The sequence below is a fragment of the Pseudomonas helleri genome, assembly GCF_045830615.1.
Taxonomy (GTDB): domain Bacteria; phylum Pseudomonadota; class Gammaproteobacteria; order Pseudomonadales; family Pseudomonadaceae; genus Aquipseudomonas; species Aquipseudomonas helleri.
On record NZ_CP174501.1, the window covers coordinates 4349191 to 4405898 of the forward strand.

Here is a 56708-nt window from a genome sequence, read left to right on the forward strand (position 1 = left end):
AGAACACCCCGGTGATGGCTGCAACCAGGGCAAATTTGAACGTCACCAGGCCCGAAGCGTCGTTCATCAGGGCTTCGCCCTGGAGCATATGCATCAGCGGGCCAGGCAGGCGGTTCTGGGCAATGGCCGACACTGCCACGGCGTCTGTCGGTGACAGTACAGCAGCCAGGGCAAACGCCACTGGCAAGGGAATCGTCGGCAAAAGCCAATGAATGAAGTAACCCGCCCCGACCACGGTGAACAGCACCAAACCCACTGCCAACGTCAGAATCGGCCCACGCAAACGCCAGAACTCACGTTTGGGCATGCGCCAGCCATCCGAGAACAGCAACGGCGGCAAGAACAGAAACAGGAACAGCTCCGGGTCCAGTGCAACGTGCAAGCCCAGGGTTGGCCAGGCCAACACGGCACCCGCAGCAATTTGCACCAACGGCAGAGGTAAAGGGATCACACGCCCCAATAAACGCGAGACTCCTACTAACATCAGCAGGATGAGTACGGTATAGGCGGTTTGCATATCAACAAAATTCCCGAACAATCAGCGTTAACTGAATTCAAACACAGCTAGCAACAATTTTAGATCCAGCCTCATAGTAGCTTCAAATGGCTGACGTCGACCTTGAACATAAGTCTCAATGCGACTACCTGTCACAAGATCCTGCCAAGGTTGCAGGCAGCCTGCGCTCAAGCGCCTCGCCCATGGCATAATCCGCCACCGCTTATTTCCACGCATCTCCAAAGGAGGGGCAATTCAGTGACCGATTCGAGCAAGACGTTGCACCTTTTCGGCATCAAGGCCTGCGACACCATGAAAAAGGCTCGCACCTGGCTGGATGAACATGACGTGCGTTATGACTTCCATGATTACAAAAGCAGCGGTATCGACCGTGAACACCTGACTCAATGGTGCGACGAGCACGGTTGGCAAGTTGTGCTCAACCGCGCAGGCACTACCTTTCGCAAACTCGAAGACGAACAGAAAGCCGATCTCGACCAAGCGAAAGCCATTGAGCTGATGCTCGCCCAACCCTCGATGATCAAGCGCCCGGTGCTCGATCTCGGTAATAAAACCCTGATTGGCTTCAAGCCTGATCTTTATGCGGCGGCCCTTCTCTGAGCCAACTGGCTAAAGCCCGCCCCTTCATTTTTGTACGAGGTAATTGCATGTCTACTACCCTATTCAGCGCGGCCTTCGGTGTCGGCACTCAAAACCGTCAAGGCGCCTGGCTGGAAGTGTTCTACGCACAACCGCTGATCAACCCGTCGGCCGAACTGATCGCTGCGGTCGCGCCGATCCTGGGCTACACCGGTGGCAATCAGGCAATCACCTTCACCACCGCTCAAGCCGCGCAACTGGCTGAAGCCGTCAAGCCGGTTGACGCTGCCCAGGCCGCACTGCTGACCCGCCTGGCCGAAAGCCACAAGCCATTGGTTGCCACCCTGCTGGCCGAAGACGCTGCCCTGACCTCCACCCCGGAGGCTTACCTGAAGCTGCACCTGCTGTCCCATCGTCTGGTCAAGCCGCACGGCCTGAGCCTGGCAGGTGTGTTCCCGCTGCTGCCGAACGTGGCCTGGACCAGCCAGGGCGCCATCGATCTGGGCGAGCTGGCTGAGCGCCAACTCGAAGCCCGCCTGCGTGGCGAACTGCTGGAAGTGTTCTCGGTCGACAAGTTCCCGAAAATGACCGACTACGTGGTCCCGGCTGGCGTGCGTATCGCTGACAGCGCGCGTATCCGTCTGGGCGCCTACATCGGCGAAGGCACCACCGTGATGCACGAAGGTTTCGTCAACTTCAACGCCGGCACCGAAGGCCCGGGCATGATCGAAGGCCGTGTTTCGGCGGGCGTCTTCGTCGGTAAGGGTTCGGACCTGGGCGGCGGTTGCTCGACCATGGGCACCCTGTCGGGCGGTGGCAACATCGTGATCAAAGTGGGCGAAGGCTGCCTGATCGGCGCCAACGCCGGTATCGGCATTCCATTGGGCGACCGCAACACCGTTGAGTCGGGCCTGTACGTGACCGCGGGCACCAAAGTCGCGCTGCTGGACGAAAACAACCAACTGGTTAAAGTCGTCAAAGCCCGTGAACTGGCCGGTCAACCAGACCTGTTGTTCCGTCGCAACTCAGAAACCGGCGCTGTGGAATGCAAAACCCACAAGTCGGCCATCGAGCTGAACGAAGCGCTGCACGCTCACAACTAAGCGTTTGTCTGCCACTGACGGGGCTGGCTGCTTGCAGCCTCGTCAACAGAGCCTTGAACACCATGCTTTTGCCTTCTCCTTGGCGCGCTGACTTTCCGGCCATCGCCGCCCTGCAACGTCAGGACCAGACTTATCTGGACAACGCTGCCACCACGCAAAAACCTCAAGCCCTGCTCGACGCACTGACGCACTACTACGCCAGTGGCGCCGCCAATGTGCACCGGGCCCAGCACCTGCCGGGCGCGCATGCCACCCAGGCGTTTGAGAACTCGCGCTGCAAAGTCGCCCAATGGCTCAACGCGGCTGACTGCGGGCAAATTGTCTTCACCCACGGTGCCACTTCGGCACTGAACCTTCTGGCTTACGGGCTGGAACACCTTTTCAATCCGGGCGATGAGATTGTCATCAGCGCCCTGGAACACCACGCCAACCTGCTGCCATGGCAGCAGCTTGCCCAGCGCCAACAGTTAACCCTGGTGGTGTTGCCGCTGGATGCCGACGGCGTGATCGACCTTGACGCCGCCGCCCACCTGATTACCCCGCGCACCCGCCTGCTGGCTGTCAGCCAGTTGTCCAACGTGCTCGGCGTGTGGCAGCCGCTGCCCGAGTTGCTGGCCCTGGCCAAAGCACAGAACGCGTTGACCGTGGTCGATGGGGCCCAAGGCGTGGTCCACGGCCGTCAGGACGTGAATGCGCTGGGCTGCGACTTCTATGTGTTTTCCAGCCACAAACTGTACGGCCCGGACGGGTTGGGCGTGCTGTTTGGCCGCCATGCAGCACTGGCCAGCCTCAAGCACTGGCAGTTTGGCGGCGAGATGGTTCAGGACGCCGACTACCAGCACGCCACCTTCCGCCCTGCCCCGCTGGGCTTTGAAGCCGGTACACCGCCGATTGCCAGCGTGATTGGCCTGGGCGCGACCCTGAGCTACCTGAGCAGCCTCGACCAGAGCGCCGTCGACGCCCACGAAGCTGCGTTGCACGCGCTGCTGGTTGAAGGCCTGCAACAGCGCCCCGGCATTCGCCTGCTGGGCTCGCCGCAATTGGCACTGGTGAGTTTTGTGGTCGAGGGCGTGCACAACGCCGACCTTGCCCACTTGTTGACCGAGCAAGGCATTGCCGTGCGGGCCGGGCATCACTGCGCCATGCCCCTGCTGAAAAGCCTCGGTTTGGCAGGTGCCATCCGCGTGTCGCTGGCGCTGTACAACGACTCAGATGACCTGCAACGCTTTTTCGATGCCCTCGACCAGGCCCTGGAGTTATTGCAATGACCCTGCCTGCTGAGGCTCAGGTCGCCCTCGACAGCTTTGAACACTGCGCCAGTTGGGAACAACGCGCCCGCCTGCTGATGCAATGGGGCCAACGCTTGCCCGAGTTGGCCGAGGCCGACAAAACCGAGGCCAACCGCGTGCACGGTTGTGAAAGCCGGGTGTGGCTGGTGGGCGAATTAAAAGACGGCCATTGGCAATTTGCTGCCAGCAGCGATGCACGCTTGATTCGCGGGCTGGTGGCGTTGCTGCTGGCGCGGGTCAATGGCTTGTCCAGCGAGGCGCTGCACCACGTAGACCTGCCCGACTGGTTCAACCAGCTTGGCCTGAGCCGCCAGTTGTCGCCATCGCGCAGCAATGGGCTTAATGCGGTGTTGCAGCGGATGCGCGAGTTGTCTGCTTAACACTGGATCTTGGCTATCTTGCCCGTAGTCGCTGACGAGGTACGAGGCTGCGATGCGGGCCGCAGGACCGCCGTCCAAGGGATCGCTTCGCAATCCATCGCAGCCTCATTCTTCGGCAGCGACTACAACTCAGGGTTTGGCCTTGACCTTCTCTGAAGGTCGGCGCACGCCCGCCACGATCTTGTCCACGGCCTTGGTGGCCGCGACCATGCCGAAGGTCGCGGTGACCATCATCACGGCGCCAAAACCGCCGGCGCAATCGAGCTTCACGCCATCGCCGACAAAGCTCTTCTGCAGGCAAATGCTGCCGTCAGGCTTGGGATAGCGCAGTTGCTCGGTGGAAAACACGCACGGCACGCTGTAGTGACGGGTTACCGTGCGCGAAAAGCCGTAATCGCGGCGCAAGGTAGAACGCACTTTCGAGGCCAGCGGGTCATTAAAAGTACGGTTCAAATCGCAGACCTGAATCAGGGTCGGGTCAATTTGCCCGCCCGCACCGCCCGTGGTGATGATCTGGATCTTGCGCCGCTTGCACCAGGCAATCAGCGCTGCCTTGGCATTGACGCTGTCGATGCAGTCGATCACGCAGTCAATGTTCGGGGTGATGTACTCAGCCATGGTTTCGCGGGTCACGAAATCCGCCACCGCATGCACGGTGCACTCCGGGTTGATCTCGCGCAGGCGCTCCGCCATCACTTCGACTTTGTCCCGACCAATGGTCGAGCTCAGCGCGTGCAACTGGCGGTTGCTGTTGCTGACGCACACGTCATCAAGGTCGAACAACGAGATTTCGCCGACGCCGCAGCGGGCAATGGCCTCGGCCGCCCACGAGCCGACACCGCCCACGCCCACAATTGCCACGTGCGCTGCACGCAGTCGTTCCAGGCCTTGCAGCCCATATAACCGGGCGACGCCGGCAAACCGTGGATCTTCTGTACTCATCACCAACACCCCAAAAACCGGCGCGCATTATAGGGGGCATGCGGGCCGTTGAGTATCTTTACCAAGCTCTATGCGACCAACACTGCTTTAATGACCCACTAGTTAACAAGACAAGAGCTACAAGCAACAAAGAAAGAACTTAAGAGTGCTCTAGCTGCCCAATGCGCGACCTGATTCCGTGCGCTGTACGGTAGGTCAGAGCGCAGTGTAGGATGCGCGCCGTTTGGCACCTGCCGATCGATCTTCGTTCCACTCCTTTTGGAACCCGAAAACGTTATGTCATCGCGTAAATTTGGACTCAACCTGGTGGTCGTGCTGGCCATCGCTGCCCTCTTCACAGGCTTCTGGGCGCTGATTAACCGCCCGGTATCCGCCCCCAACTGGCCTGATCAGATCTCCGGTTTTTCGTACTCGCCGTTTCAACAAGGCCAGTACCCGCAAAAGGACCAGTACCCGACCGACGATGAAATGCGTCGCGACCTGGAGATCATGAGCAAACTGACCGACAACATTCGTACCTACTCGGTCGACGGCACCTTGGGCGACATCCCCAAGCTGGCGGAAGAGTTCGGTCTGCGGGTGACCCTCGGCATCTGGATCAGCCCTGATCTGGAGCGCAACGAGCGCGAAATTCAAAAAGCCATCGAACTGGCCAATAACTCGCGCAGCGTCGTACGGGTCGTGGTCGGTAACGAAGCGCTGTTTCGCGAAGAGATCACCCCCGAAGACCTCGCCGTGCTGCTGGACCGAGTGCGGGCCGCAGTTAAAGTCCCGGTGACAACGTCTGAGCAATGGCACATTTGGGAGAAATACCCGCAACTGGCCAAGCACGTTGACCTGATCGCCGCGCACATCCTGCCGTACTGGGAATTTATCCCGGTGGACAAGGCCGGCCAGTTTGTTCTGGACCGCGCCCGCGACCTGAAAAAGCTCTTCCCGAAAAAACCGCTACTGCTCTCCGAGGTCGGCTGGCCGAGCAACGGCCGCATGCGCGGTGGCGCCGACGCGTCACCGGCTGACCAGGCCATTTACCTGCGTACGCTGGTCAACAACCTGAACCGTCGCGGCTACAACTACTTCGTGATCGAAGCCTTCGACCAGCCGTGGAAGGCCAGCGATGAGGGTTCGGTAGGCGCGTACTGGGGTGTATTCAACGCCGCCCGCCAGCAAAAATTCAACTTTGAAGGCCCGGTGGTTGCTATCCCGCAGTGGCGCGTACTGGCCATTGGCTCGGTGGTGATGGGCTTGCTGTCGCTGGCCTTGCTGCTGATCGACGGCTCGGCCTTGCGTCAACGTGGCCGTACCTTCCTGACCTTTACCGCATTCCTGTGTGGTTCGGCGCTGGTTTGGATCGGCTACGACTACAGCCAGCAATACAGCACCTGGTTCAGCCTGACGGTGGGCTTCCTGCTCGGGTTGGGCGCGCTCGGGGTGTTTATTGTGCTGCTCACCGAGGCCCATGAACTGGCTGAAGCGGTCTGGATTCGCAAGCGGCGCCGTGAGTTTTTACCGGTCGAAAGCGACGATGCCTACCGCCCGAAAGTCTCGATTCATGTGCCGTGTTACAACGAGCCGCCAGAGATGGTCAAACAGACGCTTAACGCGCTGGCCAACCTCGACTACCCGGACTTCGAAGTGTTGCTGATCGACAACAACACCAAAGACCCGGCGGTGTGGGAACCGGTGCGTGACTACTGCGCCACCCTGGGCCCGCGCTTCAAGTTTTTCCATGTGGCACCGCTGGCCGGCTTCAAGGGCGGCGCGCTGAACTACTTGATCCCGCACACCGCACCAGACGCCGAAGTGATTGCGGTCATCGACTCCGATTACTGCGTCGATCGCAACTGGCTCAAGCACATGGTGCCGCACTTTGCCGACCCTAAAATCGCCATCGTGCAGTCGCCACAAGACTACCGCGACCACAGTGAAAGCACCTTCAAGAAGCTCTGCTACTCGGAATACAAAGGCTTCTTCCACATTGGCATGGTGACCCGCAACGACCGTGACGCGATCATTCAGCACGGCACCATGACCATGACCCGTCGCTCGGTGCTCGAAGAACTGGGCTGGGCTGACTGGTGCATCTGTGAAGACGCCGAGCTGGGCCTGCGGGTGTTCGAAAAAGGCTATTCCGCAGCCTATTCCCACAACAGCTACGGCAAGGGGCTGATGCCCGATACCTTTATCGACTTCAAGAAACAGCGCTTCCGCTGGGCCTATGGGGCGATTCAGATCATCAAGCGTCACGCGTCGAGCCTGCTGCTGGGCAAAAACACCGAACTGACCCGTGGCCAGCGTTACCACTTCCTCGCGGGCTGGTTGCCGTGGGTGGCTGACGGCATGAATATTTTCTTCACCGTGGGCGCCCTGCTGTGGTCGGCGGCGATGATTATTGTGCCGACGCGGGTTGACCCGCCGTTGCTGATTTTCGCCATCCCGCCGTTGGCGCTGTTTGTGTTCAAGGTCGGCAAGATCATCTTCCTGTACCGCCGTGCCGTGGGGGTTAACCTCAAGGACGCGTTTGCTGCAGCCCTGGCAGGCCTGGCGTTGTCGCACACCATCGCCAAAGCGGTGCTGTACGGCTTCTTCACCACCAGCATTCCGTTCTTCCGCACGCCTAAAAACGCCGACAACCACGGCTTTTGGGTGGCCATTTCGGAAGCCCGCGAAGAAGTCTTCATCATGCTGTTGCTGTGGGGTGCAGCGCTCGGGATCTTCCTGGTCCAAGGCCTGCCGAGCAACGACATGCGCTTCTGGGTGGTAATGCTGATGGTGCAATCGCTGCCGTATCTGGCGGCGCTGATCATGGCCTTCACCTCGTCCCTGCCCAAGCCTGTTGAAGCCGAGCAGGAGCAACCCGCGGCATAAATTGCACGCAACCTCTAAACGGCGGCCTCTGGCCGCCGTTTTGCTTTAAGATAACCGCCCTTTTGTGCCGTGCCGCCCGCACTTGTCCCGCTTCGGAGTCCCTATCATGACGGCCCATGCCGACCTTTCGCCGACCCTGCAACTTGCCTGCGATCTGATTCGTCGCCCTTCTGTGACGCCGATCGACGCCGACTGCCAGAAGCTGATGATGCAACGCCTGGGTGATGCCGGCTTCAAGCTGGAACCGATGCGCATCGAAGACGTTGATAACTTCTGGGCCACCCACGGCAAAAACGAAGGCCCGGTGCTGTGCTTCGCCGGCCACACCGACGTGGTGCCAACCGGCCCGGTGCACGCCTGGCAGAACGACCCGTTTGACGCAGTGATCGACGAACACGGCATGCTCTGCGGACGCGGCGCCGCCGACATGAAGGGCAGCCTCGCGGCCATGCTGGTCGCCGCTGAGCGCTTTGTTACGGACTACCCGGACCACAAGGGTTCGGTCGCGTTTCTGATCACCAGCGACGAAGAAGGCCCGGCCCACCACGGCACCAAGGCGGTGGTCGAGCGTTTTGCCGCGCGCAACGAGCGTCTGGACTGGTGCATCGTTGGTGAACCGTCGAGCACCACCCTGGTCGGTGACGTGGTGAAAAACGGTCGTCGCGGCTCGCTGGGCGCCAAACTCACCGTTCGCGGTGTTCAGGGTCACGTTGCCTACCCGCACCTGGCCAAGAACCCGATCCACCTGGCGGCACCGGCGCTGGCTGAACTGGCCGCCGAGCACTGGGATGACGGCAACGCGTTCTTCCCGCCGACCAGCTTCCAGATCTCCAACCTCAACTCGGGCACCGGCGCGACCAACGTGATCCCCGGTGATCTGGTAGCGGTCTTCAACTTCCGTTTCTCTACCGAGTCCACCGTTGAAGGCTTGCAGCAGCGCGTCGCTGACATCCTCGACAAGCACGGCCTGGACTGGCACATCGAGTGGGCGCTGTCCGGCCTGCCGTTCCTGACCGAACCGGGCGCCCTGCTGGACGCCGTATCGTCGAGCATCAAACAGGTCACCGGCCGCGAAACCAAAGCCTCCACCAGCGGCGGCACCTCGGACGGGCGTTTTATCGCCACCTTGGGCACGCAAGTGGTTGAACTGGGCCCGGTCAACGCGACCATCCACCAGGTCAACGAGCGGGTACTGGCCAGCGATCTCGACGTGCTGACCGAGATCTACTACCACACCCTGATCAAGTTGCTCGCCTGATGCTCGCTTGCCCTATTTGCGCAGCGCCGCTGACGGCGCTCGACAATGGCGTGGCCTGCCCCGCGGGCCATCGCTTTGACCGTGCCCGCCAGGGCTATTTGAACCTGTTGCCGGTGCAGCACAAAAACAGCCGCGACCCTGGTGACAACCAGGCCATGGTTGAAGCCCGCCGCGATTTCCTCAACGCGGGCCACTATGCGCCGGTTGCCAAGCGTCTGGCCGAACTGGCCGCCGAGCGCGCGCCGCAGCGCTGGCTCGACATCGGCTGTGGCGAGGGCTACTACACCGCGCAAATCGCCGACGCCTTGCCCAATGCCGACGGTTACGCCCTGGACATCTCCCGTGAAGCGGTCAAGCGCGCCTGCAAGCGCAACCCGAACCTGAGCTGGCTGGTCGCCAGCATGGCGCGGGTGCCGATGGCTGATGCCAGCTGCCAGTTCCTTGCCAGCGTATTCAGCCCGCTCGACTGGCTTGAAGCCAAGCGTTTGCTCAGCCCTGGCGGCGGTTTGATGCGCGTAGGGCCGACCCGTGGCCACCTGATGGAGCTGCGTGAGCGGCTCTACGACGAGGTGCGCGACTACAGCGACGACAAGCATTTGGCCCTGGTGCCGGACGGCATGCAGTTGCAACACAGTGAAACACTGGAGTTCACCTTAAGCCTGAGCGAGCCCCAGGACCGCGCCAACTTGTTGGCCATGACCCCGCACGGCTGGCGCGCCAGTGCCGAACGCCGGGCACAGGTCATCGAAGACCCGGAGCCTTTAAAGGTGACGGTGTCCATGCGTTACGATTATTTCGTGCTTCAATAACCCTTTTACGGCCTGCCACCCCAGCGGCAGGCCCGACGAATCCGCGAATGGATTTTTCAGACACGCAGTGAGGACCATCCATGCGCCAGCCCGATATTGAGATTTACCTGAAGGACGCCACCCACAAAGAAATTGCCGCATGGCTTAGCACAGCGCTGGGCGAATGCACGGAGTGGGTGCAAAAAGGCCAAACATGGAAATGCACCGCCGGCACTGTTCCAGTGATCTGGTTGCCAAAGGCCGTGGGCAAGTGGAACAGCTTGTACCTGGAAAGCGACCAAACGCCGTGGGACGACGACATCGCCTGCGCCCGTGACGCCTTCAAGGCATTGAACGAAGAAGTCCGTTGCGCACCGGGCACATGGATTGAAGAAGAAGGCGAAGAAGACGCCGACCGCTGGATCCGCGTCAGCGCAGACGGCGAAGAAGAAATCACCTGGCGCACGTCCTGATCCATACAGCAATACCCTGCAGGAGCGAGCTTGCCTCGCGATCTTTTTAAAGGATCAAAAGATCGCGAGGCAAGCTCGCTCCTACACGTTTTGTGGGGTTACAGCCCTACCACGTCTTCTGCCTGAAACCCTTTGTTACCGGCCACGCGGGTGTATTCAACCTGCTGGCCTTCGGTCAAGGAACGATGGCCTTCACCGCGAATCGCGCGGTAATGCACAAACACATCACCCTCGCTTTCACTCTGGATAAAACCGTAGCCTTTGGCGTCGTTGAACCATTTCACATTGCCAGTCAAACGTGTGCTCATAGATCCTTCCCCCTTTTTATTTTTTGAATGGGCGCATTGGTTGGCCCGCCAAGAACTTTTACTCGAACTTAACTTTCCAAGACCTTGTCTTACGCCATAAGGCGAAAGAGGGTCGAGTATATGTCAGCGCGAAGAACACTCAATCAATATTAGTTCGCTGCTTTTTTGCCGATTTTCCAGAGATACGGCACACTACCAACCCGAGTAAACACTCGTTTTAATCCACTAACGCAGAAGCCGTATGACCCGCTCCCCATTCCACCGTCTCGTCTTTGGCGCCCTGCGTCGCTTGCTGTACCTGTGGGTACGTTCGGAGACTATTAACCAGTCCTCCCTGGCGCTGAGCCTGGACCGCAGCCGACCGGTGTTCTACGTCCTGCAATCGCCGTCGATCACCGAGCTGGCGGTGGTCGATGCCGAGTGCACCAAAGTGGGTCTGCCACGCCCGGTATTGCCCGTTGCCGTCGGGGCCATGACCGAACCCGCTGCGTTCTTTTACCTGACCCCCGAGCCCGATTGGCTCGGCCGTCAGGACAAACGCGGCGCGCCGCCCACGTTGACCCGTCTGGTCGATGGCCTGACCCACAACCCGACTGAGGATGCACAAATCATTCCGGTCAGCGTGTTCTGGGGCCAATCACCCGACAGCGAGTCCAGCCCATGGAAGCTGCTGTTTGCCGACAGCTGGGCGGTTACCGGGCGTCTACGCCGCCTGTTACGCATTCTGATTCTGGGTCGAAAAACCCGTGTGCAGTTCTCTGCGCCGATCCATTTGCGCGAGCTGATCGACCTCAACAAAGGTCACGAGCGTACGGTGCGCATGGCCCAACGCATTTTGCGTGTGCATTTTCGTAACCTTAAAATCTCCACCATCGGCCCCGACCTCTCGCACCGGCGCACGTTGGTCAAAGGCCTGGTCAATGAGCCCGCGGTTCGTCAGGCCATCCTCGATGAGGCCCAGCGCGAGAATATTTCCCCGGAAAAAGCCAAGGCCCAGGCCCTGCGCTATGCCAATGAAATAGCCTCGGACTACACCTACACCGCCATCCGCTTCTTTGAAGTGATCCTGAGCTGGTTCTGGAACAAGATTTACGACGGCGTCAAAGTCAACGACATCAAGGGCGTGCAAGACGTCGCACAAGGCCACGAGATCATCTACGTGCCGTGCCACCGCAGCCACATTGACTACCTGCTGCTGTCCTACCTGCTGTTTCGCAACGGCCTGACCCCGCCGCATATTGCCGCCGGGATCAACCTCAACATGCCGGTGATCGGCCCGCTGCTACGGCGCGGCGGGGCGTTTTTCATGCGCCGCACGTTCAAGGGCAACCCGCTGTACACCTCGGTGTTTAATGAGTACATGCACACCCTGTTCACCAAAGGCTTCCCGGTGGAGTACTTCGTGGAAGGCGGGCGCTCGCGCACCGGGCGTATGCTGCAACCGAAAACCGGGATGCTGGCCATCACCCTGCGCAGCTTCTTGCGTTCTTCACGCACCCCCATCGTCTTTGTCCCGGTGTACATCGGCTACGAGCGCGTGCTCGAAGGCCGCACGTACCTGGGCGAACTGCGCGGCGCGAGCAAGAAAAAAGAATCGATTTTCGACATCTTCAAAGTCATCGGCGCTCTGAAACAGAAGTTTGGTCAGGTGGCGGTCAACTTTGGCGAGCCGATCAAACTGGCGGAGTTTCTCGATCAGGAACAACCCGACTGGCGCAAGCAAGAGCTGGCACCGCTGTACCGGCCCGACTGGTTGAATGCCACCACCAACCGCCTGGGCGAGAAAGTCGCCCGACACCTCAACGAAGCGGCGGCGATCAACCCGGTCAACCTCGTGGCGCTGGCCTTGTTGTCGACCAGCAAACTGGCACTCGACGACCGGGCGATGGCGCGGGTGCTGGACCTGTACCTGGCGTTGCTGCGGCGCGTGCCTTACTCGCCGCACACCACCCTGCCCGAGGGCGATGGCCAGGCCTTGATCGAACACGTCAAAGCCATGGACTTGCTGTCTGAGCAAAGTGACGCGCTGGGCAAAATCCTCTATCTGGATGAGCAGAACGCGGTACTGATGACGTACTACCGCAACAACGTGCTGCACATCTTTGCCCTGCCCGCCTTGCTGGCCAGCTTCTTCCAAAGCTCGTCACGCATGACCCGCGAGCAAATCCTGCGCTACACCCGCGCACTCTACCCGTACCTGCAATCGGAGCTGTTTATCCGCTGGTCACTGGACGAGCTCGACGGTGTGGTTGATCAATGGCTGGAAGCTTTTGTCGAGCAAGGGTTGCTGCGTTTCGAAAACGATATCTACCTGCGCCCGGCCCCCAGCTCACGGCACTTTGTACTGCTGACGCTGCTGTCCAAGAGCATTGCGCAAACCCTGCAGCGCTTCTACATGGCCATCTCGCTGCTGCTTAACAGCGGCCAGAACACATTGAGCAGTGAAGAACTGGAAGACCTGTGCACGATGATGGCCCAGCGCCTGTCGATCCTGCACGGGCTCAACGCTCCCGAGTTTTTCGACAAGAGCCTGTTCCGTCACTTTATCGAGACATTGCTGGAGCAAGACGTGCTGCGCCGCGATGCCAACGGCAAGCTGAGCTATCGTGAAGTGCTGGGTGAACTGGCCGAAGGCGCGGCTAAACGCGTGCTGCCGCCTGAGATTCGCCTGTCGATCCGCCAGGTGGCACTGCATCGCAGTGAAGATGCACAAGACCAACCACCACCGTCGCTCGAAAAAACGCCTTAACCAAGAACACCCGGCCACTCATGCAGTGATTGGCCGGGTGTACACATCGGCGACTTTATTCTTTTAGCCCTTTGGAAACTGCCATGAAAAAAATCCTTTTACTCAGCCTCACGGCCTTGCTCGGAGCCTGCAGCTCGATGAACTCCACTCCGCAAGCCACCCTCGACGGCGAAGTGTTTTACCTGCAACGCATCGCCCTGCCGCCCACCGCCACCCTTGAAGTGAGCCTGCAAGACGTGTCGCTGGCCGACGCCCCGGCCGTGACCCTGGCCAAGCAAAGCGGCACCATCAAAGGCCAGGTGCCACTGCCGTTCCACCTCACTTACAACCCGGCAGACGTCAAGCCTGGGCACACCTATGCGGTGAGCGCGCGGATCGAAGAAGACGGTAAATTGCTGTTTATCAGTACCGAACGCAACAGCGTTGACCTGAACGCCAAAACCCTGCAACCGATTCGCTTGCGCGTCGATCAGGTGCGTTAAGCCAACATCACCTGCTGACTCCTCTGTGGGAGCGGGCTTGCTCGCGATGGCAGCAACGCGGACATGCAGAACCACCGCACCGTCAGCATCGCGAGCAAGCCCGCTCCCACAGGTTATTTAGCCTTCTCTCAGGGCTTTTTCACCCTGAACCACGCGGCATACAGCGCTGGCAAGAACAGCAGCGTCAAAGCCGTGGCCACGATCAGGCCGCCCATGATCGCCACCGCCATCGGGCCGAAGAACACGCTGCGTGACAGCGGAATCATCGCCAGCACCGCCGCCAGGGCGGTCAGCACAATCGGCCGGAACCGCCGCACTGTCGCTTCAATAATCGCCTGCCACGGGGCCAGCCCCGCCGCCTTGTCCTGCTCGATCTGGTCCACAAGGATCACCGAGTTACGCATGATCATCCCTGACAACGCGATGGTGCCGAGCAACGCCACAAAGCCAAACGGCTTGTTGAACACCAGCAAAAACAGGGTCACACCGATCAACCCCAGCGGCGCGGTCAAAAACACCATCGCCATGCGCGAGAAGCTGCGCAGTTGCACCATCAGCAACGTCAGCACCACCACGATAAACAGCGGTACGCCCGCTTTCACCGAGTCCTGGCCGCGTGTGGAGTCTTCCACGGTGCCGCCCACTTCCAGCAAATAGCCATCCGGCAGTTCAGCGCGAACCCCTTCCAGGGTCGGCAAAATCTGCTGTACCAAAGTAGCCGGTTGCTCCTTGCCGTAGATGTCAGCGCGCACGGTGACCGTCGGCAAGCGGTTGCGGTGCCAGATGATGCCTTCTTCGAAGCCATATTCCAGCGTCGCGATTTGCGACAGGGCAACGCTCTGGCCGTTGTCAGTGGGCACCGACAAACTCGGCAGCAACGACAACTCGGTCCGCTCCTGAGGGGTGCCGCGCAGCAGGATCTCGATCAACTCGTTGTCTTCGCGGTACTGGCTGACGGTCGAGCCCAGCAAGGTACTTTGCAGAAACCGCGACAGGTTGGCGGTGCTCACGCCCAACGCCCGCGCGCGGTCCTGATCGACATTGAGGTACACCACCTTGCTCGGTTCTTCCCAGTCCAGGTGCACGTTCACCACGTGCGGGTTTTCACGCACCTTGGCCGCCGCTTTCCGCGCCAGCGCCCGGACTTCTTCGATGTGTTCGCCGGTCACCCGGAACTGCACCGGGTACCCCACAGGCGGGCCGTTTTCCAGGCGGGTGACCCGCGCCCGCACCGTGGGGAACTGCTCGTTCAAGGTATCAATCAGCCAGGTGCGCAGGCTTTCACGGTCTTCAATGGTCTTGGCCAGCACCACAAACTGGGCGAAGCTGGCTGCCGGCAATTGCTGGTCCAGCGGCAAGTAAAAGCGCGGCGAACCGGTGCCCGCGTAGGCCACGTAGTTCTCGATGCCGGGGTGATCCTTGAGGAGGTTTTCCAGGCGTTTGACCTGCTCCGTGGTGTTGCTCAGCGAAGCGCCTTCGGCCAGCTTCAAGTCGACCATCAGTTCAAAGCGGCTGGAGGCCGGGAAGAACTGCTGCGGGACAAACTTGAACAGCACCACCGAGCCCAAAAACAGCAGCACGGTCAGCGTGATGACGGTTTTTCGGCGGCGTACGCACCACTCCACCAAACGTCGAATGCGCTGATAAAACGGTGTGCCGTACGGGTCCGGAGCGCCCGCGCCGGTGCCGTGTTTGGCGGCATGCAGCTTGGCCAGATCCGGCAACAGCAACGCGCCCAGATACGGCACGAACACCACGGCAGCGATCCATGACGCCAGCAGCGCGATGGTGACGACCTGGAAAATCGAGCGGGTGTATTCCCCAGTGCTCGACTGCGCCATGGCAATCGGCAAAAAGCCCGCCGCCGTGATCAGCGTGCCGGTGAGCATAGGGAACGCGGTGCTGGTCCAGGCAAAACTCGCCGCCTTGAGCCGGTCGTAGCCCTGCTCCATCTTGATCGCCATCATTTCAACGGCAATGATCGCGTCGTCCACCAGCAGGCCCAGCGCCAGCACCAGCGCGCCCAGCGAGATCTTGTGCAGGCCGATGCCGAAGTAATGCATGGTGGCAAATGTCATCGCCAGCACCAGCGGGATGGTCAGGGCCACCACCATGCCGGTGCGCACGCCCAGCGAGAAGAAACTCACCAGCAACACGATCGCCAGGGCCTCCACCAGCACCTGGACAAATTCGCCGACGCTGGTTTTTACCGCAGCCGGCTGATCCGACACCTTGGCCAGTTTCATGCCGGCCGGTAGGTTGCGTTGCAGACGCTCAAATTCGACTTCCAGCGCTTTGCCCAGCACCAGAATGTCGCCGCCGTCTTTCATCGCCACGGCCAGGCCAATAGCGTCCTGCCCCATAAAGCGCATGCGCGGTGCCGGTGGATCATTGAACCCACGGCGCACATCGGCCACGTCGCTGATGCGCAACGTGCGCTCACCCACCCGAATCGGGAAGCGTTCGATCTCTTCAACGGTTTTGAAATTACCGCTGACGCGCAATTGCACGCGCTCGGTCGGGGTCTCAAAAAAACCTGCGGTCGATACCGCGTTCTGTTCTTGAAGCGCTTGTTGCACCGCCGCCAACGGCAAGCCCAAGGTCGCCAGTTTCAGGTTGGACAGTTCGATCCAGATCTTTTCATCTTGCAGGCCGAGCAACTCCACCTTTCCCACATCCTTGACCCGTTGCAGCTGAATCTGGATGCGGTCGGCGTAGTCCTTGAGGACCGCGTAGTCGTAACCTTCGCCACTCAGGCTGTAGATATTGCCGAAGGTGGTGCCGAATTCATCGTTGAAAAACGGCCCCTGCACGTCAGGCGGCAAGGTATGGCGAATGTCGCTGATTTTTTTGCGCACCTGATACCACAGGTCCGGGATGTGCGAAGAGTCCATCGAGTCGCGGGCCATAAAGGTCACTTGCGATTCGCCAGGCCGGGAAAACGAAACAATGCGCTCGTATTCGCCGGTCTCCATCAGCTTCTTTTCGATTCGCTCAGTAACCTGACGCGACACTTCCTCAGCGGTCGCACCCGGCCACAAGGTACGAATGACCATGGCCTTGAAGGTGAACGGCGGGTCTTCGCTTTGTCCTAATTTGGTGTACGAAAGCGCACCAACCACGGCCAGCAACAGCATCAAGAACAGCACGATCTGGCGGTTGCGCAGCGCCCAGGCGGAAAGGTTGAAACCCATCGGGATTACTCCTTCACCGCGACATTGATCGTTCGGTTGGAACGATCAATAGGTCGTACCTCCTGCCCCTGATGCAGCACGTGCACGCCAGCCGAGACAATCCAGTCATTGGCCTTGAGCCCTTCGAGCACCGGCACGCTGTTCTCGCCAAACGGCCCGACCCGCACAGGCACCTGCTCCAGCTTGTTGCCCTGGCCAACGCGCCACACATAGGTCGCGCCGTTTTCTGCGGTCAGGGCCGAGAGCGGTACCGACAGGGGGCTCACCCCTTCGCTCGGGATAAAGACCCGGGCACTTTGGCCCAGCTCGGCAGGGACTTTGCCTTCGGTGAAAGCGATTCGGGCAGCGAAGGTGCGCGATTTTGGATCGGCAGACGGCGACAGCTCACGAATCCGCCCACTGAAGCGCTGGCCCGGCTGCGACCACAGTTCAACCTCAACCGGCAGGCCGATCTTGAAGCGGCCAAAGGCTTGCTCCGGCAAACTGATCAGCACCTCACGCTCGCCATCGGCGGCCAGGGTAAACACGGTTTGACCGGCGGCAACCACTTGCCCCACTTCGACCTGACGCTGGGCTATCACGCCGTCTTGTGGCGCGCGCAACACGGCATAACTGGCCTGATTGCTGGCCACGTCCTGCTCGGCCTTGAGCTGCTGGAGCTTGGCCTCACCGGCGCGGTAGAGGTTTTCGGCATTGTCGAACTGCGAACGGCTGACCATCTGGCGGTCGAGCAAGGTTTTGTAGCGATCACGCTCGGCACGCACCAGATTCAAATTGGCCTGCCCCGCCGTGACTTGCGCGCGGGTGGCATCCAGTTGCAGCCGTACGTCTTGCGGGTCGAGTTCTGCCAGCGGCTGATTCGCCTTGACCCGCTCGCCTTCATCCACCAGGCGCTTGGTCACTTTGCCGCCGATACGGAACGCCAACTGCGGGTCAAACCGTGCTCTCACCTCGCCCGGATAACTTTGCATCGCCAACGCCGAAGGCTGCGGCTGAACCACCAGCGCCGGGCTAACAGTGACTTTGACGGGCAGCTCCTGCCCACACGCAGACAGCAAAAACACCAGACAGACAGGCAAAGCGCGGGGCAAGGCATGGCGCAACATGGGGATGACCTTTCGCTAATGAGGCTTGGAATATTTATACTGGACGGCATGTTATTAATACTAAACTCACCAGTCCAGTAATAAACGGATATGTCTGACGATCATTTACCCCCCACTGCACTCGGACGCCCCAAGGACATGGCAAAACGCCAGGCCATCCTTGATGCGGCGAAATCCCTGTTTCTGACCCATGGCTATGCCAACACCAGCATGGATGCGGTCGCGACCCTGGCGGGGGTCTCAAAACTGACGGTCTACAGCCATTTCACCGACAAAGAGACGCTGTTCTCCTCGGCGATCCTCGCCAAGTGCTCTGAACAATTGCCGGATTTGTTTTTTGAACTGCCCGACGGCGTTCCGATTGAAACGGTCTTGCTCGCCATTGGCCGGGGTTTTGTGGCGCTGATCAACAGCGAAGAGTCGCTCAACCTGCATCGATTGATGGTGACCCTGGGCACCCAGGACCCGAAGCTGTCGCAGATCTTTTTTGAGGCGGGGCCGGAGCGGGTGGTGCTGGAAATGGAGCGCCTGCTGAACAAGATTCACAACACTGGCGCCCTGCGCATTGAGCGTGCGCATTACGCGGCGGAGCACTTCTTTTGCATGCTCAAGGGCTCGCCCAACTTTCGCCTGCTGTATGGCTACGGCGGCGTGCTGACCGACGAAGAAACCGAGGCGCATATACAGGAAGTGGTCGAAGTGTTTATGCGGGCTTATCGGGCGGACTGAAAGGCCCACACCCCCTGTAGGAGCGAGCTTGCCTCGCGATCTTTTTAACGATCAAAAGATCGCGAGGCAAGCTCGCTCCTACAGGGGGATTTATAGCGCTTAAGGCTTCAACGCTTTCTTCGGGTAGATGTCGTAACGGCTCGATTTGCCGTCCAGCGCGTGGCTCGGCTTGGGTCCGGCAATGCACGGGGCCTTGCGCGGGCGTTTGACCACCACGCGGTGGGTGGCCAGCGCCAACGCCGCCTCAAGCAAGGCCGGTGCGTCGTTGTCATCCCCTACTAACGGGCGGAACAGGCGCATTTCTTTCTTCACCAGGGCGGTTTTCTCTCGGTGCGGGAACATCGGGTCGAGGTAGATCACCTGCGGCGGTTCGCCCTCCCAGTTGCGCATTACGTCAATCGAGTTGCCTTTGAGCAAGTGCATGCGCGACACAATCGGCGCCACCTCAAAGTCGTCCAGGCCACGGGCCAAACCGTCTTCCAGCAAGGCGCCGATCAAGGGCTGGCGCTCGATCAGGCTCATCTCGCAGCCCAGGCTCGCCAGCACGAATGCGTCCTTGCCCAGCCCCGCCGTGGCATCCAGCACGCGCGGGCGCACGCCCTGCTGAATCCCCACGGCCTTGGCGATCATTTGCCCGGTGCCGCCACCAAACAAACGCCGGTGAGCTGCGCCGCCTTCGACAAAATCGACCCGCACCGGGCCGGGGGCATCAGGGCCCAGCTGTTGCAACTGCAAACCCTGGTCGCCGATCTGCAAGGCAAAGTCAGCCTGCGGCTCGTCCAACGGCAGCCCCAGGCGCTCAGCCCATTGCTCGGCCAGGGCCTGATAAGCCTCGTCCAACGCTTCGACTTTGATACGACTGCCCGCTGCTTGCTCAATCATTTAAAACACGCTCAAAAATTTAATGATCGGCAAACGCTGCCGATAAATGAAATATCCGGCATTTTGCCAGAGCTGGGCGTCGACCGAGAGCTATGTCAGACATTCATTCCGCATCCATCGGCTTTATCGCCCCCATTGGCGACTTTGGCCGACACAATTCGCAAGTCACAGGCAGCGTCAATCACCTGTGGAAGGACTTCTATGCCCAGGCCATGGCAGAGCAGTCGGCGACGGATGAATTCCCGGCCATCGAAATGCCCCTCGCGGCGGCGGACGAAAATGCCGAGCCCGGCGGCGGCAATGATCTCCTGAGCGCCATCGTGACTCAGCGCCATTGCGACGTGCAGGACACCGAAATCAAACCGCCCGAAGCGTTGTTCTTGCCAATCGCTGAGTTCGAGCTGGATTTGCTGCCGCCCATCCCGCTGCCCTTCCCGCCTGATGTCATCGCCGAACAACAGCACCAGCAGGCGTTCAACGAAGTCTGGGTTCGTCCATTGGTCATGGCCCAAGGTCAGCCGTTGCCCGAACCGGGCCCGGCGCCTGAGCCTCGGCCTTTGCACTTGCCGATTGCCGAATTTGAAATGGACCTGCTGGACAAACCCGCCGAGCCATTCGACGCGGCCACCTTGAGTGAACAGCAACACGCGATGGACTTTGATCTCGCCTGGGCACGCCCATTAATCGTCAATAACCTGCGCCTGGCGGCTTAAAGCAGCCCCAGTTGCTCGGTGGTTTGCGGCGTGTGCAAGTGGGCCAGTGCGGGCAGCCCCGGCAAGCGCTCAGTCAATTGCTGATGAAAACGCCGTGCCAGCTCCGGTGCCCGGTGGTTGTCCGGGGTGTGCAGAAACACATAGGGCGTGCGGCCTTCTTCGATCCAGCCAGCGACTTTCTCCACCCAGGGTTTCAAATAAGGGTCATTGGCCTGCAGCTCCGGGCGCCCGATAAAGCGCACTTGCGGGCATTGGGTAAACGCCGCCGGGCGCGGCGGCACTTTGGGCTTTTTCGACTGGGCATGCAGCACCGCCGGGTCGCTGGAGTCGCAACTGAACAGTGCCCGCGGATCAAGGCAAATACGCTCGACCCCGCGCTCCATCAACACGCGATTGAGCAAGCGCTCGGCATCGCCCTTGGCAAAAAACTCCGGGTGACGCACCTCAACGGCCAATGGCCGCTGCAGGTCGTCGATAAAGCTCACCAGTTCAGCCAGACGCTGCGGCCCGAAGCTTGCGGGCAGTTGCAGCCAGAACGGCGCCACGCGCGGCCCCAGTGGCTTTAACAATTGCAGGAAGCTTTCGATTGCCTGCCCTTGCTCACGCAAATCGCCGCCGTGGCTGATCTCACGGGGGAACTTGGCCGTAAAGCGAAAATGTTCGGGCATGCTGCTTGCCCAACGCGCCACCGTGGCGGGCTTGGGGCTGGCATAGAACGTGGTGTTGCCTTCAACGGTATTGAACACCTGCGCGTACAGGCTCAAAAACTCGGTGGATTGGGCATTTTGGGGGTACAGGCCTTCGCGCCAGGCGTTTTCACTCCAGGACGGGCAGCCGAGGTAATAAGGCAGTTGGGCATCAGTCATGCCGTCAAATGTACAGGTCCAGCCCCATCACTTCTATTTCCCAATCAACAAAGCCTTGGGTAGTCAGGTAACTGGCGAGGGCGCTGGCGGCGTTTTTGCTCATCCCGCGCTGGAAAATCATGTCCTGGGAACGCACCGGCAGTTGGCTGATGCGCTCACCCGACGAGGCCTGGCGAGTAACTTGCGGCAGGTTTTCAAGTTCAGCCGGGCTGTCTTCTACCGACTCATCAACCTGCACCTTGCCTTTACGCGGCTTGCGCTTGATGGGGTAAGACTGGGAGGAAAAGCCGTCAATACGCATAAGTGCAAGCTCGGTAGCGGTATTGGCAATTTAGCGGCGTTGGCCCGACTAAGCAAATAGCCGGATGACCAACTGTAGGAGCGAGCTTGTCTCGCGATCTTTTAAACACCAAAAGATCGCGAACAGACCTAGATAAGGCCACGCTCGGCGCGGGTTGCCGCCACTTTGTCGCGCAGGTACACCGGCTGCGCATCGTCGGCGCGGATGGCTTCGCCGCGCGCCCAGGCAAAACGCGCCAGGGTCAGCAAGTCTTCAGCGTGAGGCAACATACCAGCGTCCAGCGCCGTTGGTTTGACGTTCAAGCGCTCGGCATAGCCCCAGCCGGTGCCTGCACCGAACCAGTCACCGCTGGCACCGTCCGGCAACGCAGCGGCTTCAGGTGGCAACACCGCTTCGACGCCTTGCAGGCGCATTTCACCGGCCTGCTCGCGGTAGCAACCCCAATACACTTCGTCCATGCGCGCATCAATGGCCGATGCCACCTGGGTCGCGCCGTGCTCGCGATAGGCACGCTGGGCCAATGCTGCCAGGTTGGAGATCGGCAATACCGGGCGCTCCAGAGCAAAGGCCAGGCCTTGCACCACACCGATGGCGATGCGCACACCGGTAAACGCACCCGGCCCGCGACCAAAGGCAATCGCCTCGACCGCCGACAGCTCAACGCCAGCCTGGGCCAGCAGCTCTTTAATCATCGGCAACAGCTTTTGTGCATGCAGGCGCGGGATCACCTCGTAGTGGCTTGTGACCTTGCCATCGTGCAGCAAGGCAACAGAGCAAGCTTCAGTCGCGGTATCCAGGGCCAGCAAGGTGCTCATCGGTGTTCCCGTCAGAATCAAAATTGAAAAAAGTGCAGCAGTATAAACAACAACAGCCCGCAAGCGGGCTGTTGTCACCAAGCAAAATCGACTTATCAGCTCAGGGCTGCAAGCACCTTGGCGGTGATCGATTCTACCGAGCCAACACCGGCGATGTGGCTGTACTTGGGTTTGCCTTGGGCAGACTCAAGCTTCTGGTAGAAATCCACCAGCGGCTTGGTTTGCGAATGGTAAACCGACAGGCGGTGACGAACGGTTTCTTCGGTGTCGTCTTTACGCTGAACCAGGTCTTCACCGGTCACGTCGTCTTTACCTTCAACCTTTGGCGGGTTGTGCGCGATGTGGTAAACGCGGCCCGACGCTTCGTGAACGCGACGACCGGCGATGCGCTGAACGATTTCTTCGTCTTCAACGGCGATTTCAACCACATGATCCAGCTCTACACCGTTGTCGACCAGTGCTTGAGCTTGTGGGATGGTGCGCGGGAAACCGTCAAACAGGAAACCGTTGACGCAATCTGGCTGAGCAATGCGCTCTTTGACCAGGTTGATGATCAGGTCGTCAGAAACCAGACCACCGCTGTCCATGATGCTTTTAGCTTTCTGGCCCAGTTCGGTGCCAGCCTTGACCGCAGCACGCAACATATCGCCAGTGGAGATTTGCGGGATGCCAAATTTTTCAGTGATGAACTTCGCCTGAGTACCTTTACCGGCCCCGGGAGCTCCCAGCAGAATTACGCGCATCGATGTGCTCCTCAATTTTTTATTTAAATGACAACAGACTCGCCTCTTGGGGCCAATCTCAAAATCGGGTAATGGCCGCAAAACAGGCCAAAGGGCTGACCAAGATACACAGCCGTTCCGGACCACACAAGCGGGCCAAAGTAGGAATAATCACTGCTAAAGCAGCCCTTGCGACCGGGTGTCACAGGTCGCAACCCTGGCAAAAAGTGTCGCGCCGGGGCCGGATCAGGCCATGAAAAGCCCCGATGTTTGGCACCACGGCGCGACTTTTGACTAGCGAACGAGCTTAGCCGGTGTTGCGCAAACCCGCTGCGATCCCCGCCACAGTCACCAGCAGCGCTTGTTCCAGAGGGCTGTCCTGATCGGTTTGCTGGCGTCGCGAACGCGCCAGCAGCTCAGCCTGCAACAAGTGCAGCGGGTCAAGGTAGGTGTTGCGCAAGCGGATGAACTCCAGCGTGTCCGGGCTGTGCGCCATCAGTTGAGACTGCCCGGTCAAACCCAGTACCACCTCGCACGCCTGCGACAATAAGTCGCGTAAGTGCGCACCCAAAGGCAGCAATTCAGGGGCCACCAGACGTTCGTCATAGAGCCGGGCGATGTCAGCATCCGCTTTGGCCAGGACCATTTCCAGCATGTCGATGCGGGTGCGGAAGAACGGCCACTGCTCGCGCATTTGCGCCAGTTGCTCTCCTTCACCGCGCGCCAGCGCCTGGCTGAGCGCGGTTTCCCAGCCGAGCCAGGCGGGCAGCATCAGGCGGGTTTGAGTCCAGCCGAAAATCCACGGGATGGCGCGCAAGCTTTCAATCCCGCCTGCACGGCGCTTGGCCGGGCGACTGCCCAAGGGCAAGCGGCCCAGTTCCTGTTCCGGGGTGGACTGGCGGAAATACTCGACAAATTGCGGGTTGTCGCGCACCACCGAGCGGTAGGCCTTGACCCCGTCGTCGGCCAGTTCGTCCATCAGTACTCGCCAACCCGGCTCAGGCAGCGGCGGTGGCAGTAACGTGGCTTCGAGTACCGCCGACAGGTACAGGTTGAGGTTTTGCTCGGCGATGTCGGGCAGGCCAAATTTAAAGCGGATCATTTCGCCCTGTTCGGTGGTACGGAAACGCCCCGCCACCGAGCCCGGCGGTTGCGACAGAATCGCCGCATGCGCCGGGCCGCCGCCACGCCCCACGGTACCGCCACGGCCATGAAACAGCAGCAGGTCGACGTGTTGCTCGCGGCAAATATTCACCAGGTTTTCTTGCGCCCGGTACTGCGCCCACGCCGCTGCCGTGGTGCCGGCATCCTTGGCCGAATCGGAGTAGCCGATCATCACTTCCTGCGGCCCGTGCAGGCGTGAGCGGTAACCCGGCAACAGCAACAGGCGCTCAATCACCGGCCCGGCATTGTCCAGGTCGGCCAGGGTTTCAAACAGTGGCACCACGCGCATCGGACGCTCAAGCCCGGCCTCTTTGAGCAGCAGTTGCACCGCCAGCACGTCAGAAGCCGCACCCGCCATGGAGATCACGTATGAGCCCAGCGAAGCCCCCGGCGCAGCTGCCACCTCACGGCATGTGGCCAGCACTTCGGCCGTCTCGGCGGCGGGTTTGAAGTAACCCGGCAACAGCGGGCGCCGGTTATTCAATTCGCGCATCAGGAAGATCAGACGCGCGTCTTCATCCCAGTCTTCATAGCGGCCAAGGCCCAGGTAATCGGTAATTTCAGTCATGGCCGAGGTGTGCCGGGCCGCGTCCTGACGCACATCCAGGCGCACCAGGAACAGACCAAACGTCACCGCCCGACGCAGGCAATCGAGCAGCGGCCCGTCAGCAATCACGCCCATGCCACAGGCGTGCAGCGACGTGTAACACAGCTTCAAGGGTGCCAGCAGGTCCTGGTTGTCGCTCAACACACCTTCGGGCGCAGGTTGTGCGCTGTGCAAGGCGCTCTGCGCCCAGGCCCGGGTGATACGCAAGCGTTCACGCAATTGTTTAAGCACCGCGCGGTACGGTTCGGCGCTCTCCCCCGCCACCGCGAGCAATTCATCGGTGGCCTGCTGCATGGACAGATCGGCGGCGAGTTTATCGATGTCACGCAGGTACAAATCGGCGGCCATCCAGCGCGCCAGCAAGAGCACTTCGCGGGTGACCGTGGCGGTCACGTTGGGGTTGCCATCACGGTCGCCACCCATCCACGAAGCAAAGCGAATGGGCGCTGAATCCAGCGGTAAATGCAGCCCGGTGGCCTCGTGCAACGCCGCGTCGACGGTGCGCAGCATGTTGGGCAGCGCCTGCCACAACGAGTGTTCAATAACGGCAAAACCCCACTTGGCCTCATCCACGGGTGTAGGCCGGGTACGGCGGATTTCTTCGGTGTGCCAGGCTTCGGCGATCAAGCGCTGCAAGCGCTCTTCGATTCGCGACTTCTCGGCCAGGGTCAGATCCCGGTGATCTTGAGCCGCCAGTTGCTCGGCAATCGCGTCGTATTTTTGGATCAAGGTGCGGCGCGTGACTTCGGTCGGATGGGCCGTGAGCACCAGCTCAATCTCAAGGCTGCTGAGTTGTTGCGCCAGCGAGTTCGCGTCATGCCCTTCGGCCAGCAAGCGGTTCAACAACGTGGGCAGCACCTGCGACTCAAACGGTTGCGGCTGGTCATCGCCACGCCGGTGAATCAACTGGTATTGCTCGGCGATATTAGCCAGGTTCAAAAACTGGTTGAACGCCCGCGCGACCGGCAACACTTCGTTATCGCTGAGCGCATCGAGAATGGCGCTCAATTCTTCGCCCGGAGTACCGTGCCGGTCGTCTTTGGCACCCTGGCGGATGCGTTCGATCTTGGCGAGAAACGCGTCGCCGTATTGGTCACGAATCGTATTACCCAACAGCTCACCCAGCAGGTGAACATCATCGCGCAAGCGTGCATCAATATCGGTCATCAGCCATTTCTCCAGCAGATTCTGGGCGAGTTCGTGACCCAAGAGTGCGTCGCAATGGGCGTCGCTGGCAAGCCATGTGCGCGCTAAACAGCTAATTAGCCTATGACCCATCAGTCAGAAAATTTTTAGGCAAACTGCCATCTTTTTTTTTGAACTATTCAAATTTCGTTCAGGTCACAGCTTTTAACCATCACTGCAGGAACCTGCGTCCAACTGCTCCAGGTCACCCGACAGTTGTGATGGAGATGATGTATTTAAGGAGTTTCCTAATGGAGTTGAAGACCATGATGACCCGCACTGTCAAAACCACCTCTCCTCGCCTGCGCGGGCTGAAACTGGCTGCATTGGCGATCGGTGCCAGCTTCGTTTTAGCCGGTTGCGCTGGTAACCCGCCAACCGAGCAATACGCTGTAACGCAGTCGGCCGTGAACAACGCCGTCAGCGCTGGCGGTACTGAATACGCTCCAGTGGAAATGAAGTCGGCACAAGACAAGCTCAAACAAGCTGAGCTGGCCATGCACGACAAAAAATATGACGAAGCCCGTCGCCTGTCCGAACAAGCTGAATGGGACGCTCGCGTAGCAGAACGTAAAGCCCAGGCCGCCAAAGCCGAGAAGGCCGTTCAGGATGCTCAGAAAGCCGTCCAGCAACTGCGTCAGGAAGGCATGCGCGGCCTGCAATAACAGCCGCCCCTCTTTGATCGCAACTGGCGATACAGCATTCCTAATAGATAGAAAGGACAACTATTATGCGCAATACAGTAATGATCCCTGCCCTGCTGGCCCTGAGCGTTGGTTTGGCCGCGTGCTCGCACCAGCCGAACGTTAACCTGGAAAACGCCAAGAGCAACTACTCGGCCCTGCAAACCAACCCGGAAGCGACCAAGGTTGCAGCCCTTGAAACCAAAGACGCTGGCGAGTGGCTGGACAAGGCTGAAAAGGCCTACCTGGACAAAGAAAAAGAGTCCAAGGTTGACCAACTGGCTTACCTGACCAACCAGCGTGTTGAGCTGGCCAAGCAAACCATCGCCCTGCGTACCGCTGAAAACCAGCTGAAAAACGCCGGTTCCGATCGTGCCCAGGCCCTGCTGGACGCCCGTGATGCGCAAATCAAAAAGCTGCAAAGCCTGAACGCCAAGCAAACGGATCGCGGCACCCTGGTGACCTTTGGTGACGTGCTATTTGACTTCGACCAGGCCAACCTCAAGCCTAACAGCCGCGAAAGCATCGCGACCCTGTCCAACTACCTGATCCAGAACCCGGATCGCAAGGTGATTGTTGAGGGTTACACCGACAGCAAAGGCAGCGCCTCTTACAACCAGAACCTGTCCGAGCGTCGCGCCAATGCGGTTAAAGCGGCACTGGTACGTGCCGGTGTAGACCCATCGCGTATCGTTGCCCAGGGCTATGGCAAGGAATACCCGGTTGCTGACAACAGCAGCAACTCGGGCCGCGCTCAAAACCGCCGCGTTGAAGTGACCATCTCCAACGACAACCAGCCGGTTGCGCCACGCTCTTCGATCCAGTAAATCGATAAGCGTTAAATAAAAGCCCCGCCTGAGTGATCAGGCGGGGCTTTTTGTTGTATGGCTTTTCCCTCACCCCAGCCCTCTCCCGGGGGAGAGGGAGCTCTACCGACGTGTTCTCACATTCAGCGTCAGGCTCACAGATCGCCAAAAATCTGCATCAGCCCGCAATCAGTCCCCTCTCCCTCTGGGAGAGGGCTAGGGTGAGAGCGCTTTTGCTCTTAAGGTTGCAGCTTCGGCGTTTCTTGCCCCATGCAATGCACGGCCTGTTTTTTGTTGTTGACCAACACCCCGGTCAGGCCTTTCTGTTCGGTATCAAACAGCACCACGATGCCGTCAATGCACTGCGCCACCTGGTTGGCCGGGGTCAGGGAAACTTTGTAGTCCTCGCCCGGCAAGGTCTTGAGCATGGTGAAGTCGTTGAGCAGCAACGCATCCTCAGGCTTGGCGAAGTGCAGGTAACCGTAGTACCACAGGCAGCCCACCGTACCGATGATGGTGCCGATGCCAGTGAGGATCAGGGGGATGGCGTTACGCTCTTCACTCATTGCGGGGTCTCTGTTTCGGGAGCTTTAGTCGGCGGGTAATTGGGGATCTCCCCCAGTCGCCGCACACCGTTGAAATGTTGCGGGTCTTCAAGATAACGCAGCATCACTTGGCGCCAGGTCGGGTCACCAAACGTTTGCACGTGACCGCCCCGGGTCAGTTGCAACACCTTGGGCGGCGGCGCGGCCTGGTACAGACGGATGCCGTTGGACAGCGGGACGATCGGGTCGTCCATGCTGTGAAAAATCAGCACGGGCACGTCTTTCATGTCCGGCATGGCGTACACCGCACTGTCTGCGTCAGGCACCAACCACGACAGCGGCACTTGCAAGGGCCAGGTCAGCCAGGACGTGCTCAGGGCAAACTGCCCCACTTCGCGGTAACTGGCCGGCACACCATCAAGCACCACAGCCTTGAGCCGGGCGCGCTGCTGCGGGTGCTGGCTCAGGTAATGAACGCCCATGGCCCCGCCCAGGCTTTGCCCCAGCACAATCAGCGGCTGCCCCTGCACGGACGGTTGTTGCTCTAACCAGTCAAAGGCGGCGTCGATGTCCTGATACACCGCTGGCAAGCCCGGCTTGCCCTGCGACAGGCCATAACCGCGATAGTCGAGCATCAGCACTTGATAGCCCTGCTCGGGCAACCAGGCCACGGCGCCCAGGTGGTACGCCAGATTGCCGCCATTGCCATGCAGGTGCAGCACGGTGCCCTTGAGCGGCACGCCGGGCTTGGCCGGCAGCCACCAACCATGCAGTTGCGTGCCATCGCCGGCAGTGAGGTTGACGTCTTTGTAGGCAAGGCCCGCCGCCGTCGGGGTAATCGGCTGGCCAGGTTCGGGGTAAAACAACAATGAGCTGCATCCGCTGAGGGCGAGCAGCAGGCAGAGTGCAGCCAGGGTTTTCATTGAGAGGATCGCCTTGTCACAAAATATTGGAGTAGTCGGCTTCGATCCGGTCCAGGCTCAAGTGGTTGAGGAAGTTGGAGAAGCACATCCATGCCGACAAGGCGTTCATGTCGCGGAACTGGTCCGGCAGGTATTTAGGCGCAACCACTAATCCTTCATCGACCAACTGGCGCAAGGTACGCATGTCTTCCAGCGTGGTCTTGCCACAGAACAGCAGCGGCACTTGTTCGAGCTTGCCCTTACGCACGGCCAACTGAATGTAGTTGTAAACCATGATGAAGCCTTTGAGGTAGGACAAGTCTTTGGTGAATGGCAGTCCATTTGGCACCGAGCCACGGAAAACCCGACTCGCGTTGCCGTAGCTTTCTGGCATCTCGAACCCCTGATCACGGAAGAACTGATACACCTGCATAAAGTCCGCGCCCTCTTCCACCATGTGGATGGCGCGGGTGCGGTTGGTCAGTTTGCGCAGGCGGCTCGGGTAGGAGGCAAAGGTGATGACTTCCATCAAAATCGCCAGCCCTTCCTGAGTCACGGTCGATGAGGGCGGGCCTTTGGACAGGAAGGTGCAAATCGGCTGGTTCTGGCCATTGAGCGTGGTGCCCACGTGCACCAGCCCTTCGTGTACTTCGAGGGCGCGCACGTCACGCTCGTTGAACATCGCATCGCTGCGGATCTTGATGTAGTCGGCGCCGGCCGCTGCGTCCGCGACGATACCGTCCGACTCAAACACCCGGATGGTTTCTTCGCACTCGCCAAAGACCTTGTTGAGCCGGCTTTGCAGCAGGTTGACCGCATCTTTGGCGGTCAGGTTTTTGGCTTCGTCCTTGAGGTCGCCACGCCCGTCGATGTTGTCCAGGTAATCGGACATCATCAGGCCCAGATCGGCCAGCGTCGGATCACCGGCATGGAACGCGTCGGAAGCAGCGCCGTACAACTCTTGGGAAATCAGCCCGAAGTCTTCAGTGCCGCGGGCTTCGAGCATGCGCACCACCATTCGGTACTCTTTGCACATGCGCCGCATGATCTGCCCGACCGGGTTGAACTGCCCCAGTTGCCGGGTAATGTCGCGCTCAATGTGCTGGAACTCTGACTTGACCGCACTGGAGTCAAAAGACAGCGGCCGCGACAAGTAATAGTCACGGCTGACTGCTGGCATCTCTTTGCCTTTGGCCTTTAAAAAACCCTGCCGGATGCTGTCATCCCACTTCACCGCATCCAGCACGCGGATCGGCGCCTGGGCCAGCACAATGCGGTCTGACAACGTACGTATGGTGCGCTGGTAATCGTCCACCCGCGGCTCCTTGATTAAATGCGGTTACTTGATCGCACGCTGATAGCGGGCCACTTCGACAAAGACGTCCGAATTAGCAGGATCATCGAGGTATGCAAAAACTGTAGCTGATGGGCTCTGGATCTGTACGCCTGAGCCTTCAGACGTTTCGACCGGCTCACCGTTCAAGGTCGACTGGCCTATCGCCTGCTTGATCTGGTCAAGGTCCAGGTCGTACACCACCAACTCGCCGTTGTCGTTCACCTCAAAACCATTGAGGGTGTAGCCACCGCCCAGCTTGGCCGGCAAATTGGCCGAGGCGTACCAGCGGCTGCCGTGGCGAGCAACGATAAAGGTGTAACGATCACGCGCCTTGGGTTCGCCCTTGGGGTAGACCACGGCTTCGTAGCGAGTCTTGTCGACGGCGCGGATATTCAGGTTGCGCGCCTCGCCCCAGGCATCCTTGCTGGTCCATTTTCCGAGCAGTTGTTTTGGCGCTGGCTGGGCCGCAATCGGTGCGTCTTTAAACGTCACCAGGCACCCGCTCAACATCAAAAATGACAATGCCACCAGCAATACGCGCCACACTTTCATGCCTGCATCCTTCTATAGAGCGGCCAGGACTCATTGAGTAGGGCCTGATATTCCATCCGACTGACAATCGCCGTCAACCGTTGGGCAGTTTGCCGGGTTCAATCTTGCGCCAAATGCCAATTACGTAGCAGTTGCCGCAGGCTACGTCCGATTGCGAAGCGATCGTGAAACCACAGAATGCGCTTTATCTGGCACACCGCGTTAACGGGTTTTACGACGGCTGCGCCGCCGGACGCAGCCTCGCATGCTCGACAGCTGCTACGAATGCGTGAACGGCAGGCAATAAAAAACCGCCTTGAATCGGCGGTTTTTTATTCAGCATCGTTACGCTTGTGGGCGCATGTGCGGGAACAGAATCACGTCGCGAATCGACGGGGAGTTGGTCAACAGCATCACCAGACGGTCGATACCGATACCTTCACCCGCCGTTGGCGGCATGCCGTATTCCAGCGCACGCACGAAGTCGGCGTCGTAGTGCATGGCTTCGTCGTCACCGGCGTCTTTGTCCGCCACCTGCGCCATGAAACGCTCGGCCTGGTCTTCCGCGTCGTTCAACTCGGAGTAGGCGTTGGCGATTTCACGACCACCGATAAACAGCTCAAAGCGGTCGGTCACGTTCGGGTTGTCGTCGTTACGACGGGCCAGCGGCGACACTTCAAACGGGTACTGGGTGATGAAGTGCGGCTGCTCCAGCTTGTGCTCGACCAGCTCTTCGAAAATCATCACTTGCAGCTTGCCCAGGCCTTCGAAGCCCAGCACCTTGGCACCGGCTTTTTTGGCGATTTCACGCGCCTTGTCGATGTCGTTCAGGTCTGCAGCGGTCAGCTCAGGGTTGTACTTGAGGATCGAGTCGAAGACCGACAGGCGCACAAACGGCTCGCCGAAATGGAACACCTTGTCGCCGTACGGCACGTCGGTGCTGCCCAGCACCAGCTGTGCCAGTTCACGGAACAGCTCTTCGGTGAGGTCCATGTTGTCTTCGTAGTCGGCATACGCCTGGTAGAACTCAAGCATGGTGAATTCTGGGTTGTGACGGGTCGACACGCCTTCGTTACGGAAGTTACGGTTGATCTCGAACACTTTTTCGAAGCCGCCCACCACCAGACGCTTGAGGTACAGCTCAGGCGCGATGCGCAGGAACATTTCCATGTCCAGCGCGTTGTGGTGAGTTTCGAAAGGCTTGGCTGCCGCGCCGCCCGGAATGGTTTGCAGCATCGGCGTTTCAACTTCAAGGAAGTCACGCGCCATCAGGAAGCTGCGGATGTGCGCGATCACTTGCGAACGCACACGGAAGGTGTGGCGCACGTCTTCGTTAACGATCAGGTCAACGTAACGCTGGCGATAGCGCTGCTCGGTGTCAGTCAGGCCGTGGTGCTTGTCTGGCAGCGGGCGCAGGGATTTGGTCAGCAGACGCACGTTGGTCATTTCAACGTACAGGTCGCCTTTGCCGGAGCGGGCCAGGGTGCCTTCAGCGGCGATGATGTCGCCCAGGTCCCAGGTTTTCACGGCGGCCAGGGTTTCTTCTGGCAGGGTTTTACGGTTGACGTAGACCTGGATGCGACCAGTCATGTCCTGGATCACCATGAACGCGCCACGGTTAAGCATGATGCGACCCGCAACCTTGACCGGAATAGCTGCTTCAGCCAGCTCTTCCTTAGTCTTGTCGGCGTACTGCTTCTGCAAGTCAGCGCAGTAGTTTTCACGACGAAAATCATTCGGGAAGGCGTTGCCTTTAGCGCGCTCAGCAGCAAGTTTTTCCTTGCGCAGGGCGATCAGGGCGTTTTCTTCCTGTTGCAGGTCTTGGGGGTCGAGTTGTTGGTCGCTCATGTCTTAAAAATTCCATCACAGGTTCGTTGCCCCTGCCCTGCGGCAGGGGTTGGCGGGCCTTTAGCGCGCCTTGAGGCATCGCATTGGCTGCGCACTTACGGTTATTGCGCGACTTACAGCCCTTGTTTCAGGCTGGCTACCAGGTATTCGTCGATATCGCCGTCGAGCACTTTGTCGCAATCGCTGCGCTCGATGTTGGTACGCAAATCCTTGATACGCGAAGCATCGAGTACGTACGAGCGGATCTGGTGGCCCCAGCCGATGTCACTCTTGGTGTCTTCCAGGGCTTGAGACGCCGCGCTGCGCTTCTGCATTTCTTGCTCATAAAGACGGGCCCGCAACATTTTCATGGCGGTGTCTTTGTTCGCATGCTGGGAACGTTCGTTCTGGCAGCTCACCACGGTGTTGGTCGGTACGTGGGTAATCCGCACGGCCGAGTCGGTGGTGTTTACGTGCTGACCACCCGCACCGGAGGAACGATAGGTATCGATCCGCAGGTCAGACGGGTTGATGTCGATTTCGATGTTGTCGTCGATTTCCGGCGAAACGAAAACAGCCGAAAACGAGGTGTGACGACGGTTGCCCGAGTCGTACGGGCTTTTACGCACCAGACGATGGACGCCAATCTCAGTACGCAGCCAGCCAAAGGCGTATTCACCCTTGATATGCACGGTTGCGCCTTTGATCCCGGCGACTTCACCGGCAGACAATTCCATGATGGTGGCATCAAAGCCGCGCTTGTCGGCCCAACGCAGATACATCCGCAACAGGATATTGGCCCAGTCTTGCGCTTCGGTACCGCCGGAGCCTGCCTGAATGTCCAGGTAAGCGTTATTGGCGTCCATCTCACCGCTGAACATGCGCCGGAATTCGAGTTTTTCAAGGGCTTCGCGCAGACGTTCGACTTCAGCGGCGACGTCATCGACAGCGGCCTGGTCTTCTTCTTCAGCGGACATCAACAGCAGGTCTTTGGCATCGGCCAGACCTGAGTGCATCTCATCCAGGGTTTCGACGATCTGCGCCAGCTGGGCGCGTTCGCGGCCTAGCTCCTGGGCGTACGTCGGGTTGTTCCAGACACTAGGATCTTCAAGCTCGCGATTGACTTCGATCAGACGCTCATGCTTTTGATCGTAGTCAAAGATACCCCCGAATAGTTTCGGAGCGCTCTGACAGGTCCTTGATGCTGTTAAGGATCGGGTTGATTTCCATGGCTGGCGGCACTCGTAGGCGATTTTTACAAAGCCGGGGAGTATACCGCAAACATGGGCTGGCAGCAGCCCGCCTGGCGGGGGCAGTTCACTTTGTAGGAGCTGCCGAAGGCTGCGATCTTTTGCCTTTAAATATCAAAAGATCGCGAGGCAAGCTCGCTCCTACAGAGTTTTGGGATGGCTTTTTGACGCATTCCGTCAGCAATTTCCTCTTCCCAATGCAGGGCACTTCCTAGAAGATTGCCCCCGCTCGTGAGTCGCTTGCACCACTGTAAAACCGGGGTTTAGTCTGCGCCCTTCGTTGAACTTTCAACGGACGGATGTGGAAGTCCGGTATCACGAGCGCATTTATCGCAAGAGATCACCAGGCCACTTTTAGGTGCCTGATGTTATGGCGGTTGTGCGCAGGACACCTTCGGGTGTGCCGGGGTCGTGAAACCGGTCTTCCACACCTGCGTACGGCTGCCACCTATCCATGTGGAAGTGGATGTGACAGCTTCGGAATCACTCACGGAGTTAATTCATGAAAAAGATTCACTCAGATAGAACAAGCACTACAACCTTCGAAACCGCCCAATACCGCATACTCACAGCCCTTAAAAGCCCAGCCCCCGACATCCATTCGACCCTGCCCAACACGTCTCAACGCGCCTTCGGCCCTATCGACTCGACCTTGCAACCCATGTTTACCCTGCGTGCCGGCATCAGTGCGCAAGATGCGCTGGCGCATGTGTCGCTGTTGCTGTTATGCGCCGAGCAGACGAGTGATGAAATTACAGAGTTGGGCAGCGGCGTTGAACGCGGGTTGATCTGGTCGATGGTGCACTCGGTCGAAATGGCCCGTGCGGTGGTGGATTCATTGCTGGACAACGCTGAGTAACACCCCCCTCATGTAAGCAAAGCCACTCTGTAGGAGCGAGCTTGCCTCGCGATCTTTTGCCTTTAAAGATCAAAAGTTCGCGAGACAAGATGGGATGCGTTACTCGATCCCGACCTGGTTACGTCCGTTGTGTTTGGCCAGGTACAGGCCTTTGTCCGCCGCGGAGATCAATTGGCGTGAGCTGCCGTTTTGTTGCGGGGTGAGGGTCGCCAGGCCAATGCTGATGGTCAGGCTGCGGCCTTCGCTGGGCTGGATGTGCGGGATTTTCAGGGCTTCTACGGCCTGGCGCAGTTTCTCTGCCACCAGTCGTGCTCCGCCCTGGGAGGTGTTGGGCAAGACGATGGCAAATTCTTCACCGCCGTAACGCGCCGGCAGGTCAGACGGGCGACTGCTGGCATCGCGAATGGTCGCGGCCACTTTGCGCAACGCTTCGTCGCCGTCCAGATGGCCGAAGGTGTCGTTGAAGGACTTGAAGTAGTCAACGTCGATCATCAACAACGACAGCTGGGTCTGCTCACGCAAGGCGCGGCGCCACTCCAGTTCGAGGTATTCGTCAAAGTGGCGACGGTTCGACAGCCCGGTCAGGCCGTCCGAGTTCATCAACCGTTGCAGCACCAAGTTGGTGTCGAGCAGTTGCTGCTGGCTCACACGCAGCGCACGGTAGGCCGCGTCACGCTGCAACAGGGTCATGTAGGAGCGCGAGTGATAGCGAATGCGCGCCACCAGCTCGATGTTATCGGGCAGTTTGACCAGGTAATCATTGGCCCCCGCCGAAAACGCTGCGCTTTTGATCAGCGGGTCTTCTTTGGTGGACAGCACGATGATCGGAATATTCTGGGTCGCCGGGTGATTGCGGTATTCACGCACCAGGGTCAGACCGTCCAGCCCCGGCATGACCAGGTCCTGCAAAATTACAGTCGGTTTGATGCGGATGGCTTGCGCAATCGCCTGATGCGGGTCTGCACAGAAGTGGAAATCAATGTTCTGCTCTAGCGCCAATCCCCGGCGCACGGCTTCGCCGATCATCGCCTGATCGTCTACCAGCAGCACCATGGCGGCGTTTTAGTCTGTTTTAACGTCGTCCAACTGTAAATCGCTCATGCGCGTTCACCTGAATTACTGCCTTCAAGCCAGTCCTGCGGGATTTTGTCGATCATTTGGCAAATATCTCCAGCAAACGTGGCGCAATCTTGTCCAAAGGACGGATCTCAACCGCGGCATCAATGGCCGCAGCTGCTTTAGGCATGCCGTACACCGAACTGCTGTGTTGGTCTTGCGCAATGGTGAGGAAGCCTTGTTGGCGCATGAGTTTAAGCCCCTGAGCCCCATCGCGTCCCATGCCGGTTAATAACACCCCCACGGCATCTCCCTTCCAGTACCTTGCAACACTTTCAAAAAACACATCAATCGAGGGGCGGTAGATCTCGTTTACCGGCTCCGCCGTGTAGGCCAAGGTACCGTTTTTCAACAACCGTATGTGGTGGTTAGTGCCCGCCAGCAATACCGTCCCCGGCTGTGGCACTTCGCCTTCCCGGGCCAAACGTACGTCCAGTCCGCACGAGCCGCTCAACCACTGCGCCATGCCCGCCGCAAACACTTGGTCTACGTGTTGCACCAGAACGATAGGCACCTGGAAATCTCGCGGCAGCCCCTTGAGCAAACTTTCCAGCGCCGCCGGGCCGCCCGCAGACGAGCCAATCACCACCAGCCCGCCCTGCAAGCCCAATGCGCGCGGCTGTGCCGACACGGGGCGTACCCGCTTGTCACTCTGCCCCATCAACCAGCCCACGTTGAGGATCTTGCGCAATAACGGCGCTGCCGCTTCTTTGGCATTGCCTGCGCCCAACGCGGGCGTGTCCACCACATCCAGCGCGCCAAAGCCCATGGCCTCGAACACGCGGTGTACGTTCTGCTCCCGGTCAACGGTCACAATCACGATGGCACAGGGCGTTTCAGCCATGATCCGTCGCGTCGCCTGCACCCCGTCCATGACCGGCATGATCAGGTCCATCAAAATCAGGTCCGGGGTGAACTCAGCACACTTTTGTACCGCCTCGGCACCATTGTGAGCGACCCAAACCACTTCATGGCTCGGCTCAAAGGCCAGCGCCCGACGCAGCGCTTCAACCGCCAAAGGCATGTCGTTGACGATGGCGATTTTCATGTTTGGGCTCCCCCGATGAGTTCAACCACGGCATCAAGCAAGGCGTCGTCATGGAAGCTGGCTTTGGCTAGATAATAGTCGGCTCCTGCATCCAGGCCACGTCGACGGTCTTCTTCGCGGTCTTTGTAGGACACGACCATCACCGGCATGGACTGCAGGCGGTTGTCGCGGCGCAACAAGGTGACCAGCTCTATGCCATCCATGCGCGGCATGTCGATGTCGGTAATCAACAGGTCGAAATGCTCGGCACGCAGGGCGTTCCAGCCGTCCATGCCGTCAACCGCAACGGCCACTTCGTAACCCCGATTGATCAGCAATTTGCGCTGCAATTCACGTACGGTCAGCGAGTCGTCTACCACCAGAATGCGTTTGCGGGTCAATTCTGCGGTGTGCCGATTGCGCCGATCAATACGCTCCAGACGCCCGGTGTTGAGCAACTTATCGACCGAACGCAGCATATCTTCAACATCGACAATCAGCACCGGCGAACCATCGTCCAGCAGCGCACCGGCCGAGATGTCCTGCACCTTGCCCAAACGCGGATCGAGCGGTAAAACCACCAGCGTGCGCTCACCGATAAACCGCTCGACGGCCACGCCATACACGGCGTCGCGCTCACGAATGACCACCACTTTGAGGGTTTCGTCATCGCTTTGGCTGGGCGGGCGCTGGAGCAACTGGCTGGCGGCCACCAGGCCGACGTGCCGGCCTTCGTGCCAAAAGTGCTGACGCCCCTCGACTTGCACGATGTCATCCGGCAACAGGTCGCGCATGCGCTCGATGTGCGCCAGCGGGAAGGCGTAGGCCTCGTCGGCCACTTCAACCACCAGGCTGCGCACCACCGACAAGGTTAGCGGCACCTCCAGCAGGAACCGGCTGCCCTGCCCTGCGGTTTGCTCCAGCACGATGGCGCCGCGCAACAGGCGCACCATGTGTTGCACCGCATCCAGCCCGACGCCGCGCCCGGAGACTTCAGTCACCGTATCTCGCAGGCTGAACCCCGGCAGAAAGAGGAAGGTCAGGAGTTCTTCTTCGCTCAGTTGCGCCACCGTCTCGGCGGTGGATAACTGGCGCTCGACGATGCTGCGACGCAAGCGTTCGAGATCGACACCGGCGCCATCGTCGCTCAGTTCGACGGCCAGCAACCCGGCCTGATGCGACACCCGCAAACGGATCGTGCCTTCGGGCTGTTTGCCCGCCAACAAGCGTTGTTCGGGCGATTCAACCCCGTGGTCGACGGCGTTGCGCAGCAAGTGGGTGAGCGGCGCTTCGAGTTTTTCGAGAACATCGCGGTCAACCTGGGTTTTCTCGCCTTCGATTTCCAGGCGTATCTGCTTGCCCAACGCCCGGCCCAGATCACGGACCATGCGTTCCTGGCCCACCAGCACATCGGCGAACGGGCGCATGCGACAGGCCAGCGCGGTGTCATAGAGCAATTGCGCGCGCTGGCTGGTCTGCCAGCCGAATTCGTCGAGTTCGGCTGTCTGCTCGCTGAGCAAATGCTGCGACTCGGAGAGCACGCGCCGGGCCTCGTTCAGAGCCTCTTCAACCTCGTGCGTCAGGCCCACCACTTTGAGCTGCTCGTTAAGGGTGTCCAGCGCCCGCAGGCTGGTGCTCTGCATGCGTTTAAGCCGATGCAGCGCCATCAGATACGGCTTGAGACGCTGGGTTTCGACCAGCGATTTACTCGACAGGTCGAGCAAGCTGTTGAGGCGCTCGGCGGTAACACGCAACACTCGTTCGCCGCTTTCTGTCAGGCGCTGAGGCCGACGCGCAGGTTCGGGAACCGGCTCGGCGGCCACTGGGGCCACCGGCTCTGGGTGAAGCAGCGGCTCGGGCAAAGGCTCGGGGGCCAGCAACAATTGCGAGACGTCGAACTCTACAGGCGCGGCCCGTGGCGCCACCCGCCCGGAAGGATCCAGCAGTTCGTTGAGGTGCGCGACATACGCGTCGATATCGGCCGGGCCGACGTTGTCGCTGCCCGGCGTGGCGATGCGCATCAACAAGTCAGTGCCCTGCAACAAAGCATCAATGTGCTCGGGATGCAGGCGCAAGCGGCCTTCTTGCGCGCTGACCAGGCAGTCTTCCATCACGTGGGCCACGCTGACGCCCGCATCCACGCCGACAATCCGCGCTGCGCCCTTGAGCGAGTGGGCGGCGCGCATGCAGGCTTCCAGCTGGTCAGCCTGGGTCGGGTTGCGCTCAAGCGCCAGCAGCCCCTCATTCAGCACCTGCGTCTGGGCCTCAGCCTCCAGGCTGAACAGTTCAAGCAGCGACGCGTCGCGCATTTGCTCGGGGGTCATGTCAGGCTCCGGGTAATTGCGCCAAGCAGTTGTTCTTCATCCAGCCAGCGCAGGCTGCGGTTTTTCCACGCCAGCACACCCCGGGTGTATTTCGCGCTGGCATGCTCGCCCGACAGCGAGGCGGCGTTCAAAGCGCGTTCTTCAATGTTGTGGACACCGTCGACTTCATCCACCGGCAACACCACCGGGCCGCCATGGGCGGCCACGATCAGCATGCGCGGCATCACCCGCTGCGAAGGGGTAATGGTCACCGTAGGGTCCAGCCCCAGCAGGTCAACCAGCGACAAACACGGCACCAGCGCACCGCGCACGTTGGCCACCCCTTGCAGGGCCCGCGAACGCTGGTGCGGCAACGAGTGAATGGCTTGCATGCGCGCCACTTCGTCGAGGCACACCGTGTTCAGGCCCAGCCATTCACCGCCCAGACGGAACACCACCAGCGAACGTGTGGCAACTTTTTGCTCAGCCATTGGCTGGGCGTTGTGCTCCTCAGGCTCTTGCTCAAACGAGTAGCGATCCAGCAAGCGCGTGGCGGCAGCGGAATACACCGCGCAATTGCGGCAATGGATATGCTCCGGCAACTTCGGGCAAGACTTGTCGCCGAAGATGCCGATGCGGTTCCAGCAGTCATCAATGGTCTGGGCTTCGTCATGAATCAAGCCTTGGGCGAATAAACCTCTCATTGTTTGCGCTCACTGTGAACCGAACGTTCATGACGGGCAGCGCGCTCCTGCAAGCGCTGGGCGCCTGCTGCGTCACCTTGGGCAGCCAAGAGAGCGGCCAAGTGCGCCAGCGCTTCTGAATGCTGGGGGTCCAGGTACAGCGCCTTGCGATAGAAACTCTGCGCCTGCGCCGCTTGATCTTCAACATCGCTGAGCAGGCCCAGCCAGTAGAACACCTGAGCGTGCGGGCCATGCTGTTGCAAAAATTGCTCGCAAGCCTGGCGGGCGTCACTGCTTTTGCCTTCGTTGGCCAACGCGGCAATGTGCGCCAGCAAGGCCGCACCCGTGCACGCGGCGGGGGTTGGCGCGACAGGTATTGGCGCACGAGGTGCAAAGGGCCGTGGGGCAGACACCGGCGGCATCGGCCGCGGTGCGGGTTTGGGCAGCGGTCTGGGCTCGGCCAGCACTGGCCGCGCAACAGGCACCGGCTCATGGCTGTGACAGAAGGCAAACGACTGCGGTGCACCGATCGAACGCATGCCCAGGCGGCCCAGCAGGCTGCCCTCGGCCGGGCCGATAAACAGTGCGCCGTCGTCACGGGTCAAGCGCTTGAGGATATCCAGCGCCTGATGCTGAGTCTTGAGGTCGAAATAGATCAGCAGGTTGCGACAGAACACAAAGTCATAAGGCAGGTGATGGCTGAGCAGCGTCGGATCGAGCAAGTTGCCAACATGAAAAGTGACCTGCTCGTGCACCCGCTCCGCCAACTGATAGCTGTCATTGACCGGGGTGAAATAGCGCTCACGAAAATCAATTTGCTGGCCGCGAAATGAGTTTTTGCCATACAGCGCCGACTGCGCCCGCGCCACCGACAACGGGCTGACGTCCAGGGCTTCGACCTTGAACTGATGCCCGACCAGACCGGCATCAAACAGGGCCATGGCAATCGAATACGGCTCTTCGCCGGTGGAGCACGGCAAGCTCAGAATGCGCAGGGTATGCAGGCCGCTGGTGTCGGCCAAACGCTGGCGGGCCAGACGGCCCAATGTGGCAAACGACTCGGGGTACCGAAAAAACCAGGTCTCGGGCACGATCACCGATTCGATCAACGCCTGCTGCTCATCGTGTGAACACGTCAGGCGCTGCCAGTAGTGATCGTTGTCGGGCATGTTCAACGCCAGGCAACGCTGGCGTACCGCACGCTCGATAATCGCCAGGCCCACGGACGCTACGTCCAGGCCTATGCGTTGCTTCAAAAAATCGTAAAAGCGCTGGTCGTCACTCATGCGAGCCCCTCTGCGCTGGCGTCATCCAGGCTTGGAGGGAACAACAGCGCGCACACCGCCGGGCTCAACAGGTCGTCGACATGGATCCACTGCAGCAACCCTTGGGCATCCTCACGAACCGGCCCCAGGTACGGCGCGGCGCGGTTATCCAGGCCGTAGGGCTGAAAATCTGCCGGGTCGCAGCGCAAGGTCGCGTTGGCCTGCTCCAGCATCAGCCCCAGCAGTTTGCCGCGAAAATTGACCAGCACCAGCCGCGTGCTGGTGCGGGCCACGGCTTCATGGCCAAAGGTCATGGCGCTGATGTCGATGACCGGGACCATCTGCCCACGGTGCGCAAACACGCCCGCCACCCACGCCGGGGCGTGAGCAATCGGTTTGAGCGGTAAACGCGCCAGCACCTCGACCACATCGGTCGCCGACAAGGCATAACGCTCATCCCCGATGTAGAACACCAGAAACAGGCGCTGACTCGGCACCACGGCGGCCGCACGCTTGGTTAAAAGTTCGCTCATCAGACTTTAAAACGCGAAACGCCACTGCGCAGCCCAACGGCAACCTGACTGAGTTCGTCGATCGCGAAGCTGGCCTGACGCAAGGACTCTACGGTCTGACTGCTGGCATCCCCCAACTGCACCAGTGCCAGGTTAATTTGCTCGGCGCCGGTGGCTTGCGCCTGCATGCCTTCGTTGACCATCAACACGCGCGGCGCCAAGGCCTGAACCTGATGAATGATTTGCGACAGTTGCTCACCGACTTGCGTCACCTCGGCCATGCCACGGCGCACTTCTTCAGAGAACTTGTCCATGCCCATCACACCCGCCGACACGGCGGACTGGATCTCACGCACCATTTGTTCAATGTCATAGGTGGCGACAGCCGTCTGGTCAGCCAGGCGACGTACTTCGGTGGCAACCACGGCGAAACCACGACCATATTCACCGGCTTTCTCGGCTTCGATGGCGGCATTGAGCGACAGCAGGTTGGTCTGGTCGGCAACCTTGACGATGGTGACGACCACTTGGTTAATGTTGCCGGCTTTTTCATTGAGGATCGCCAGCTTGGCGTTAACCAGATCGGCAGCGCCCATCACCGAGTGCATGGTTTCTTCCATGCGCGCCAGGCCTTGCTGCCCGGAACCGGCCAGGATCGAAGCCTGATCGGCAGCCGAAGTCACTTCGGTCATGGTGCGCACCAGGTCACGGGAAGTGGCGGCAATTTCGCGGGAGGTCGCGCCGATTTCCGTGGTGGTGGCTGCAGTTTCGGTTGCCGTGGCTTGTTGCTGTTTGGACGTGGCGGCGATCTCGGTCACCGAGGTGGTGACCTGGACCGAGGACCGCTGGGCTTGAGACACCAGCGCGGTAAGCTCGGTCATCATGTCGTTGAAGCCGGTTTCGACGGCACCGAACTCGTCTTTGCGGTCCAGGTTCAAGCGTGAGCTCAAGTCACCGGAACGCATGGTTTCAAGGATCGAAACGATGCGCTGCATCGGCGACATGATCGCCCGCAACAACAGGTAGCCGCACAGCCCGGCAGCCAGCACAGCCACGATCAGCGAGATCACCATGCTGATTTTTGCCGTCGTCACTGCATTGGCAATGGTTTCGGTGGCGTGGTTGGCCTGGGTACGGTTGGTGTCAATGATGGTGTTGAGTTGCTTGCGCCCCGCGGCCCATAGCGGGGCCAGTTGCTCGTTGAGCATGGCGTCGGCTTGCTCGGTTTTTTTGTCTTCGTAAAACTGCAGAACGCCAGACAACGCCTTGGTGTACTCACCGTGGATGCGCTCGAACTCATCAAACTCGGCGCGGTCCTGGTCATCAAAAATGGTGGTGCGGTAGTTGTCCAGCTCTTGGTTCATGCGGTCTTCGTAGCTGGCATACAGCTTACGGTCTTCGCTGGTCAAATCACGCTGGGTGGCCGAGCCGACCAGTTGCAGGGTCAGGACATAGCTGTCGACCCAGGCACTGCGCACCATCGAACTGTAATAGACCCCGGGAATCGAATCGGTGCGAACAGTCTCTTCGCTCGACTCAATCGACAGCAGGCGCGAGTAAGACGCGACAACCATCAGCAACATGATGGCGATGATCACCGCAAAGCTCGCCAAAATGCGTTGGCGTAACGTCCAGTTCTTCACAGTCTATCCTCGGGGCCATTCAAATGATGGAGGAGTATAGCCGAGGGCCAGCAAGGATTCTCACGGACGTTGAGACTGTTCTCACAGCAATTAGTAAAAAAACCTACAACACAGCTAACAGTGTAGGAGCGAGCTTGCCTCGCGATCTTTTCGACGTTTAAAAGATCGCGAGGCAAGCTCGCTCCTACAAGGGCAGTTAAACCTGAGCCTGTTTAACCTGCGCTTCCAGCTCAGCTTTTAGCCCCGGATCAAGCTTGAGATGCTTGGCCAGTGCATCCAGATAAGTCCGTTCACCGAACGCCTCTTCATCCACCAATATCAAGCTGGCAATGTACATTTCTGCGCCGATTTCCGGGGTGGTGGCCGCGCTGGCGACTTCGGCCGGGTCCAGCGGTTTTTTCAGTTCAAGTTGCAGCCATTGCTGCAGTTGCGGGTCGTGCTTGAGCTTGCTCAACTCGCCCTCGATCATCTCCTGCTCGCGATCGTCAATGTGACCATCCGCCTTGGCTGCCGCGACCAGAGCTTTGAGAATCGCCTGACTGTGTTCCTCAACCTGCACCGGCTCGACACGATCAATGGTTTGCGGCGGGTGTTCGGGGGCAGTGCCCTGGCTGGCCTGCCAGTTGCCGTAGGCTTTGTAGGCCAGTACGCCCAAGGCCGCCAACCCCCCATAGGTCAAGGCCTGGCCGCCGAACTTGCGGCCGCGCTTACTACCCATTAACAGGCCCAGGACACTGGCCGCCATCGCCCCACCTCCTGCCCCCGAGAGCAGGCCGCCGAGCCCGCCCGCACCCAGCACATTGCCCAATCCCCCTTTATTGGCACTGGCGCCAGAAGCGTTGTTTGACGCACCGGTCTTTTTCTCCAGCAATTCCTGGCCAGACTTCAGCAGTTGATCGAGCAATCCACGGGTGTTCATTAGCAACCTCCTCGTAACGGGTTCAGGTGACAGGTCGGGTTTCAGTCGCGCAGGTCCGATTCATGAATCGGCTGATCGCGATGGGTCGCACGCTGGTACTGCGCAGGCCAGATCGCTTTTCTGCCGCCCAGATCATCATCGGCATGCAGCGGCCAGTACGGGTCACGCAAGAGTTCACGGGCCAGCAGAATCAAGTCCGCCTGACCGGTGCGCAAAATATGTTCGGCCTGCGCGGGTTCGGTGATCATCCCCACCGTGCCCGTAGCGATAGCCGCCTCTTTGCGCACTCGCTCGGCGAATCGGGTCTGGTAACCCGGCCCCACCGGAATTTCTGCCGACGCCGCCGTACCACCCGACGACACGTCAATCAGATCAACCCCCAGCGCTTTCAGGCGCCGCGCCAGTTCAACCGTTTCGTCAGGGTTCCAGCCATCTTCGACCCAATCGGTGGCCGAGACGCGGACAAAGACCGGCAGTTCTTTAGGCCACACTTCGCGCACCGCTTCGGTCACTTGCAGCACCAGGCGGATGCGATTCTCGAATGAACCGCCGTACTCGTCGAGGCGCTGGTTGCTCAGCGGCGACAAAAATTGATGCAGCAAGTAACCGTGGGCAGCGTGAACCTCCACTACCGAGAAACCGGCTTCGAGCGATCGTTTGGCGGCATCGATAAAGGCTTGAACAACGCCCTGGATCTGTTCTGTATCCAGTTGTTTGGGCGCCGTGTGATTGGGGTCAAAGGCAATGGGTGATGGCCCGACCGGCACCCAGCCGCCCTCGTCCACTTTGACGCTGCCATGCTTGCCCAGCCAAGGGCGATGCGTGCTGGCCTTGCGCCCGGCATGCGCCAGCTGAATCCCCGCCACGGCGCCCTGGGCGCGGATAAAGCGGGTGATGCGTTGCAGCGGCTCGATGTGTTCGTCGCTCCACAGCCCAAGGTCTTGAGCGGTGATCCGGCCATCGGGGGTCACCGCGGTGGCCTCGGTAAAAATCAGACCGGCACCGCCAACGGCCCGGCTGCCCAAGTGAACTAAATGCCAGTCATTGGCCAGCCCATCAACGCTGGAGTATTGGCACATTGGCGAGACCGCAATGCGGTTATTCAAGGTCAGTTGGCGCAGGGTGTAGGGTTCGAGCAGCAGACTCATGGGTCACCTCTCATTCCAGTGGGTAGGCTCCAGGCACTCCTTAGAGACTAGTCGACAACACTGGATGAGGTGGGGTTCAAATGAGCGTGCATCACCGTAGGCGCTGCCGCCCCGTCTTCGACGCCGCGCTGTCGCGCTGCAAACAGGACAGCGATTATCTTCAGCTTCCCCCAATCGGTTCCCTCTGCCTCCGGGAGAGGGCTAGGGTGAGGGGAGCTCTTAGATCTAGATCAAAAGCAAAAGATCGCAGCCTGCGGCAGCTCCTACAGCGTTATTGGTCAGCCAAAAGGGGGCAGGCGTTAGCGCGGTTCGATGTGGGCGATCATCAGTTGCACGGTTTCGTTTCCGCGAAACTCGTTGAGGTCGAGTTTGTAGGCCAGTTCGACCCAGCGAATGGTCGGGTTGGGCCACACTTCGCGGTCTACACCAAAGGCAATGCCGTCCAGTTTGACGCTGCCGCACTCGGTCTTGAGCACGACTTTCAAGTGCCGCTCGCCAACAATACGCTGCTCGACCAACTGAAACACTCCGTGAAACAGCGGCTCAGGGAAGTGCTGCCCCCACGGCCCGGCATGGCGCAACGCGCGCGCCAGTTCAAGGTGGAATTCTTCAATCGCCAAACTGCCGTCAGACAACAGCCGACCGGTCAGGTCTTCCTCACGCAGTTGACGTCGGACTTCTTCGTCAAATGCTTGAGCAAACAGTGGGAAGTTGGCTTCAGGCAATGTCAGACCCGCTGCCATGGCGTGACCGCCGTATTTGCTGATCAACTCCGGGTGCTGCGCCGCGACCACGCTGAGCGCATCACGAATATGAAAGCCCGGTACCGAACGCCCCGAGCCCTTGAGCATGCCGTCTCCGGCATCGGCAAAGGCAAAGGTCGGGCGGAAATAGCGCTCTTTGAGGCGCGAGGCCAGAATCCCGATCACCCCTTGGTGCCACTCCGGGTCGAACAGGCACAAGCCAAACGGCATGCTGTCCAGCGTCAATTCCTTAAGCTGGGCCAGCGCTTCACGCTGCATACCTTGCTCAATGGACTTGCGGTCCTGGTTCATTTCGTCGAGCTGGGCGGCCATGTCCCGCGCCGCGTTGGGGTCGTCGGTGAGCAGGCACTCAATGCCCAGGCTCATGTCGTCCAGCCGCCCGGCCGCGTTCAGCCGTGGCCCGAGAATAAAGCCCAGGTCGGTAGAGGTAATCTTCGAATGATCGCGCTTGGCCACTTCGAGGATCGCCTTGAGCCCTGGCCGCGCCCGCCCGGCACGGATTCGCTCAAGCCCCTGATGCACCAGAATGCGGTTGTTGGCGTCCAGCGGCACCACGTCGGCCACGCTGCCCAATGCCACCAAATCGAGCAATTCGGCGATGTTGGGCGCTTTGACCGTTTGATACCAACCCAAGCTGTTCAAGCGTGCACGCAAGGCAATCAGGACGTAGAAGATCACCCCTACCCCGGCCAGCGCCTTGCTGGGGAACTCGCAACCCGGCTGGTTAGGGTTGACGATGGCATCGGCCGCCGGCAGTTCGTTGCCCGGCAAGTGGTGGTCGGTGACCAGAACGCTCAGCCCGGCTTTTTTCGCCGCGGCCACGCCTTCGACGCTGGAGATCCCGTTGTCCACGGTGATCAGCAATTGCGGCGAACGGGTCAATGCCACTTCAACGATTTCGGGGGTCAGACCGTAGCCGTACTCAAACCGGTTGGGCACCAGGTAGTCGACATGGGCGGCGCCCAGCAGGCGCAAACCGAGCATGCCCACGGTGCTGGCGGTGGCACCGTCGGCGTCAAAGTCACCGACGATCAAGATGCGCTGGCGCTGTTCAAGCGCCACTACCAGCAAGTCCACCGCAGCATCGATGCCCTTGAGCTGCTGGTACGGGATCAACCGCGCCAGGCTCTTGTCCAGTTCAGCTTGTGATTGCACACCCCGCGCAGCGTACAAACGCGTAAGCAGGGTCGGCATTTCGCCCAAAAAAGGCAGGGTTTCGGGCAGTGGACGGGGTTCGATGCGCATAACCGGGGGGACGTTCTCTTAAAGTGTTGAACCGAGTGAATTAACCGCGTTCGCCTTGCAGCCACTGCAACTGAACTTCGTGCTGGCCACGGTCGTCGGTCACGAACACGGTGCCTTCACTGATCATCACGTCCCACTTGATAACGCGTGGCATGTCTTTGGCCAGCACTTCCAGAATCTCTTGCGGAACGGCAGCGATGTTGACGTTTTTCAGGTTTTTGATCGCTGGGATGACCTTGCCTTCCCAGACGCGCAAGCTGCCATAGGCCAGCAAACTGGTGCGCTCGGTGCGGCGCGAGCACCAGGTCAGACGGTCGGCATCGGGCTGGCCGACTTCGATCCAGTGCAGAACACGGTCATCCAGGCTTTTTTCCCACAGCGCTGGCTCGTCTACATCTGAAAGGCCTCGGCCAAACGACAGATGCTCGTTGTACCAAAGGGCGTAAGCCAGAAGGCGCACAGCCATGCGCTCTTCGGTTTCCGAAGGGTGGCGGGCGATGGTCTGCTTGACGGTTTCATAGACCCCACGATCGAGATCGGTGAGGTTGAGTTCGAACTTGTAGGTCGTGGACGGCTGGGCCATGAACGGGCTTCTTGATACGGAGAAAGACGGCAAGTCTAACCGATCCGCCCATGCTCTGTGGGCCGTATGCAAAACGCGCGGGCTGTGAGGGGATCTGTGCAGGTTTGAAGAAAACGGGATGCTGCGCCCCCCTTCGCAGCCTGCGGCAGCGACTACGGCTCTATTTGTGTTAAAACGCTGTTCTCGCTCGCTCTGCATAAGGACTCCGCATGTCGCTCGCCACCAAACCCCTTTCGGGCCTCAAGGTTATCGAACTGGGCACCCTGATCGCCGGTCCTTTTGCCTCGCGAATTTGTGCCGAATTTGGCGCCGATGTGATCAAGGTGGAATCACCCGATGGCGGCGATCCCCTGCGTAAATGGCGCAAGCTGTATGAAGGTACGTCGCTGTGGTGGTTCGTCCAGGCGCGCAACAAAAAATCCCTGACGCTGAACCTCAAGCACCCCGATGGCCTGAACATCCTCAAGGAGCTGTTGGCCGAGGCCGACATCCTGATCGAGAACTTCCGCCCCGGTGTCCTGGAAAAACTGGGTTTGGGCTGGGACGTGCTGCACGCCTTGAACCCCAAACTGGTGATGGTGCGTTTGTCGGGCTTTGGCCAGACCGGGCCGATGAAAGACCAGCCCGGTTTTGGCGCGGTGGGTGAGTCCATGGGCGGGTTGCGCTACATCACCGGTTTTGAAGATCGCCCGCCCGTGCGCACCGGCATTTCGATTGGCGACTCGATTGCCGCGCTGTGGGGCGTCATTGGCGCCTTGATGGCATTGCGTCATCGCGAAGTGAATGGCGGCCTGGGCCAAGTGGTGGATGTGGCGCTATACGAAGCCATTTTCGCCATGATGGAAAGCATGGTGCCGGAGTTCGATGTGTTCGGCTTTATTCGCGAGCGCACCGGCAATATCATGCCGGGCATCACGCCCTCCTCGATTCATACCAGCCAGGACGGCAAGCACGTACAGATTGGCGCCAATGGCGACGCCATTTTCAAACGCTTCATGCTGATTATTGGCCGCGAAGACCTGGCGAACGATCCGCAACTGGCCAGCAACGATGGCCGGGATGCCCGCCGTGACGAGCTGTACGGCGTGATTGACCGCTGGGTTGCCTCGCTACCGCTGCAAATCGTGCTTGATCACCTGAACACGGCAGAAGTCCCCGCCAGCCGCATTTTCTCGGCCGAAGACATGTTCACCGACCCACAATTTTTAGCCCGCGAAATGTTCTTGCAAGCCAAACTTCCTGACGGCAAAGCGTTCAAAATGCCAGGCATCGTGCCTCGGCTTTCAGACACGCCGGGGTCAGCCGAGTGGGTAGGACCGGAGCTGGGCGCTCATAATCAGGAGGTCTTGGCTGATTTGGGCTACGACGCCAGCGCCATCGTTAAATTGAAACAGGCAGGCGCGATTTAACCGTTTAGCCGTTTTAAGGACCGCCAAGGAGACAGGCCCAATGACCAAGCGCTGGAAATGGCGAGGCATCTGCGCGGGGTTGATAACCTCAGCGATGTTTTTTTGCACGCCCGGTGCGCTGGCGGCCGAAAAACTCATTTGGCTGGTGCGCGACCTGCCACCGATGGCAGTGCACGATGGGCCGAACAAGGATCAAGGCATCATCGATCGCTTGCTGCCGGTGCTGATCGCCAACATGCCGCAGTATGAGCATGTCATCCAGCGGGTCAATCGGGCCCGTTCCCTGCAAATGCTAGAAGGGCAAGAGCTGGCCTGCGATCCAATGCTGGTGTGGAATCAGAGCCGTGCCCAGCACATTGTTTATTCAAGCCCGATCTTCGGTTTACGCAGTAACGGGCTGGCCATTCGCCGTACGGATGAACAACTGATCGCGCCGTTTGTGCATGACCAGGCCGTCGACTTGCCTGCCCTGCTGAGCGCTCAGTCCGTCAAGCTCGGTCTGGTGGCCAAACGCAGTTACGGGGTCTGGATTGACGATCAATTGTCAAAAAGCCCGACGGACCCACTTTTTATCCATTACGGCAACGATGCGATAGGCAGCCTGTTGCAAATGCAACACGCCGGACGCCTGCCGACGCTGCTGGGCTATTGGCCAGAGATTCAGTCAAAAGCCAAACAATATGGCCTCTCATCCAAGGCGCTGGCTTTTTACCCGATCCAGGGTGCCCCGGCCTACCAAACCATCTACGCAGGGTGCACAAAAACTCCGCAAGGGCAAAAAGCAATTGCCGACATCAATACGGTGCTGGGACATCTGCCCCGGGATTCAATTGCGTCTGCGCAGACCTTTTGGATACAGGCCGACCAAGCCGATGATGGCCGTGCCTCTGCCCCGCTCCCGGTGCAAGAACCGACGGTGCCCTGACAAAAAAAGCACAAAAAAAACCCCGAGCAGTGGGGAGACAACTCGGGGTTTAACAAGGTCATGATGACCTGCTCAGCAAGCTACAAGTCTCGGAGCAAAAGACTTGATCTTGCTGATGAAAAATCTGACACAGCTAACACTGCAAAGGTTCCCGATACGCGGGATCAATTTTCACTTCATGCGCCAGCCCGTGCGCCATAAGCATCCAGCAAGCGTCCGAGGCCGTTAACGGTCACGGGTTTGGGCAAATACCCCAACACCTCCAAACCTTCCTCGCGGGCCGTACGTACTGCGCTTTCAACTACGTGTGGCGCGGCGCAACTGAGAATAATCAGCGCCTGGGCTTCGCGCTTGGTCGCCAACTCACGAATCAACTCAATCCCGGACAACCCTTCCAGATGCAAATCACAAATAGCCAGGTCAATGCCCTCGCATTTGGCCAATGAGCAACGGGCAGACTCGACACTCTCGGCAGCCAGCACGTCAAAAATGCGAAAGGCGTTCAACATTTGGTGTAGCACCATCAGTTGAAATGGATTGTCTTCAAGAATCAGAACTTTCATTGAGCGCATAAAGGGCCTTGGAAGAGTTCGCGCACTATTGGCAAGGGGACCGACTTTAGTGCGATTGCCTAAGAATCGACATAAGACAAATCCTAAATCGATGTAGGCCAATTCATAAAAACAAAACTAATTGATGCCGCCTTAAACCCTGATACCTGTCCATCAAGGGCATGAGAGTGTGCTAACCGCGAGTGATTGACCAGCGATGCAACCTGGATCAAAAACACCGCTAGACAAGATCGTATCTGCGCTGGCTAACCGTTCACCCCCATTATTGGCGTCTTGGACAGGTCAAACCAGCCTCCCACCACCCCTTCCAAATGACCTGAGCCCGAGTAAAAAGGCACAACCCAGCAACACACCTCACCACCGGCCGTTTTGAAGGCCTGGCTGCGCTTTTGATAAAAAGGCTTGCGGTTACGAAGCACCGACATCAACTCAGCATGAAACTGCTCTGCGATTTCAACGGATAAAAACGGCACTTCCGTCATGCGCCGCCCGTGAATCAGTTCTAGCCGGGTCGAAAAAAAATCTTCGTAAGTGCGGTTACAGGTGATGACTTGTCCTTCAAGCCCCTTCACAAAAATCGGACAGGGGATCGCATCAAAGAAGCGTTGTCCAAATCCCAGGCGGGCGCTTAAAGCGCTCTCGGCCAAGCGTGCAATGCGCAACTGGTTTACCAGGCGTCGGTTCCACATCACCAGAACGCCCCCCAGGCCAATAGCGCCTGCCAGCCCCCCGTACAACAACGGTAATATCGACACCTGCGGTTCGACCGGCATTTTCTTGAGGTCATGCAACCACTTGTGCCGCAGTGCCTGCATATCAGTCATGGGGATGGCCTCTAAACCCTTGTTCAGTATGTCGAGCAGTTCCGGGAACTGATCCGCAACCGAAAAGTTATCGGAGGCCCAGCGACCATCGACACTTCGGCCTACTTTCAAGTGTCTGGCCGGGTGCAGATACGCCTGTGTTTCATTCTGGATCGTGGCCAGCGCTTCGCCTTGCTCAACCAGATCACGTGCCTGCGCATAGTTCTCGACACTGCGCAGGATGATGTCGGGGTAGTTGCGCCGAATCATTGATTCCAGCGCATGCCGGGCCGGCAGCGCCAAGACTTTGCCCGCGAGTTGATCCAGAGAACTCAGGCGAAAGTCATTGTTACGCACGACGAAGACCCAGGGAGCGCCGCCATAGGAATAGGTGAAATTAAGATAAGCCTGACGCTCGGCATTCTTGGCCAGGGTGGTATTCATCTGCGCCTTGCCGCTTTTGAGCATTTCCAGGGTTTGCGCTGTTGAGGCGCTTTCTTGATGGACAAACTGCAACCCGGTCATATGGGAAATACGCGCCAGAATATCCGCGTTCAAGCCCTCCCAGCGCTGCTCACCGTTTTTAAAGACATACGGCGGGTATTGCTGAGAGGCAACCATGACCACCGGATTTTGCTTGATCCAGGCGTGCTCGCGAGGCAGCAGCTGTATGTGCTGCTGGCCAATAGCGCCCAGATGCCCTGCGTGCCAGCGCGAAAGGATCACATGGCCCATTTCGTCATCCAGGCTGTTCAATGCGCGATCAATCAAGGCCTGCAACTGCGAATCACCGCGGCGCACGGCAAAGGCAAAACCTGACTCAGGCAAAGCGCTCTGCCCCAAAACACGCAAGCTGGAGTAAGACCGCAGCGTCTTGAAGCCCCGGACAATAATTTCATGGGCAACCAGCGCATCAATGTCGCCTTCATTGAGCGCTTCCAGCGCACTGTGCAAGGTGGGGGTGAGGATGATCTCACTGTCGGGGTAGAACGCATCGGCAACGTGTGCATCAACCTCGCCGTCGAGAAAGCCGATTTTTTTGCCTGCCCAGTTCCCGTCGGGCGCTGCTGCTTCTTTGCCCACCATCACTGAGCGATCGGTCATGTATTCATTTGAGAACAGCAGGCCTTCAATACCGCGCTCGTAGCCGGTGGCGCTGGTCAGAATGTCGATTTTGCCCGAGAGCAGCGCTGCCACTGCCTGGTCACGCTTGCTGAACCCCAACACTTCAACCGTGACCCCCAGCTTGTCCCGCACCAGGCTGAGGTAATCGGCACTGATGCCCTGATAACGGTTGCGCTCGTTGGCGATGTCCATGGGGGCGTAATCGCCAATGGATATGCCCACGCGTAGCCGACCGCGCTCCTCCAGCCAGTGCTGTTGCTCGTAATCAAGCACCAGCGGCTTAAGGTCGATAAAGCTTTTCGGCAGCCGGAACGGCAAGCCTTGGGCTGCCTGGGTGCTGGTAGTGACGCTCACCAGCGCGATGCAGAGTACCCGCAACATCCATGATTTCAGCACGTGGGCAAAACGTGACATGACAGCCTCCTTGACCGGCTACTCGCCAGCATACGGAGGCGAAAACCGAGCAAGTTTGCCACGCACCCACAAAAAAGCCCGTCAGATGACGGGCTTAAAAGTACGTAAGAAAAAGACCTTTAAAGGGCTTTCCCACGGTTGCCATGCTGGCTGACAAAGGCCTGTACGGCTTTAAGGTCATTGGCCAAAACGGTGTAACGCTCTTCTCGCTCAAACAAGTCGGAAAGGTGAGCAGGAAGCTCCAGAGCTCTTCCTACACCCGCTTTCTCAACAGCCTCGGGGAACTTGACCGGATGCGCCGTCCCAAGAATAACCATCGGGATATCCAGGCTACGACGGCACTCACGGGCCGCCTTCACGCCAATGGCCGTGTGCGGGTCGAGTACTTCGCCGGTTTCAGCGAACACCTGAGCGATGGTTTCGCAGGTTTGCTCGTCGTTGACCGCCAACGAGTCGAACAGACGGCGAGCTTCAGTCCAGCGATCGTCTTCCACGCTGAAGGTGCCGGTTTGCTTGAACGCGTCCATCAGGCCCGCAACCGCGGCGCCATTGCGACCATGCAGGTCGAACAGCAGGCGTTCGAAGTTCGACGACACCATGATGTCCATGGACGGCGACAGAGTCGCGTGCAGGGTCTCTTTGGCGTACTGGTTGCCGCTCATGAAGCGGTGCAGGATGTCGTTGCGGTTGGTGGCAACGATCAACTGATTGATCGGCAAGCCCATGTTGCGCGCCAGGTAGCCGGCGAAAATATCGCCAAAGTTACCGGTCGGCACCGAGAACGACACTGAACGGTGCGGGCCGCCCAGTTGCAGGGCTGCGTGGAAGTAGTAAACGATCTGGGCCATGATGCGTGCCCAGTTGATCGAGTTCACGGCCACCAGGCGCGTGCCCTTGAGGAAGCCCTGGTCAGCAAAGCTGGCCTTGACCATTTCCTGGCAGTCATCGAAGTTGCCTTCGATGGCGAGGTTGTGGATGTTGTCGCCAAACAGGGTAGTCATTTGACGACGCTGTACTTCCGACACCCGGTTGTTCGGGTGCAGGATGAAAATATCCACGTTCTCGCAGTGCTTGCAGCCTTCGATGGCCGCCGAGCCGGTGTCGCCCGACGTTGCGCCAACAATGACCACGCGCTCGCCACGCTTGGCCAGCACGTAATCCAGCAAACGCCCCAGCAATTGCAGGGCAAAGTCCTTGAACGCCAGCGTAGGGCCGTGGAACAGCTCAAGTACCCATTCGTTGCCATTGAGCTGACGCAGCGGTGCAACCGCGCTGTGAGCAAAGGCGCCGTAGGTTTCTTGCAGAATCTTTTTGAAATCGGCATCAGGAATGCTGCCGGTGACAAACGGGCGCATCACCCGGAATGCCAACTCGTGGTACGGCAGGCCTGCCCAGGAAGCGATTTCTTCCTGAGTGAAACGCGGCAGGTTCTCCGGCACGTACAGGCCGCCATCGCTGGCCAGACCGGCCAACAGAACATCTTCAAAATTCAGGGCCGGTGCCTGGCCACGGGTGCTGATATAGCGCATTTTTTTCAAACCTTCGGCTTGAGCGGCAAGCGGTTTAGCCCCCAGCTGCAAGTAAAAGCAGAGTTGCCTTTAGCTTGCAGCTTGTAGCTTGAAACTTGCCGCTCTCAATTAATTGAGACTTTCTACGCGGATGCGAACGACCGGACCTACAACACCTTGCAACGCTTCAAGCGCAGTGATGGCGTCGTTGATGTGCTGCTCGATAACACGGTGAGTCAGCAAAATCATTGGCACCAGACCGTCATGCTCTTCGGCTTCTTTCTGCATGATCGATTCGATGTTGATACCGCGCTCCGACAAGATGCTGGCCACTTGAGCCAGAACGCCCGGATGGTCTTTAGCCTGGATGCGCAGGTAGTAAGCACTCTCACACGCTTCGATCGGCAGGATCGGGTGAGCAGACAGCGCGTCCGGCTGGAAGGCCAGGTGCGGCACGCGGTTCTCCGGGTCGGAGGTCATGGCGCGCACCACGTCAACCAGGTCAGCCACCACTGAGGAGGCGGTCGGTTCCATGCCGGCGCCAGCGCCGTAGAACAGGGTCGAACCTGCCGCGTCACCATTGACCATCACCGCGTTCATCACGCCATTGACGTTGGCGATCAGGCGATCAGCCGGGATCAGGGTCGGGTGAACCCGCAGCTCGATGCCGCTGGCTGTGCTGCGCGCAACGCCCAGATGCTTGATGCGGTAGCCCAGGGCTTCTGCGTAGTTCACGTCAGCTGTGGTCAGCTTGGTGATGCCTTCGGTGTAGGCTTTATCGAATTGCAGCGGAATGCCGAAGGCAATCGACGCCAGAATCGTCAGTTTGTGCGCCGCATCAATGCCTTCAACGTCGAACGTCGGGTCTGCTTCGGCATAGCCCAACGCTTGCGCTTCGGCCAGCACGTCTTCAAACGTACGGCCCTTTTCGCGCATTTCGGTGAGGATGAAGTTACCGGTACCGTTGATGATGCCCGCCACCCAGTTGATGCGGTTGGCCGACAAGCCTTCACGAATCGCCTTGATCACCGGAATACCACCGGCAACCGCTGCTTCGAACGCGACGATAACGCCCTTTTCCTGAGCCTTGGCGAAAATCTCGTTACCGTGCACAGCAATCAACGCCTTGTTGGCGGTGACCACGTGCTTGCCGTTTTCAATGGCTTTGAGCACCAGTTCACGGGCGATGGTGTAACCACCAATCAGCTCGATAACGATGTCAATTTCAGGGTTGGTGGCAACAGCGAAAACATCGTTGGTAATGGGGGTACCGGTAATGTCGCACTGAGGGTTTGGCGTACGCAGAGCAATTTGCGCAACCTGGATGCCACGCCCGGCACGGCGGGCAATCTCCTCGGCGTTACGCTTTAGTACGTTAAAGGTACCGCCACCGACGGTCCCGAGCCCACAGATACCTACTTTGACCGGATTCACGCTGAACTCCCCATAAAACGGCCGACTCAAGGTCGGCCGTGGAAAACAACCGTGGACTGCCACGGTTCTCTATTAATAGCCGGGCAGCTGAAGTGCCCGGCCATGATCGTTACCGGCTTAGCGTAACGACGCAGGATTATTTAACACTGAGTGCCAGCTTGCCAACCTGCGCAGCAGGCTGATAACCCGGAATTACCTGGCCATCGGCAAGTACGATGGCCGGTGTGCCGTTGACCCCGATGGACTGCCCCAAGGCAAATTGCTTGGCAACCGGGTTGGCGCATTTCGGCGCGTTGACGGTTTTGCCGTCGGTCATCTTGTCCATGGCGCTTTTCTTGTCCGTGGAACACCAGACCGCCTGCAGCTGTTGATCACCCGGCGAGCCCAGGCCCTGGCGCGGGAACGCAACATAGCGCACTTCAATCCCCATTTTGTTCAGTTCGGGGATTTCGGCGTGCAATTTATGGCAATACGGGCAGGTGGTGTCGGTGAAGACGGTGATATGCGACTTGGTTTCACCGACCGCAGGGTAAACGACGGTTTCGGCCACC

At 59.4% G+C, this 56708-nt stretch carries 50 protein-coding genes (2 of these 50 only partly in view); 17 read left to right on the forward strand and 33 right to left on the reverse strand.

Going from position 1 to position 56708, the window contains the following annotated elements; genetic code table 11:
- On the reverse strand, window positions 1–517 hold the 5' portion of the coding sequence (locus tag ACJJU9_RS19640; protein WP_153332033.1) for a Na+/H+ antiporter. The gene continues 1133 nt to the left of window position 1, outside the view; only the first 517 of its 1650 coding nucleotides appear in the window; its start codon is at window positions 515–517; its stop codon lies off the left edge, out of view.
- A gap of 237 nt (window positions 518–754) precedes the next feature.
- On the opposite strand from ACJJU9_RS19640, the gene ACJJU9_RS19645 reads away from it, so the two are divergent.
- The 4 genes from ACJJU9_RS19645 (at window position 755) to ACJJU9_RS19660 (ending at window position 3868) form a co-directional block, all read left to right on the forward strand.
- On the forward strand, window positions 755–1117 hold the full coding sequence (locus tag ACJJU9_RS19645) for an ArsC family reductase (RefSeq protein ID WP_048368107.1): 363 nt from the start codon (window positions 755–757) through the stop codon (window positions 1115–1117).
- 47 nt (window positions 1118–1164) lie between these two features.
- On the forward strand, window positions 1165–2199 hold the full coding sequence (dapD, locus tag ACJJU9_RS19650) for a 2,3,4,5-tetrahydropyridine-2,6-dicarboxylate N-succinyltransferase (RefSeq protein WP_048368109.1): 1035 nt from the start codon (window positions 1165–1167) through the stop codon (window positions 2197–2199).
- Between the two features lie 62 nt (window positions 2200–2261).
- Entirely contained in the window at window positions 2262–3467 is a 1206-nt protein-coding gene (locus tag ACJJU9_RS19655) for an aminotransferase class V-fold PLP-dependent enzyme (protein WP_407729344.1), read from the forward strand.
- Window positions 3464–3868 carry a SufE family protein gene (locus tag ACJJU9_RS19660; protein ID WP_407729345.1) on the forward strand — a complete coding sequence of 135 codons (405 nt, stop codon included), beginning with the start codon at window positions 3464–3466 and terminating at the stop codon, window positions 3866–3868. Before ACJJU9_RS19655 ends, ACJJU9_RS19660 begins: the two co-directional genes overlap by 4 nt.
- 129 nt (window positions 3869–3997) lie before the next feature.
- Here ACJJU9_RS19660 and tcdA read toward each other — a convergent pair whose 3' ends face one another.
- A complete protein-coding gene (gene tcdA, locus ACJJU9_RS19665; RefSeq protein WP_048368114.1) occupies window positions 3998–4810 on the reverse strand; it encodes a tRNA cyclic N6-threonylcarbamoyladenosine(37) synthase TcdA in 813 nt (270 codons plus the stop codon).
- A 276-nt stretch (window positions 4811–5086) separates the two neighbouring features.
- Here tcdA and ACJJU9_RS19670 point away from each other — a divergent pair, with 276 nt between their 5' ends.
- From ACJJU9_RS19670 to ACJJU9_RS19685, 4 genes are all read left to right on the forward strand, one after another.
- The gene (locus ACJJU9_RS19670) at window positions 5087–7678 is read left to right on the forward strand and encodes a glycosyltransferase (RefSeq protein WP_048368115.1); all 2592 of its coding nucleotides are present in this window, start codon (window positions 5087–5089) and stop codon (window positions 7676–7678) included.
- 106 nt (window positions 7679–7784) lie between these two features.
- Complete coding sequence (gene dapE, locus ACJJU9_RS19675; protein ID WP_407729346.1) at window positions 7785–8936, forward strand: succinyl-diaminopimelate desuccinylase; 1152 nt, start codon at window positions 7785–7787, stop codon at window positions 8934–8936.
- Complete coding sequence (locus tag ACJJU9_RS19680; RefSeq protein WP_153433891.1) at window positions 8936–9745, forward strand: putative RNA methyltransferase; 810 nt, start codon at window positions 8936–8938, stop codon at window positions 9743–9745. The genes dapE and ACJJU9_RS19680 overlap by 1 nt, the downstream gene beginning before the upstream one ends.
- An 80-nt stretch (window positions 9746–9825) precedes the next feature.
- Window positions 9826–10197 (forward strand): hypothetical protein, encoded by a 372-nt coding sequence (locus ACJJU9_RS19685; protein ID WP_407729347.1) that lies wholly within the window; start codon window positions 9826–9828, stop codon window positions 10195–10197.
- Window positions 10198–10295: 98 nt separating this feature from the next.
- Here ACJJU9_RS19685 and ACJJU9_RS19690 read toward each other — a convergent pair whose 3' ends face one another.
- Window positions 10296–10505 carry a cold-shock protein gene (locus ACJJU9_RS19690; RefSeq protein ID WP_048385582.1) on the reverse strand — a complete coding sequence of 70 codons (210 nt, stop codon included), beginning with the start codon at window positions 10503–10505 and terminating at the stop codon, window positions 10296–10298.
- Window positions 10506–10746: 241 nt separating this feature from the next.
- Between ACJJU9_RS19690 and plsB the strand changes: the two genes are divergently transcribed.
- Window positions 10747–13254, forward strand: a complete 2508-nt coding sequence (plsB, locus tag ACJJU9_RS19695; RefSeq protein ID WP_048385584.1) for a glycerol-3-phosphate 1-O-acyltransferase PlsB — start codon at window positions 10747–10749, stop codon at window positions 13252–13254.
- 83 nt (window positions 13255–13337) lie between these two features.
- On the forward strand, window positions 13338–13736 hold the full coding sequence (locus tag ACJJU9_RS19700) for a YbaY family lipoprotein (RefSeq protein WP_153335869.1): 399 nt from the start codon (window positions 13338–13340) through the stop codon (window positions 13734–13736).
- 128 nt (window positions 13737–13864) lie between these two features.
- Here the strand turns inward: ACJJU9_RS19700 and ACJJU9_RS19705 are convergent, their stop codons facing one another.
- Window positions 13865–16930, reverse strand: coding sequence for an efflux RND transporter permease subunit (locus ACJJU9_RS19705; protein WP_407729348.1), 3066 nt, complete (start codon window positions 16928–16930; stop codon window positions 13865–13867).
- A gap of 5 nt (window positions 16931–16935) precedes the next feature.
- A complete protein-coding gene (locus tag ACJJU9_RS19710; RefSeq protein ID WP_407729349.1) occupies window positions 16936–18036 on the reverse strand; it encodes an efflux RND transporter periplasmic adaptor subunit in 1101 nt (366 codons plus the stop codon).
- Window positions 18037–18126: 90 nt separating this feature from the next.
- Here ACJJU9_RS19710 and ACJJU9_RS19715 point away from each other — a divergent pair, with 90 nt between their 5' ends.
- Window positions 18127–18765, forward strand: a complete 639-nt coding sequence (locus tag ACJJU9_RS19715) for a TetR/AcrR family transcriptional regulator (protein ID WP_153332039.1) — start codon at window positions 18127–18129, stop codon at window positions 18763–18765.
- A gap of 99 nt (window positions 18766–18864) precedes the next feature.
- On the opposite strand, the gene ACJJU9_RS19720 is transcribed toward ACJJU9_RS19715, so the two are convergent.
- Entirely contained in the window at window positions 18865–19647 is a 783-nt protein-coding gene (locus ACJJU9_RS19720) for a class I SAM-dependent methyltransferase (RefSeq protein ID WP_353232128.1), read from the reverse strand.
- A gap of 92 nt (window positions 19648–19739) precedes the next feature.
- Here ACJJU9_RS19720 and ACJJU9_RS19725 point away from each other — a divergent pair, with 92 nt between their 5' ends.
- Complete coding sequence (locus ACJJU9_RS19725) at window positions 19740–20360, forward strand: energy transducer TonB (RefSeq protein WP_407729350.1); 621 nt, start codon at window positions 19740–19742, stop codon at window positions 20358–20360.
- Here the strand turns inward: ACJJU9_RS19725 and ACJJU9_RS19730 are convergent.
- The 5 genes from ACJJU9_RS19730 to ppc all read right to left on the reverse strand — a co-directional run bounded on the left by ACJJU9_RS19730 (window position 20357) and on the right by ppc (window position 26002).
- Window positions 20357–21226, reverse strand: a complete 870-nt coding sequence (locus tag ACJJU9_RS19730) for a DUF72 domain-containing protein (protein ID WP_331368019.1) — start codon at window positions 21224–21226, stop codon at window positions 20357–20359. The two genes, ACJJU9_RS19725 and ACJJU9_RS19730, sit on opposite strands and share 4 nt — an antisense overlap.
- A gap of 4 nt (window positions 21227–21230) precedes the next feature.
- Window positions 21231–21527: a hypothetical protein gene (locus ACJJU9_RS19735; protein WP_048368132.1), complete on the reverse strand. Its 297-nt coding sequence runs from the start codon at window positions 21525–21527 to the stop codon at window positions 21231–21233.
- 128 nt (window positions 21528–21655) lie between these two features.
- Window positions 21656–22342: a tRNA (adenosine(37)-N6)-threonylcarbamoyltransferase complex dimerization subunit type 1 TsaB gene (gene tsaB / locus ACJJU9_RS19740; protein WP_048368133.1), complete on the reverse strand. Its 687-nt coding sequence runs from the start codon at window positions 22340–22342 to the stop codon at window positions 21656–21658.
- Window positions 22343–22437: 95 nt separating this feature from the next.
- Window positions 22438–23085: an adenylate kinase gene (gene adk, locus ACJJU9_RS19745; RefSeq protein WP_048368134.1), complete on the reverse strand. Its 648-nt coding sequence runs from the start codon at window positions 23083–23085 to the stop codon at window positions 22438–22440.
- A 286-nt stretch (window positions 23086–23371) separates the two neighbouring features.
- A complete protein-coding gene (gene ppc, locus ACJJU9_RS19750) occupies window positions 23372–26002 on the reverse strand; it encodes a phosphoenolpyruvate carboxylase (protein WP_407729351.1) in 2631 nt (876 codons plus the stop codon).
- Window positions 26003–26271: 269 nt separating this feature from the next.
- On the opposite strand from ppc, the gene ACJJU9_RS19755 reads away from it, so the two are divergent.
- On the forward strand, window positions 26272–26685 hold the full coding sequence (locus ACJJU9_RS19755; RefSeq protein WP_048368136.1) for a DUF4398 domain-containing protein: 414 nt from the start codon (window positions 26272–26274) through the stop codon (window positions 26683–26685).
- A 65-nt stretch (window positions 26686–26750) separates the two neighbouring features.
- The gene (locus tag ACJJU9_RS19760) at window positions 26751–27530 is read left to right on the forward strand and encodes an OmpA family protein (protein WP_153373652.1); all 780 of its coding nucleotides are present in this window, start codon (window positions 26751–26753) and stop codon (window positions 27528–27530) included.
- Between the two features lie 218 nt (window positions 27531–27748).
- Here the strand turns inward: ACJJU9_RS19760 and ACJJU9_RS19765 are convergent, their stop codons facing one another.
- From ACJJU9_RS19765 to prfB, 6 genes are all read right to left on the reverse strand, one after another.
- Window positions 27749–28075, reverse strand: a complete 327-nt coding sequence (locus ACJJU9_RS19765) for a hypothetical protein (RefSeq protein ID WP_048385602.1) — start codon at window positions 28073–28075, stop codon at window positions 27749–27751.
- Window positions 28072–28977, reverse strand: a complete 906-nt coding sequence (locus ACJJU9_RS19770) for an alpha/beta hydrolase (RefSeq protein WP_314916204.1) — start codon at window positions 28975–28977, stop codon at window positions 28072–28074. The genes ACJJU9_RS19765 and ACJJU9_RS19770 overlap by 4 nt, the downstream gene beginning before the upstream one ends.
- A 16-nt stretch (window positions 28978–28993) precedes the next feature.
- Window positions 28994–30271, reverse strand: a complete 1278-nt coding sequence (locus ACJJU9_RS19775; protein ID WP_048368141.1) for a flavohemoglobin expression-modulating QEGLA motif protein — start codon at window positions 30269–30271, stop codon at window positions 28994–28996.
- Window positions 30272–30295: 24 nt separating this feature from the next.
- Window positions 30296–30844, reverse strand: a complete 549-nt coding sequence (locus ACJJU9_RS19780; protein ID WP_407729352.1) for a hypothetical protein — start codon at window positions 30842–30844, stop codon at window positions 30296–30298.
- A gap of 324 nt (window positions 30845–31168) precedes the next feature.
- Window positions 31169–32671, reverse strand: coding sequence for a lysine--tRNA ligase (gene lysS, locus ACJJU9_RS19785; RefSeq protein WP_048368143.1), 1503 nt, complete (start codon window positions 32669–32671; stop codon window positions 31169–31171).
- A 113-nt stretch (window positions 32672–32784) separates the two neighbouring features.
- Window positions 32785–33880, reverse strand: a protein-coding gene (gene prfB / locus ACJJU9_RS19790; RefSeq protein ID WP_153351134.1) for a peptide chain release factor 2 whose coding sequence is annotated in 2 segments (ribosomal slippage) — window positions 32785–33807 and window positions 33809–33880 — 1095 coding nt in all. Because the reading frame shifts where the segments join, the coding sequence is not laid out codon by codon here.
- Window positions 33881–34402: 522 nt separating this feature from the next.
- Between prfB and ACJJU9_RS19795 the strand changes: the two genes are divergently transcribed.
- Window positions 34403–34759 carry a DUF3077 domain-containing protein gene (locus ACJJU9_RS19795; protein WP_153373654.1) on the forward strand — a complete coding sequence of 119 codons (357 nt, stop codon included), beginning with the start codon at window positions 34403–34405 and terminating at the stop codon, window positions 34757–34759.
- A gap of 99 nt (window positions 34760–34858) precedes the next feature.
- On the opposite strand, the gene ACJJU9_RS19800 is transcribed toward ACJJU9_RS19795, so the two are convergent.
- From ACJJU9_RS19800 to ACJJU9_RS19850, 11 genes are all read right to left on the reverse strand, one after another.
- Window positions 34859–35812 carry a diguanylate cyclase domain-containing protein gene (locus ACJJU9_RS19800; protein ID WP_407729353.1) on the reverse strand — a complete coding sequence of 318 codons (954 nt, stop codon included), beginning with the start codon at window positions 35810–35812 and terminating at the stop codon, window positions 34859–34861.
- A gap of 100 nt (window positions 35813–35912) precedes the next feature.
- Window positions 35913–36923: a chemotaxis response regulator protein-glutamate methylesterase gene (locus ACJJU9_RS19805; protein ID WP_407729354.1), complete on the reverse strand. Its 1011-nt coding sequence runs from the start codon at window positions 36921–36923 to the stop codon at window positions 35913–35915.
- Complete coding sequence (locus tag ACJJU9_RS19810) at window positions 36920–39226, reverse strand: hybrid sensor histidine kinase/response regulator (RefSeq protein ID WP_407729355.1); 2307 nt, start codon at window positions 39224–39226, stop codon at window positions 36920–36922. Before ACJJU9_RS19810 ends, ACJJU9_RS19805 begins: the two co-directional genes overlap by 4 nt.
- Window positions 39223–39909 carry a chemotaxis protein CheW gene (locus ACJJU9_RS19815; protein ID WP_048368149.1) on the reverse strand — a complete coding sequence of 229 codons (687 nt, stop codon included), beginning with the start codon at window positions 39907–39909 and terminating at the stop codon, window positions 39223–39225. Before ACJJU9_RS19815 ends, ACJJU9_RS19810 begins: the two co-directional genes overlap by 4 nt.
- Window positions 39906–41174, reverse strand: coding sequence for a CheR family methyltransferase (locus ACJJU9_RS19820; RefSeq protein ID WP_407729356.1), 1269 nt, complete (start codon window positions 41172–41174; stop codon window positions 39906–39908). The genes ACJJU9_RS19815 and ACJJU9_RS19820 overlap by 4 nt, the downstream gene beginning before the upstream one ends.
- Window positions 41171–41686, reverse strand: a complete 516-nt coding sequence (locus tag ACJJU9_RS19825; protein ID WP_407729357.1) for a chemotaxis protein CheW — start codon at window positions 41684–41686, stop codon at window positions 41171–41173. Before ACJJU9_RS19825 ends, ACJJU9_RS19820 begins: the two co-directional genes overlap by 4 nt.
- Window positions 41686–43308 (reverse strand): methyl-accepting chemotaxis protein, encoded by a 1623-nt coding sequence (locus tag ACJJU9_RS19830; protein ID WP_407729358.1) that lies wholly within the window; start codon window positions 43306–43308, stop codon window positions 41686–41688. Before ACJJU9_RS19830 ends, ACJJU9_RS19825 begins: the two co-directional genes overlap by 1 nt.
- A gap of 196 nt (window positions 43309–43504) precedes the next feature.
- Window positions 43505–44227, reverse strand: a complete 723-nt coding sequence (locus ACJJU9_RS19835; protein ID WP_407729359.1) for a tellurite resistance TerB family protein — start codon at window positions 44225–44227, stop codon at window positions 43505–43507.
- Between the two features lie 41 nt (window positions 44228–44268).
- Window positions 44269–45375, reverse strand: a complete 1107-nt coding sequence (locus ACJJU9_RS19840; RefSeq protein WP_048368157.1) for an NADH:flavin oxidoreductase/NADH oxidase — start codon at window positions 45373–45375, stop codon at window positions 44269–44271.
- Window positions 45376–45674: 299 nt separating this feature from the next.
- Complete coding sequence (gene recJ / locus ACJJU9_RS19845; protein WP_048368159.1) at window positions 45675–47384, reverse strand: single-stranded-DNA-specific exonuclease RecJ; 1710 nt, start codon at window positions 47382–47384, stop codon at window positions 45675–45677.
- A 40-nt stretch (window positions 47385–47424) separates the two neighbouring features.
- Window positions 47425–47967, reverse strand: coding sequence for a YaeQ family protein (locus tag ACJJU9_RS19850; protein WP_048368162.1), 543 nt, complete (start codon window positions 47965–47967; stop codon window positions 47425–47427).
- A 209-nt stretch (window positions 47968–48176) separates the two neighbouring features.
- Between ACJJU9_RS19850 and ACJJU9_RS19855 the strand changes: the two genes are divergently transcribed.
- Both ACJJU9_RS19855 and ACJJU9_RS19860 read left to right on the forward strand, forming a co-directional pair.
- The gene (locus tag ACJJU9_RS19855) at window positions 48177–49376 is read left to right on the forward strand and encodes a CaiB/BaiF CoA transferase family protein (protein WP_407729360.1); all 1200 of its coding nucleotides are present in this window, start codon (window positions 48177–48179) and stop codon (window positions 49374–49376) included.
- Between the two features lie 40 nt (window positions 49377–49416).
- Window positions 49417–50301, forward strand: coding sequence for a TIGR02285 family protein (locus ACJJU9_RS19860; RefSeq protein WP_153373660.1), 885 nt, complete (start codon window positions 49417–49419; stop codon window positions 50299–50301).
- Window positions 50302–50477: 176 nt separating this feature from the next.
- On the opposite strand, the gene ACJJU9_RS19865 is transcribed toward ACJJU9_RS19860, so the two are convergent.
- The 5 genes from ACJJU9_RS19865 to ACJJU9_RS19885 form a co-directional block, all read right to left on the reverse strand.
- On the reverse strand, window positions 50478–50873 hold the full coding sequence (locus ACJJU9_RS19865; RefSeq protein ID WP_048368166.1) for a response regulator: 396 nt from the start codon (window positions 50871–50873) through the stop codon (window positions 50478–50480).
- Window positions 50874–51118: 245 nt separating this feature from the next.
- A complete protein-coding gene (locus ACJJU9_RS19870; RefSeq protein WP_407729361.1) occupies window positions 51119–53215 on the reverse strand; it encodes a transporter substrate-binding domain-containing protein in 2097 nt (698 codons plus the stop codon).
- A 119-nt stretch (window positions 53216–53334) separates the two neighbouring features.
- Window positions 53335–54744, reverse strand: a complete 1410-nt coding sequence (gene thrC / locus ACJJU9_RS19875; RefSeq protein ID WP_048391016.1) for a threonine synthase — start codon at window positions 54742–54744, stop codon at window positions 53335–53337.
- 108 nt (window positions 54745–54852) lie between these two features.
- Window positions 54853–56157, reverse strand: a complete 1305-nt coding sequence (locus tag ACJJU9_RS19880; RefSeq protein WP_048390998.1) for a homoserine dehydrogenase — start codon at window positions 56155–56157, stop codon at window positions 54853–54855.
- 136 nt (window positions 56158–56293) lie between these two features.
- Window positions 56294–56708, reverse strand: the 3' portion of a protein-coding gene (locus ACJJU9_RS19885; protein WP_048368169.1) for a thioredoxin fold domain-containing protein. The gene runs 317 nt beyond the window's last position; 415 of the gene's 732 nt are visible here — the last part of the coding sequence; the start codon falls outside the window, past its right edge; the stop codon is at window positions 56294–56296.

What these genes read in the sequence shown, in the direction of transcription:
- ACJJU9_RS19730 (WP_331368019.1), bottom strand. Translation starts at nt 21,226, where the DNA reads ATGACTGATGCCCAACTGCCTTATTACCTCGGCTGCCCGTCCTGGAGT.
- ACJJU9_RS19715 (WP_153332039.1), top strand. Translation starts at nt 18,127, where the DNA reads ATGTCTGACGATCATTTACCCCCCACTGCACTCGGACGCCCCAAGGAC.
- ACJJU9_RS19720 (WP_353232128.1), bottom strand. Translation starts at nt 19,647, where the DNA reads ATGATTGAGCAAGCAGCGGGCAGTCGTATCAAAGTCGAAGCGTTGGAC.
- ACJJU9_RS19855 (WP_407729360.1), top strand. Translation starts at nt 48,177, where the DNA reads ATGTCGCTCGCCACCAAACCCCTTTCGGGCCTCAAGGTTATCGAACTG.
- lysS (WP_048368143.1), bottom strand. Translation starts at nt 32,671, where the DNA reads ATGAGCGACCAACAACTCGACCCCCAAGACCTGCAACAGGAAGAAAAC.
- dapD (WP_048368109.1), top strand. Translation starts at nt 1,165, where the DNA reads ATGTCTACTACCCTATTCAGCGCGGCCTTCGGTGTCGGCACTCAAAAC.
- ACJJU9_RS19660 (WP_407729345.1), top strand. Translation starts at nt 3,464, where the DNA reads ATGACCCTGCCTGCTGAGGCTCAGGTCGCCCTCGACAGCTTTGAACAC.
- ACJJU9_RS19700 (WP_153335869.1), top strand. Translation starts at nt 13,338, where the DNA reads ATGAAAAAAATCCTTTTACTCAGCCTCACGGCCTTGCTCGGAGCCTGC.
- ACJJU9_RS19815 (WP_048368149.1), bottom strand. Translation starts at nt 39,909, where the DNA reads ATGAGAGGTTTATTCGCCCAAGGCTTGATTCATGACGAAGCCCAGACC.
- ACJJU9_RS19835 (WP_407729359.1), bottom strand. Translation starts at nt 44,227, where the DNA reads ATGAACACCCGTGGATTGCTCGATCAACTGCTGAAGTCTGGCCAGGAA.
- ACJJU9_RS19725 (WP_407729350.1), top strand. Translation starts at nt 19,740, where the DNA reads ATGTCAGACATTCATTCCGCATCCATCGGCTTTATCGCCCCCATTGGC.
- ACJJU9_RS19840 (WP_048368157.1), bottom strand. Translation starts at nt 45,375, where the DNA reads ATGAGTCTGCTGCTCGAACCCTACACCCTGCGCCAACTGACCTTGAAT.
- ACJJU9_RS19680 (WP_153433891.1), top strand. Translation starts at nt 8,936, where the DNA reads ATGCTCGCTTGCCCTATTTGCGCAGCGCCGCTGACGGCGCTCGACAAT.
- ACJJU9_RS19865 (WP_048368166.1), bottom strand. Translation starts at nt 50,873, where the DNA reads ATGCGCTCAATGAAAGTTCTGATTCTTGAAGACAATCCATTTCAACTG.
- ACJJU9_RS19770 (WP_314916204.1), bottom strand. Translation starts at nt 28,977, where the DNA reads ATGAAAACCCTGGCTGCACTCTGCCTGCTGCTCGCCCTCAGCGGATGC.
- ACJJU9_RS19760 (WP_153373652.1), top strand. Translation starts at nt 26,751, where the DNA reads ATGCGCAATACAGTAATGATCCCTGCCCTGCTGGCCCTGAGCGTTGGT.
- ACJJU9_RS19685 (WP_407729347.1), top strand. Translation starts at nt 9,826, where the DNA reads ATGCGCCAGCCCGATATTGAGATTTACCTGAAGGACGCCACCCACAAA.
- dapE (WP_407729346.1), top strand. Translation starts at nt 7,785, where the DNA reads ATGACGGCCCATGCCGACCTTTCGCCGACCCTGCAACTTGCCTGCGAT.
- ACJJU9_RS19795 (WP_153373654.1), top strand. Translation starts at nt 34,403, where the DNA reads ATGAAAAAGATTCACTCAGATAGAACAAGCACTACAACCTTCGAAACC.
- ACJJU9_RS19735 (WP_048368132.1), bottom strand. Translation starts at nt 21,527, where the DNA reads ATGCGTATTGACGGCTTTTCCTCCCAGTCTTACCCCATCAAGCGCAAG.
- ACJJU9_RS19850 (WP_048368162.1), bottom strand. Translation starts at nt 47,967, where the DNA reads ATGGCCCAGCCGTCCACGACCTACAAGTTCGAACTCAACCTCACCGAT.
- ACJJU9_RS19825 (WP_407729357.1), bottom strand. Translation starts at nt 41,686, where the DNA reads ATGAGCGAACTTTTAACCAAGCGTGCGGCCGCCGTGGTGCCGAGTCAG.
- ACJJU9_RS19670 (WP_048368115.1), top strand. Translation starts at nt 5,087, where the DNA reads ATGTCATCGCGTAAATTTGGACTCAACCTGGTGGTCGTGCTGGCCATC.
- ACJJU9_RS19805 (WP_407729354.1), bottom strand. Translation starts at nt 36,923, where the DNA reads ATGAAAATCGCCATCGTCAACGACATGCCTTTGGCGGTTGAAGCGCTG.
- ACJJU9_RS19800 (WP_407729353.1), bottom strand. Translation starts at nt 35,812, where the DNA reads ATGGTGCTGCTGGTAGACGATCAGGCGATGATCGGCGAAGCCGTGCGC.
- ACJJU9_RS19755 (WP_048368136.1), top strand. Translation starts at nt 26,272, where the DNA reads ATGGAGTTGAAGACCATGATGACCCGCACTGTCAAAACCACCTCTCCT.
- tsaB (WP_048368133.1), bottom strand. Translation starts at nt 22,342, where the DNA reads ATGAGCACCTTGCTGGCCCTGGATACCGCGACTGAAGCTTGCTCTGTT.
- ACJJU9_RS19870 (WP_407729361.1), bottom strand. Translation starts at nt 53,215, where the DNA reads ATGTCACGTTTTGCCCACGTGCTGAAATCATGGATGTTGCGGGTACTC.
- recJ (WP_048368159.1), bottom strand. Translation starts at nt 47,384, where the DNA reads ATGCGCATCGAACCCCGTCCACTGCCCGAAACCCTGCCTTTTTTGGGC.
- ppc (WP_407729351.1), bottom strand. Translation starts at nt 26,002, where the DNA reads ATGACCGATATTGATGCACGCTTGCGCGATGATGTTCACCTGCTGGGT.
- plsB (WP_048385584.1), top strand. Translation starts at nt 10,747, where the DNA reads ATGACCCGCTCCCCATTCCACCGTCTCGTCTTTGGCGCCCTGCGTCGC.
- ACJJU9_RS19820 (WP_407729356.1), bottom strand. Translation starts at nt 41,174, where the DNA reads ATGAGTGACGACCAGCGCTTTTACGATTTTTTGAAGCAACGCATAGGC.
- adk (WP_048368134.1), bottom strand. Translation starts at nt 23,085, where the DNA reads ATGCGCGTAATTCTGCTGGGAGCTCCCGGGGCCGGTAAAGGTACTCAG.
- ACJJU9_RS19690 (WP_048385582.1), bottom strand. Translation starts at nt 10,505, where the DNA reads ATGAGCACACGTTTGACTGGCAATGTGAAATGGTTCAACGACGCCAAA.
- tcdA (WP_048368114.1), bottom strand. Translation starts at nt 4,810, where the DNA reads ATGAGTACAGAAGATCCACGGTTTGCCGGCGTCGCCCGGTTATATGGG.
- ACJJU9_RS19860 (WP_153373660.1), top strand. Translation starts at nt 49,417, where the DNA reads ATGACCAAGCGCTGGAAATGGCGAGGCATCTGCGCGGGGTTGATAACC.
- ACJJU9_RS19705 (WP_407729348.1), bottom strand. Translation starts at nt 16,930, where the DNA reads ATGGGTTTCAACCTTTCCGCCTGGGCGCTGCGCAACCGCCAGATCGTG.
- ACJJU9_RS19710 (WP_407729349.1), bottom strand. Translation starts at nt 18,036, where the DNA reads ATGTTGCGCCATGCCTTGCCCCGCGCTTTGCCTGTCTGTCTGGTGTTT.
- ACJJU9_RS19780 (WP_407729352.1), bottom strand. Translation starts at nt 30,844, where the DNA reads ATGAAAGTGTGGCGCGTATTGCTGGTGGCATTGTCATTTTTGATGTTG.
- thrC (WP_048391016.1), bottom strand. Translation starts at nt 54,744, where the DNA reads ATGCGCTATATCAGCACCCGTGGCCAGGCACCGGCCCTGAATTTTGAA.
- ACJJU9_RS19655 (WP_407729344.1), top strand. Translation starts at nt 2,262, where the DNA reads ATGCTTTTGCCTTCTCCTTGGCGCGCTGACTTTCCGGCCATCGCCGCC.
- ACJJU9_RS19765 (WP_048385602.1), bottom strand. Translation starts at nt 28,075, where the DNA reads ATGAGTGAAGAGCGTAACGCCATCCCCCTGATCCTCACTGGCATCGGC.
- ACJJU9_RS19810 (WP_407729355.1), bottom strand. Translation starts at nt 39,226, where the DNA reads ATGACCCCCGAGCAAATGCGCGACGCGTCGCTGCTTGAACTGTTCAGC.